Below are 55,483 nucleotides of genomic sequence, written 5' to 3' on the forward strand. Positions count from 1 at the left end.
GCCGGTCGTTGGCCTCGACGGCATCCACCTCGGGTGCGCCGATGCGCAGCAGGTGGCCGTCGCGCACCACGCCCAGCACGATGTCGCGCAGATGCCGTGGGGAACCGCCGACCTCGGTGGGCTCCACCTCGCGCTCGGCGATGGCCAGGCCGAAGTCCGGTGTCAGCAGGTCTTCGATCATCTCCACGACGCTGGGCGTGGTGGTGGCAAGCCCCAGCAGCCGCCCGGCGGTCGCCGAGGAGACCACCACCGAGTCCGCGCCCGATTGTTGCAGCAGGTGCTGGTTTTCGGCCTCCCGGATCGACGCCACGATCTTGGCGTTGGGTGCGATCTCCCGCGCGGTCAGGGTGACCAGCACCGCGGTGTCGTCGCGGCTGGTGGCCACGATGATCGAGGCCGCGTGTTGCGCGCCGGCCAGCCGCAGCACGTCGGCCTTGGTCGCGTCGCCGTGCACGGTGACCAGGCCCGCGCCGGCGGCGTGTTCGAGGGTGGTGCGGTCCGTGTCGACGACGACGACCTCCCCCTGGGCCGCCTCGTCGCCGAGGATCGCGGCGACGGCGGTTTTGCCCTTCGTGCCGTAGCCGATCACGATCGTGTGGTTGCGCACTCTGCTCCTCCAACGCTGAATCTTCCACCCTTGGCGGGACCGCTCGGAGAGGACTTCGAGGGTCGTGCCGACCAAGACGGCCAGGAACGCGATCCGCAGCGCGGTAAAAATCAGCGTGTGAACCAGACGCGCGGTTTCGGTGTAGGGGGTGATGTCGCCGTAACCGGTCGTCGACAGTGACACCGCGGAGAAGTACACGGCGTCCAGGAAGGTCAGCGGCTGGCCCCGGACGTCGCGGTACCCGTTGCGGTCCGCGTACACGATGACGGCCGCGGCGAACAACACCACCAGCGCGATGACCACGCGGCGGGTGATCACACGGATGGGGCTGGCGTGCTCCTCGGGGATGCGCACCACGCCGACCAACTGGTGGCCCCGCTGCGCGGTCAGCGCTTCATCCAGACCGGTCAGTTGCCGGGACCTACCGTTGCGCACGGCGGTCCGTTATCGGCTCAACGCCCGCGCAGGAGTCACGCACGACTCAATGTAACCACGAGCGCGGCCCCGGTACCCGGGCAGCGCAAAGTCAGCCGGCGGCGGGCTCGGCCAGCAGGCCGGCCAGGTCAGCGGGGGCGGGCAGATCGTCGGGAGCGACCGTGGTGCGGGCGCGCACGTAATAGAACGCCGTCCGTACCGACGATTCCGGAACACCGGACAGGGCGGCCCACGCCAGGCGGTAGACGGCGAGCTGGACGGCGGCCTGGCGCATGGCTTCCGGCCCGTGCGGCGGCTCGCCGGTCTTCCAGTCCACGACCGTCGTGCCGCCGTCGGGGTCGGCGAACACCGCGTCAATTCGGCCGCGCACCAGGGTGTCGCCGATGGGCATCTCGAACGGCACCTCGACGGCGATGGGAGTGCGGGTCGCCCAGGGCGATTCGGTGAATGCCGCCTGCAACGCGGCCAGCCCCCGGGTGTCGCCCACGTCGGAGTCCGCCGCGCCCGGCAGGTCTGCGAGATCGAAGAGACACTCGGCGCCGTAGAACTGCTGAACCCAGGCGTGAAAGGCGTTGCCCAGCAACGCATGCGGGTCCGGGCGGGTGGGCAGCCGGTGCCGGAGCCGCTGCGCGGCGGCCGCGGGGTCCCGCGCCAGTTCCACCAGGCCGCTGACCGACAACTGACTAGGCAGTGCGCCGGTGGACGGTTCGACCAACCGCGCTCCCTCGGCAAGTAACGCGTCGACGTCGGCCGCCCACCCCTCGATATCGGCCCCGACACCGCCCTCGCCGCCCGACATCGCCCGGGTCACCAACGCGGCACCGCGCTCGACGTCACCGCGCCGGGTCAACGGGTCGGCGGGCCAGACCGCCTCGATGACGTTGTCGCGCAACGGGTTACGATCGCCGTCCGCCGGCGCGGGTGCCCATTGATCCACCTCCCCGCAGGGCGCGCCGGCCGCGGCCGAACGGTCGATGACCTCCTTGATCTCGCACAGGAAATCGGAGGGGCCGCGCGGTTTGATGCCGGAGGCGCCCCAGTGGTGACCCGACACCAGCAGCGTGTCCTCCGCCCGGGTGACGGCGACGTAGAGCAGCCGGCGTTCCTCGTCGACGCGCCGCTGCTCGAGCTGGCGGCGATGCTCGGAGATCTTGTCGGACAATTGCTTTCGGTTGGTGACGTCGGAGGTGTCCAGCACCGGGATGCCCAGCGCGCCGGCCGAGGCACGGTCGCCCCTCAGCAGCGGCGGCAGCTCGGCCGCGTCGGTGAGCCAGCTGCTCCTGGACGCGGTCGAGGGAAAGGTTCCGCCCGACAGGTGTGCCACCGCCACCACCTGCCACTCCAGCCCCTTCGCGGAGTGCACCGTGAGCACCTGGACGCGGTCGCGCGCCGCTACCAACGGCGCGGGCGGCAAACCGTTCTCGACGGACTCCGCCACGTCCAGAAACGCCAACAGGCCCGACACCGATGCCGCGGTGCGACGGTCCGGCACGCCGGCGGCGTCGGCCCGTTCGGCGTATCCGGCGACGACGTCGGCGAACGCGTCGAGGTGTTCGGTGCCGGCCCAGCCTCTGTCCGCCCCCGCCGCGGCGCGGACCTCGCAGTCGACACCCAGCACGCGGCGCACCTCGGCGACCAGGTCCGGCAGCGAATGGTCCAGGTGGCCGCGGAGGGCACGCAGTTCGCCGGCCAGCGCCGTGACCCGCTGATACCCCGCGGCCGAATACCCTTCGGGCGGACCGGGATCGGCGATGGCGTCGGCCAGGCACGCCGTGTCGGCGTCCGGGCCGGCGGACATCGCGATCGCCTCCGGCGCGGATGACCCGCCCGCGCCCAGCCCTTCGCCGAGCTTTCGGGCGCGCCGCCAGAGCGCGGCGATGTCCCGACCACCGAGGCGCCAGCGCGGACCCGTGAGTACCCGCATCGCCGCCGCGCCGGCCGTCGGGTCGACGACGAGCCGCAGCATCGCCACAACGTCGGCGACCTCGGGGATGGACAGCAGCCCCGCCAATCCGATGACCTCGACCGGGACTCCGCGGGCGCGCAGGGCGTCGGCGATGGGGGCGGCGTCGGCGTTGCGGCGCACCAGAACCGCGGCGGTCGGCGGGCTCACTCCGTCGGCCCGGGCGTCCCGGTACCGCGCGGCGAGCTCGTCGGCGATCCACTCGCGCTCGGCGTGGACATCGCGAAGCAACGCGCAGCGGACGGTTCCGGGCGGGGCGTCCGGGCGCGGCCGCAGCGCGTGTACCGCGACCGACCGGCGGCGCGCCTCCGCCGAGATCGCGTTGGCCAGTTGCAGGGTCCGCGGCGGGTTGCGCCAGCTGGTCCGCAGCTCCAGGACCGGCGCCGGGGCGCCGTCGGAGAGGGGGAAGTCGGTGGTGAAGCGCGGGAGATTGGTCGCCGAGGCGCCGCGCCAGCCGTAGATCGACTGGATCGGATCGCCGACGGCGGTCAGGGCCAACCCGTCGTCGACGCCACCGCCGAACAGAGCCGACAGGGCGACCCGCTGGGCGTGGCCGGTGTCCTGGTATTCGTCGAGCAGCACCACCCGGTAGCGGCCGCGCAGGTCGGCACCGACCTGCGGGAAGTTCGCCGCCAGCCGCGCCGCGCAGGCCATCTGCACGCCGAAGTCCATCGTCTTCGCGGCACGCATGCGCTCGTTCAGCGCGTCGAGCAGCGGCACCAGCTCGGCCCGCTGGGTCTGGGTGTCCAGCAGCCGCAGCAACCACTGGCTGGGGCCGCGGTCGCGCTGATAGGGGCCCGGCGGCAGCGCGTGGATCAGCCGCTCCAGCTCCACGTGGGTATCGCCGAGCTGGCGGGTGTCCACCAGGTGTTCGGCCAGCTGACCCCACAACCGCAGCACCATTGACGTGACCGCGGCGGGGGTCCTGTCGGTGCGCAGCTCGCCCCGGTACCCGCTGACCACGTCGAACGCCAGCTGCCACAGCTCGGTCTCGCCGAGCAGCCGGGTGTCGGGCTCGATGGGCAGCAGCAGACCGTAGTCGCGGATCAACGAACCGGCGAACGCGTGGTAGGTGCTGACCGTCGGTGCGCCCGCCGGCTCCGCGGGGGCCGCGCCGTCGGGACCCAAGCCGACGCCGGCCAGCCGGGCCAGCCGGGACCGGACCCGGCGCAACAGCTGGCCGGCGGCCTTGCGGGTGAACGTCAATCCGAGCACCTGGCCGGGTTCGGCGTAGCCGTTGGCGACGAGCCACACCACCCGCGCGGCCATGGTCTCGGTTTTGCCCGCACCGGCACCGGCGATGACGACCAGCGGCCCGGGCGGTGCCGCGATCACGGCGGACTGCTCCTCGGTGGGCGGGAAAAGCCCGAGCGCACCGGCCAATTCGGCCGGACTGTAGCGCGGGTTCACTGCGCCGCCCCGTCGGCGTGGGCCGGACATGAAGGCCGCAGCGGACAGTGCGAGCAGCCGTCGTTGCGCCGGGCGATGAACCGCGGCCCGGCGGTCACCCCGGCGGCGCGCCGAACCAGCCGGCGCCACTCGTCGCGGGCGGCCGGTGTCAGCGGATCCTGCTCGCGCTCGGTGGCGCCCGACGCCCCGGGCTTGCCCAGGTAGACCAGCCGCGCCCCACCGGGCTCCGAACCCGCGGCCACCATGCCCTCGGCCACGGCCAGCTGATACATCGCCAGCTGGGCGTGCTGTTGGGCGTCGTCCTTGCTGACCGGCGTTTTGCCGGTCTTGATGTCCACGATCACCAGCCGGCCGGCTGCATCGCGCTCCAGCCGGTCGACCCGGCCGCACAGCCGGACGTCGCCGCCATCGCCGTCGTCGGATGTTGCCAGGATGCCGTCGATCTCGACCTCGACGCCCACCTCGGTCAGCACGCCCCGGGTCTGCGCCCGCCACTCGACGAAGGCCTCGATCATCGCGCGGTGGCGGGCCAGTTCGTTGGCCGAATGCCACTCGGCCTCGAAGGGCAGATGGCGCCAGGCCCGGTCCAGCTCGGCCAGCAATTCCGATTCGCTCCGCTGCGGTTCGGCGACCAGGGCGTGCAGCACCGAGCCGATGGTGGAACGCAGGTCGCGCGGGTTGGTGCCGCCGTGCCGTTCGGCCAGCCAGCGCAGCGGGCAGTCGTTGAGCATCTGCAGGGTCGACGGGGTCAAGGTGACGGCATCGTCGTCGCCATGCAGGGGTTCGCTGGTGCTGACGGGGATCAGGCCGTGCCAGCCGGCCGGGTCGGCGCCCGGGACGCCGGCGCGGGCGAGGCGCGCCAATTGCGTTGCGGCACAAGCGCGGGCGGCGTCGTCGATCGTGCCGTCGGGCGCGCACGCGACGCCGCGCAGCCGGCCGACCAGCGCGGCAGCGGATAGCATCCGGGGCGCTGAGATGGGTTGCGCGGCAGCGGGATCGCCGTCACCATCGGTCCACGGGGCGAGCTCGTAGCAGAACGACGACGGCAGCGCGGCCTCGTTGTCCCCGCGGTCCGAGTCGCCGTCTACGGCGGTGACCAGCAACCGGCGGCGGGCCCGGCCCATCGCCGCCACCAGCAGCCGGCGTTCCTCGCCCAGCAGCGGCGCCCGCACCGACGCGTCCTCGGTGACGCCGTCGAGCACGTCCAGCAACCGCTGGGTGCCCAGCACACCGCCGCGCGGAACCGTGTTGGGCCACAATCCCTCTTGCAGCCCGGCGATGACCACCAGGTCCCATTCGTGTCCCAGCGCGGCGTGCGCGCTGAGCACCCGCACCTGCTCCACGGGTGACACCGGCTCCCGGTTCACGCTCGGCAGGTGCAGCGCGGCGATGTGCTCGACAAGGCCGCGCAGCGACGCACCCGACATGCGGGACACGTACTGATCGGTGATGTCGAACAGCGCGGTCACCGCCTCCAGGTCCCGGGTGGCCTGGGCGCCGGCGGTGCCGCCGCGCTCGGCGGCCGACAGCCAGCGACGCTGCAGGCCGGACCGGTTCCAGGCGGCCCACAGCGTGTAGCGCGGGTCTTGTCCCGCACGATGGCAGCGCGCCGCCGCGTCCAGCACCGCACGCACCCGCTGCACCGGGCGGAACTGCGGGCCCGATGGCGGCGGGTCAGCGGACAGCGCCTCGGCCAGCAGGTCCGCGACATCGCCCGGCGCGCGACCGGGGTTGGCGCGCTGCAGCGTTCGGCGCAGCTGGCGCAGCGAAACCGGGTCGACCCGACCGATGGGACCGGTCAGCAACGCCAGGGCCCGTTCGCCGTCGAGCCCGTCGGCGGTGGCGGCCAGGACGGTGAGCAGCGCCCGGGCCGCGGGCTCGCCGGACAGCGGTCCGCTGGTCGCGGGCGCGGCCACCGGCACCCCGGCGGCGGCCAGCGCGCGGGGCAACAACGCGCCGGCCCGTGGCACCGATCGGACGACGACCGCCATCTGCGACCACGGCACCCCGTCGACCAGGTGCGCACGCCGGAGCGCGTCGGCGATCATCGCCGCCTCCGCGTGCGCCGACGCCGCCAGGCGCACCGCGACCGAGCCCTCGTCGGGCCCGCTACCCTCGATCCGCTTGCCGTCGCTGCCGCCGGGCAGTCGCTGCGCGATGCCGCTGACGGCGCGCGCCACCGCCGGGGCGCAGCGATGCGAGACCGTCAACGTCACCGCAGGCGAATCCCCGTGGAGCAGGCCGGCGGATTCGCCGCCCCGGAAGCCGAACACCGCCTGATTGGGATCGCCGGCGATCACGGCCAGCTCGGCGCCCGCCGCGAGCACCCGGACCAGGTGGGCCGCCTGCGGGTCGAGCTGCTGAGCGTCATCGACCAACAAGAGCCGCACCCGGCCCCGCTCGGCGGCCAGCAGCTCGGGATCGACCGCGAAGGCCTCCAGGGCGGCCCCCACCAGTTCCGCGGCGCCCAGCGCGGGCGTCGTCGCCTGTGGCGCAGCCGTCCCGACCGCCGCCCGCAGCAGCATCACCTGCTTGTACTGCCGGGCGAACTGGCCGGCGGCCGTCCATTCCGGGCGCCGGCACCGGCGGCCCAGGCGCTCGAGTTCCTGCGGATCAACACCGCGTTCTGCGCAGCGCGCCAGCATGTTTCGCAGCTCGGTGGCGAAGCCCGCGGTGGCCAGCGCGGGTTTCAGGTGGGTGGGCCACGCCGTCGCCGCGCGCGGCCCGTCCTCGAGGTCACCGGCCAGCAGCTCCCGGATGATCGCGTCCTGTTCGGCGCTGGTGACCAGCCGCGGGGGCGCGTCACCGGCGCGCTCGGCGGCCCGCCGCAGCACCGCGTAGGCGTAACCGTGCACGGTGCGCACCAACGGTTCGCGGACTGCGGCCCGGCAGGGCCCGGTCGAGCGCGCCCGCAACAACGCCGTCGTCAAGGTGCTGCGCGCCGTCATGCTCAGCCGGCCGGAACCGGTAAGCAGCAGAACCGATTCCGGGTTGAGACCCGCGTCGATCTGGGCGACCGCGGCGTCGACCAGCAGGCTGCTCTTACCGGTGCCCGGCCCGCCCAACACTCGGACCGGCCCGCGCACGCCGGGCGCCAGCAGAGCCCGCGCCTCGGTGTCCCAGGTGTACGACATGGCTGCATGCAATCACCAGGGTCTGACAAGCCGCCCGGCCCGCGTCGCCGCCGACCCCTAGGCTGGAGACCGCACGCAGCCCGACGAACGGTGAGGAGGTAGGTGATCGTGACGAACGTCGAACCCGGTTTTCCCAGCGACGAAGCGCCCGAAGGTGACGCCGCGGAACAATTGCAGCCCGTCGACTTCGACGACGAAGTCGGCTTGGACACCGAGTATCTGACCGCTGCCGACCGCGAGGCCAACGAGGCCGACGTGATCGAGCAGGCCTACGTCGTCCCCACCGAGGACGAGTGGGACGAACGCTGACCCGCCCGCGCGCGGATGGCCGTGGCGGTGACTGGCACGATCGACGGGTGACCGCGGATCTCCATGTGCACCGCTACGGCCCACCGGGGCCGGTGCGAGTGCTGGCGCTGCACGGCTTGACCGGCCACGGGCAGCGGTGGCAGCAGCTGGCCGGCCTCCTACCCGAAATCACCTTCGCCGCACCGGATCTGATCGGTCACGGCCGGTCGTCATGGGCGGCGCCGTGGACCATCGACGCCAACGTTGCGGCGATGGCCGCGCTGCTCGACGACGACGCCGAGGCGCCGGTGCTGGTGGTGGGGCACTCCTTCGGCGGCGCACTCGCCATGCAGCTGGCCGCGATGCGGCCGGACCGGGTGGCGGCGCTGCTGCTGCTGGACCCGGCGGTCGGATTGGACGGCGCGTGGATGCGGCAGATCGCCGACGCGATGCTGGCCTCGCCCGACTATCCCGACGCCGAGGAAGCGCGCCTGGAAAAGCTGCACGGCTCCTGGTCGGACGTCGACCCCGCGCTGCTCGACGCCGAGATCGACGAGCATCTGATCGAGCTGCCGGGCGGCCGGTACGGCTGGCAGGTGAGCCTGCCGGCGATGATGTCGTACTGGAGCGAGTTGGCCCGCGACATCGTGTTCCCGCCGGCCGGGACGCCGACGGTCCTGGTGCGGGCCAAGCGCACCTCGCCGCCGTACGTCGGCGACCACCTCATCGCCGGGCTGCAGGACCGGTTGGGATCGGATTTCCGGCTGCTGGATTTCGATTGCAACCACATGGTGCCCTACGCCGCGCCCGCGGAGGTGGCGGCGCTGACGCGCGAGCTGCTGGAAGCCCGCTGATCGTGGCGCCGGTCACCGATGAGCAGGTCGAGCGGGTGCGCGCGCTGGTCGCGGCGATTCCACCGGGCAGGGTCGCCACCTACGGCGACATCGCCGGCGTCGCAGGGCTTTCCAGCCCGCGCATCGTCGGCTGGATCATGCGGAGCGACTCCTCGGACCTGCCGTGGCACCGGGTGATCACCGCATCGGGTCGCCCGGCGCCTCATCTGAGCACCCGCCAGCTCGAGCTGCTGCGGGCCGAAGGGGTCCTGGCCACCGATGGCCGGATCGCGTTGCGCGAGGTGCGTTACGACTTCGGGCGCTAGAGCACCAGCCGCACCAGCGCCGCGGTGCGGGCCAGCCCGGGGAATGCCTCGGCGGTGGATCGCGGATGCAACGCATGGACCGCCAGGCGAAACATCAAGGCGCGCAACAACATCTGCGGCCACTCCGGCAGCGCGTTCCAACGTTCGATGAGTCCGTCGTCGGCCTCGCCCCAGGACAGGGCGTCGACGACGACGACGCCCGCCGCCCACGACGCGGGCCGCCAGTACGGGGTGATGTCGGTGATTCCCGGGGCGGCGGCGCCGATGAAAAGCACTGTCCCGTAAAGGTCTCCGTGCACCAGCTGGTTCGGGCTCTTGGTCGGACGGCGCAGGGTGGCCAGCTGGTTGATCAGCTCCACCGACCGCTCCGCGTCGGCCGTCGGCGGCGCGGTGCGGGCGCCCGGGGGCACGGAGGCCAGCGGCCGCTCCTCCCAGGCGGCGCGGTCGGCGGCGATGAAGATGTCCACGTCGCCCCACGGCGCGGTGGGGCCCTGGGTGAGAAATCGGGGGCGTTCCAGTTTGCCGGTCGCCTCGTGCAGGCGCACCGCCGCCGAGACGACTTCGTCGTGCCGCGGTTCGGGTGTGCCGGCGACGAAGGTATCCGCCCGCCATCCGGAAACCACGTAACGCCCGTCCGTCGAGCGGACCGGGCGGGCCAGCCGAACACCGTCGACGAACAGGGTCTCCCGCACGCGGGCCGACCAGGCCGCCCGGGCGTGGTCGGCCACCAGCGACAGGACGACCTCACCGCAGCGCCAGCCGCCTTCCCAGCTAGCGCCCAGATAGACGGGCTTGACGCCGGTCAAACCAAACGCCGCCAGCACATGCTCCGGCGGTGGTTCGACAGTCACACGGGTAGCCTAGACGAGGTCACGTGCCCTATCGGGTCAGTACATCACCATGTCGGGTTGCATCTGCTGCGCCCACGCCACGATGCCGCCCTGCAGGTGCACCGCGTCGGGGAATCCGGCCTTTTGCACCGCCACCAGCGCCTCGGCCGAGCGCACCCCCGTCTTGCAGTACAGCACCGGCATGCGGTCCTGCGGTAGCTTTGCCAGACCCTCACCGGAGTTGATCGACGACTGCGGGATCAGCTGGGCCCCATCGATGTGGTTTATCTCCCACTCGACGGGCTCACGAACGTCGATCAACGCCAGTTTCTTTCCCGAATCCAGTAATTCGCGCAATTCCCGCGGGGTGATCGCGGAGCCGGTGACAACTGCACCGGCGTCGTCGGGGGCCGCACCGCAATACTGCTCGTAGTCGATCAGCTCGGTGATCTTCGGGCGGAAGGCGTCGTCGGGGTCCCGGCGGATCGTGATGGTGCGGTAGGACATCTCCAGGGCGTCGTAGATCATCAACCGGCCCAGCAGCGATTCGCCGATCCCGGTGATGAGTTTGATCGCCTCGGTGCCCATCACCGACGCGATGGAGGCGCAGACGATGCCCAGCACGCCGCCTTCGGCGCACGACGGCACCGTGCCGGGTGGCGGCGGCTCCGGGTAGAGGTCGCGGTAGTTGAGGCCCCGCCCGCCCGGCGCGTCCTCCCAGAAGACCGAGACCTGGCCCTCGAATCGGTAGATCGATCCCCACACGTACGGCTTGCCGGCCAGCACGGCGGCGTCGTTGACCAGATACCGGGTGGCGAAGTTGTCGGTGCCGTCCAGGATCAGGTCGTACTGCGAGAACAGGTCGACGGCGTTGCTCGAGTCCAGCCGGAACTCGTGCAGGCGCACCCGGACCAACGGGTTGATCGCGGCGATCGACTCGCTCGCCGACTGCGCCTTGGAGCGCCCGACGTCGGCCACACCGTGGATGATCTGGCGCTGCAGGTTGGAGTCGTCGACGACGTCGAAGTCGACGATGCCGATCGTGCCGACGCCGGCAGCGGCCAGGTACAGCAGCGCCGGCGCGCCGAGCCCGCCCGCGCCGATCACCAGCACCTTCGCGTTCTTGAGCCGCTTCTGCCCGTCCACCCCCAGGCCGGGGATGATCAGGTGCCGGCTGTAACGGGCCACCTCATCGCGGGTCAGCTGGTCTGCCGGCTCGACGAGAGGCGGCAGTGCTGTCTGCGGTGTCGGCACCCGCTCCTCCTCGGTCTCGCGTCGCGGTTGTCCACCACCATCATCCCAGCAGCCGCCGAAGTGGACGGCAATGAATTCAACGTGCCGAGCGGCTAGGCGATAGGGAACGGCCAGGGGTTGAAGCGGCAGGTCTTCCCGTCGGCCTTGACGAAGTCCGGGTCGAACTGGGCGGCGTCGTTGTTCGACGTGGAGAACGTCTGCTGCATCATCACCGGCGCCAGAGCGCCCTGTTGCTCACACGGCTCGTGGCGGACGTAGCCGATGGCGTGGCCGACCTCGTGGTTGATCACGTATTGGCGATAGGAGCCGATGTCCCCCTCGAACGGGACCGCCCCACGCACCCAGCGCGCCTCGTTGATGAAGACCCGCGACTGCCGGTCCTTGCCGAATGAAGGGTTGTAGCAGGAGGTCTCGAGCCGGAATTCGTAGCCACAGCCCTCGCGGACCGTCACCGGCGACACCAGGGAGATCCGGAAGTCAGGTTTAGTCGCGCCGTCCACCCTGACGAAAGCGAACTGCGGATTGTGCGTCCAGCCTTTGGGATTGGCCAGCGTCTGGTCGACCATCTGCGCGAACGCCTCGTCGCCACCGATCATCGTGGGGTCGATGCCGTCCTCCACCTCGACCGAGTAGCGAAACACCCGCACGGTGCCCTGACCGATCTGCGTCGTCGTGCCGGGCACCACGTGCCAGGTCTTGTCGCCCGCCTCGGTGAACGGGCCGCCGTCCGGCAGCGTCCCGGCCGGCAGGTTGGCGTCGAACGCGGCGAGCCCGCGGGGTGGCGCGTCGATGATCGAGGTGCCCACGGCCTCCATCGCCTGCGGACTCTGGATGGGCTGATTCGCCGTCGGCTTCATCGCGCTGGTGCCGGTCACCGTCTGGTAGACGACCACCGCGGTGAGCACGACCAGAACGGGCAGCGCGTAAGCGCGCCAGCCGTAGGTGGATACGAACCGTCCCAGCCACGTCTGTTTGCGCCACTGGCGCGGTCGCTCCCGGTCGGCCCGGGTCCGTCCGCCGTCGCGTGCGATCGGGTCACGCAGCGCCCGTAGCGGTTCCCGCCACTCGTCCCGCAGCACCGGGACGCGACCGGTGCCGCGCGTAGGCCGCTGGGACGTCATTGCCCCAGGATTACACAGTCGGCAGCGGGGCCGTCCTTGGCGCGCCCGAATGCTGCGCCCGACACCACTTTCTGCCAGCCACGACGGCGGCGACGACGGTCACCGGGACAAGGTGGGTAGTAATGTCTGTCGCAACGAGCCGAGCGCGGCCGGCCAGTGGTGCCGGCGGCCGGTTGCCGACACATCAGATGAGGACTCGATGAGCGAACTCGCCAAGGCCGGGGCGCGGCGTGCCGTCAAATCGACCGACCGCAGTCGGCCCGGGGACGGTATCGCGGCTTCGAGCCGGCGCGGCAACCGGTTGCCCCGGGATGAGCGTCGCGGTCAGCTGCTCATCGTCGCCAGCGACGTCTTCGTCGATCGCGGCTACCACGCGGCCGGCATGGACGAGATCGCCGACCGGGCCGGCGTCAGCAAACCGGTTCTGTATCAACACTTTTCGAGCAAACTCGAGCTCTACCTGGCCGTGCTCGCCCGGCACGTCGAAAACCTCGTCTCGGGGGTGCAGCAGGCGCTGAACACCACCACCGACAACCGCCGGCGGCTGCATGCGGCGGTGCAGGCGTTCTTCGACTTCATCGAGCACGACAGCCAGGGTTACCGGTTGATCTTCGAGAACGACTACGTCACGGAACCCGAGGTGGCCGCGCAGGTGCGCGTCGCCACCGAATCGTGCATCGACGCGGTGTTCGCCTTGATCAGCGAGGACTCGGGGCTCGACCCGCACCGCGCCCGGATGATCGCGGTGGGACTGGTGGGCATCAGCGTCGACTGCGCGCGCTACTGGCTCGACTCCGACCGCCCGATCTCCAAGGCGGACGCCGTCGAGGGCACCGTCGCGTTCGCCTGGGGCGGGCTGTCACACGTGCCGCTTACTCGCCTTTAGCGCCCTTGCCGGTGAGCTTTCCGACCTCGGCGCCGATGCCGAAGCCGACCCGGCGCGCGTCGGCGGGGCCGATCTCGACGTAGGCGATCTTGCTGGTGTGCACGAGGAAGCGACGTCCCCGCTCGTCGTTGAGCCTCAACAGGCCCGGTCCCTCACTCAGCGCGGCGCTGACCAGCTCTTCGACTTCGGCCGGCGTCTGCGCACTGGAGAGGACCAGCTCGCGCGGACTGTCCGTAATACCGATCTTGACCTCCACGGTCACCCCTTCCGTAGGTATTGAAGTCGACAGACCTGTCAGCTGCAGGCTAGTGGACGCGGCGAGCCCGCTGCGGCGACAGCCCCCGAAGCGCGGTTCGCGCTCAGCGAAACATCGGTCGCGAGCAGATAACGATTAGCTTGCGACTGAGCCCAGACCCGGGTCCGCGACCCGGTTCGTGTTTTCACATGGCTACCTTCGGCCCCATGGGTACCACACTGGCCGATCTCGACGAGGTCCGGGATTACCCCGAAGACCAGACCGACGAGCTCTACGGGGCCGACGCCTACCCCGAGGGCGACTACACCTGGACCGGCTGGCCGGCCGAGCTTCGCTGGCGTCCGGTCACGGCGATCCTCGGCGCCGTGGTCGCCATCGGCGCGATCGCGACCGCCGTCATCATCAACAGCGGAGACAGCGCCTCAACCAAGGCCACCGTGGCACCCGCCCCCCAACCGGTGACGTCCGCGCCGGCGACGACCAGAAGCTCCACCCCGCCCAGCGCCCAGCCCAGCCCCTCACGCACGACGCTGCCGCCCGAAACGGTCACCACCGTGACCACGCCCAGCGCCGCCCCGAGCCCGGCGCCAACGGGAACGCCCACCGCCGCTCCGCCCCTGACGCTGACGCCCCCGCCTGCCGCGCTGAACCCGCGCACCGTCGTCTACAGCGTGACCGGCAGCAAGCAGCTGCTGGACCTGGTGAACATCGTCTACACCGACGGGAGCGGCTACTCCCAGACCGAGTTCAACGTGTCGCTGCCGTGGACCAAGGCGGTGATCTTGAGTCCGAGCGTCCAGAACCCATCGGTCGTCGCGACCAGCTTCTACGGCCGGCTCAACTGCTCGATCGTCAACGCCGCCGGTCAACTGGTGGCCGCGTCGACCACCAACTCGAGCCTGGCGACCTGCACCCGCTGATTCCGATGGCCGTGACCCGCCGCGCCCGGCTGCGCCGCGCTTGCGATCACGGCTGAGTCCGACGGCCGTGACCCGCCGCGCCCGGCTGCGCCGCGCTTGCGATCACGGCTGACGTCAGCTCAGACCCAGTTCGTGCATCCGCCGGTCGTGGGTGTGCTGCAACCGGTCGAAGAACGCGTTGAGCTGGCCCAGGCCCCCGGTTCCCGACATCACCAGGTCGACCAGCTCGTCGTGGTCGGCCAGCAGGTACTGAGCCTGCGTGATCGCCTCGCCGAACAGGCGGCGCGACCACAGCGCCAGCCGGCTGCGCTGCTTGCCGCTGGAGGTCACGGCGGCGCGCACCTCGGCGACGACGAACTGCGAATGCCCCGTCTCGGACAGCGCCGCCCGCACCACGTCGGCGATCTCGTCGGGTAACCCGTCGGCGATCTCCAGGTACAGGTCGGCGGCCAGCGCGTCGCCGACATAGGTCTTCACCAGGGCCTCCAGCCACGTGCTGGGCATCGTCAGCCGGTGGTAGTTCTCCAGCGCCGAGACGTACTTCGACATGGCCTTCACGACGTCGACGCCCCGGCTCTCCAGGGCGTCGCGCAGGAGCTCATAGTGCTGCATCTCGGCGGCGGCCATGCTGGCCATGGAAATCCGTCCGCGCAGGTCGGGGGCCATCCGCGCCTCGTCGGTGAGCCGATAGAACGCGGCGATCTCGCCGTACGCCAAGACCGCGAACAACTCGTTGACGCCCGGGTGGTCGGCCGACAGACGCGGGGCGGGCGAATCGTCCACCTGGTCGGCTTCCACTTCGGCTGCTGCGGGCTGGGAAGAGGGCCGGGTCATGGCAACACTGTAGTCGGCGGACCTGGCGCTAAATGGGAGCCAGTTGTCGACCAGCTATCATGTACGTAGATAGCGGCTGTATTTCTTTGCCAAGCCGCTATCGGCGAAATGTGCGTGCACAGCTGGCCCGCCCAGATTGAGCAGGGGCCCGCGACTCGGCGACGTATTCGGAGTCGGAACTCGTGCGCGCGTGACCGCGACAGAGAAACACCGACACAACCCGATACGTCACCGAAAGGCTTACCAACCACGCATGAGCGAACTCACCAGCACAACTGAAATGACCTTTGCCAACCTCGGCGTCCGCGACGAAATCGTCCGCGCCCTCGCCGAAAAGGGCATCGAACGCCCCTTCGCCATCCAAGAACTGACCATGCCGCTGGCGCTCGCCGGCGACGACGTGATCGGCCAGGCCCGCACCGGCATGGGCAAGACCCTCGCCTTTGGCGTCCCGCTGCTGAACCGCATCACGTCCGGAGTCGGCGTGCGGGAGCTCAACGGCACACCACGGGCCCTGGTCGTGGTGCCGACCCGTGAACTGTGCCTGCAGGTCACCGAGGACCTGGCCGCCGCGGCCAAGTACCTCACCGCCGACGAGGGTCGCCGGCTGTCCGTCGTCTCGATCTACGGCGGGCGGGCCTACGAGCCGCAGCTCGAGGCGCTGCAGGCCGGCGCCGACGTCGTGGTCGGCACCCCCGGCCGGCTGCTCGACCTGGCCCAGCAGGGCCACCTGCAGCTGGGCGGGCTGTCCATGCTGGTTCTCGACGAGGCCGACGAGATGCTCGACCTGGGCTTTCTGCCCGACATCGAGCGCATCCTGCGCCAGATCCCCGAGGACCGGCAATCCATGCTGTTCTCGGCGACCATGCCGGGCCCGATCATCACGCTGGCCCGCACCTTCATGAACCAGCCCACCCACATCCGGGCGGAGGCGCCGCACTCGGCCGCCACGCACGACACCACCGAGCAGTTCGTCTACCGGGCCCACGCGCTGGACAAGGTCGAAATGGTCAGCCGAATTCTGCAGGCCGAGGGCCGCGGCGCGACGATGATCTTCACCCGCACCAAGCGCACCGCCCAGAAGGTCGCCGACGAGCTGGCCGAGCGCGGCTTCAAGGTCGGCGCCGTGCACGGCGACCTCGGGCAGATCGCCCGCGAGAAGGCGCTCAAAGCCTTCCGCAGCGGCGACATCGACGTCCTGGTCGCCACGGACGTGGCCGCCCGCGGCATCGACATCGACGACATCACCCACGTCATCAACTACCAGATCCCCGAGGACGAACAGGCCTACGTGCACCGCATCGGCCGCACCGGCCGCGCCGGCAAGACGGGTATCGCCGTCACCCTGGTGGACTGGGACGAGCTGCCCCGCTGGTCGATGATCGACAAGGCGCTGGGCCTGGAGACCCCCGAGCCCGCCGAGACCTACTCGAACTCGCCGCACCTCTACGAAGAGATGGGCATCCCGGCCGGCGCGGGCGGCGCCATCGGCTCGCCGAAGAAGCCGCAGGGCCAGCGCCGCACCAGCGAGCGCGACGGCCAGAAGGCCGACCGGTCCGGGCGTGCCCGCTCCGGCGCGCCGCGGCGGCGCACCCGCGGCGGCCAGCCCACCACCGCACACCCGGGCGGGAATGCCGCGGCCGGCGTCCCCAGCGGCGAAGCCGCCGCGGAAGCTTCCGGTAACGGCGGGACCAGCCGCCGCCGCCGTCGGCGCCGCAAGCCCGCCGAAGCCGGCGCCAACGCCAGCTGAGTCGCCCGCCCGCGGATGGTCAGACCCGAACGCCGGACCAAGGGCGACGTCTTGGCCGCCGCGGCAATAGCGGTCGCGGTTGCCGCCGTCGCCTCGCTGATCTGGTGGACCAGCGACGCCCGGGCCACCATCAGCCGGCCGGCCGCCGTCCCGGCGCCCAACCCGAGCCCGGCCCGGCAGGTCCCGGCCACGCTCAAGGAGCTGTGGACCGCGTCCAGTCCGGCCACCACTGCACCCGTGGCGGTCGGCGGCACGGTCGTCACCGGCGACGGCCGCCGGGTCGACGGGCGCGACCCCGCCTCGGGCCAGTCCCGATGGAGCTATGCGCGCGACTCCGCCCTGTGCGGGGTCTCCTGGGTGTATCACTACGCCGTCGCCGTCTACCGGGACGATCGCGGGTGCGGGCAGGCGAGCACGCTTGACGGGTCCACCGGTCGCCGCGGGCCCGCCCGCAGCGGCTATGCCGACCCTCATGTGCAGCTGTCCTCCGACGGCACGACGGTGTTGGCGGCCGGCGACACCCGGCTGGAGCTGTGGCGCTCCGACATGGTCCGGATGGTGGCGTACGGCGAGACGGACGCCCGGGTCAAGCCCTCGGCACGCGGGTTGCACTCCGGCTGCAAGCTGGTCTCGGCGGCGGCCAGCTCCTCGGCCGTGTCGGTACTGGAGAGCTGCGTCAACCAGGCCGACCTGCGGCTAGTGCTGCTGCGGCCGGGCAAGGACGACGACGAACCCCAGCAGCGCATCGTGGCCGAACCCGGGATCACGGCGGATTCGGGCGCTCGGGTGCTGGCCGTCTGGGAAAGCAACACCGCGGTGTATCTGCCGTCCCCGCAGCCGCGGGTGGACGTGATCGACGAGACCGGCACCACCGTGTCGAGTGCACTGCTGCCAAAGCCGCCGACGAGCCCCGGGGCCGTAACGCACGCGGGCAGCCTGATCACTTGGTGGACCGGCGATTCCGTCATGGTCTTCCAGACGAACAACCTGTCGCTGCGCTACACGATCGCCGCCGGCTCCACGACGGCGCCGCTGGGGCCGGGCGCGATGATGGCGGGCCGCCTGCTGGTGCCGGTCACCGGCGCGATCGGGGTCTACGACCCGGTCAGCGGCACCAACGAGCGCTACATCCCGGTCAACCGGGCGCAGAGTACGCCCGGACGGGCGGTGGTCCCGACCGTCGCGGGGTCCCAGGTGTTCGAGCAGCGGGGCGACACCGTGGCGGCCCTGGGCTGACGCCGAACTACACCTCGACGGCGAACGTCGGCAGCGGCTTGCCGGTCTTCCAGTGCTTGAGCAACGCCTTCGCCAGGTCGGCATAGGCCGACGCGCCCTTGTTCTTGCGCCCCGCCATCACGGACGATCCCGACGCGCTGGCCTCGGCGAAGCGCACGGTGCGGGGTATCGGCGGGGCGAGCACCGGCATTTCGTAGCGGTCGGCGACGTCGAGCAACACGTCGCGGGTGTGGGTGGTGCGGGAGTCGTACAGCGTCGGCAGCGCGCCGAGGAGCCGCAGATCCGGGTTGGTGATCTGCTGGACGTCGGCGACCGTGCGCAGGAACTGGCCGACGCCGCGATGCGCGAGCGTCTCGCACTGCAGCGGCACGATCACCTCGTCGGCGGCGGTCAGTCCGTTGAGGGTGAGCACACCCAGCGACGGTGGGCAGTCGATGATGACCACGTCGAAGTCGTCGGAGAGCTTGGCCAGCGCGCGTTTGAGTGCGTACTCGCGGCCCGCGCGCATCAGCAGCATCGCCTCGGCTCCCGCCAGGTCGATGTTGGCCGGCAGCAGCGTCATCCCTTCGATGGTCGTGACCAGCGCGGCGTTGGGCTCGACCTCACCGAGCAGCACCTCGTGCACCGACACCGGGAGTTTGTCAGGATCCTGGCCGAGCGAGAAGGTCAGGCAGCCCTGCGGATCCAGGTCGACCAGGAGCACGCGTTGTCCCTCGTCGGCCATCGCTGCGCCCAGCGAGGCGACCGTCGTCGTCTTGGCTACGCCGCCCTTCTGGTTGGCCACTGCCAGTACCCGGGTCTTAGCGGCCATAGGCGCGGCTCTCCCCTCTGCATTGTCGCCATGCGGTCAACAGTGCCCATCCTGGCACGTTCGCCCGCCGCGCGCTGCGGCCGACGTGCCCGGCATGTCGTCCGGCAGAATCGGTCGATATGGGCTTGCACAATCATCGACTGGTCCTCCTTCGCCACGGCGAGACCGAGTGGTCGAAGTCGGGCCAGCACACGGGCCGGACCGACCTCGAGCTGACCGACACCGGCCGCGTCCAGGCCGAGCTCGCGGGCCGCGTCCTCAGAGAACTGAACCTCACCGACCCGTTGGTGATCAGCAGCCCGCGCATCCGCGCCCTGACCACAGCGAAGCTGGCCGGCCTCGCCGTGGACGAGGTCTCTCCCCTGCTCGCCGAATGGGATTACGGCTCCTACGAGGGGCTGACGACCCCGCAGATCCACGAAAAGGTGCCCGATTGGCTGGTGTGGACGCACGGCTGTCCCGGTGGCGAGAGCGTGCAGCAGGTCAGCGACCGCGCCGACCGTGCCGTCGCGTTCGCGCTGGAGCACATGAGCGACCGCGACGTGGTGTTCGTCGGGCACAGCCACTTCTCCCGCTCGGTCATCACCCGCTGGGTGGAGCTGCCGCTCGTCGAGGGCAGCCGTTTCTGGATGCTGGCCGGCTCCATCGCGGTGTGCGGTTTCGAGCATGGCGTGCGACAGCTCGCCGCCCTCGGCCTGACCGCCCAGCCGCAGGCGATCAAGCCCGGGTGAGCACCCAACCGCCGTTCGCGCTGTGCGGACCGAAGCAGACCCTCCTCGCCGAGGGCGTGCGAAAGCGCTACCGCGACGTGGCGGCGGCGCAGGACGCGCTGCGTTCGGGCTCAGCCGCAATCGTGTTGGGCGCGTTGCCTTTTGACGTGAGCCGGCCCGCAGCGCTGCTGACGCCCGACGCGGTGCGGCGCACCGACGCGCCGCCCGACTGGCCGACCGGCCCCCTGCCGCCCGTGCGTGTCGCCGCCGCCGATCCGTCGCCGGCCGACTACCGCGGCCGCATCTGCCGGGCCCGCGACCAGCTCACCGCCCCCGACAGCCTGCTGAGCAAGGTGGTGCTGTCCCGCGCGCTGCGGCTGGTCGCCGACGCCCCACTGGACGCCCGCGTCATCCTGCGCCGGCTCATCGCCCCGGACCCGGCGGCCTACGGATATCTGGTCGACCTGACCGCTGCCGGCGAGGAGTACTCCGGTGTGGCGCTGGTGGGCGCCAGCCCGGAGCTTTTGGTGGCGCGCGACGGAGATCGGGTCACGTGCCGGCCGTTCGCGGGTTCGGCGCCCCGGGCCGCCGACCCGGACGTCGACGCCGCCAACGGCGCCGCGCTGGCGGGTTCGGCCAAGGACCGGCACGAGCACCAGCTGGTCATCGAAGCCATTCGCGCCGCCCTCGAGCCGCTGTGCGACGAGTTGACGATCGCCGCCGAGCCCGAGTTGAGCCGCACCGCGGCAGTGTGGCACCTGTGCACCCCGATCAGCGCTCGGCTTCGCGATACGTCCACCACGGCAATCGATTTGGCCCTGGCGCTGCATCCCACCCCGGCGGTCGGCGGGGTGCCGACCAAGGCCGCGGTGGAGCTCATCGCCGAGTTGGAAGGCGACCGTGGGTTCTATGCGGGGGCGGTCGGTTGGTGCGACGCCCGGGGCGATGGCCGCTGGGTGGTCTCCATCCGCTGCGCGCAGCTGTCGGCGGACCGCCGCACCGCGCTCGCCCGCTCCGGCGGCGGCATCGTCGCCGAATCCGACCCCGACGAAGAAGTCGCGGAAACCACAACGAAATTCGCGACGATCCTGCGCGCATTGGATGTCGAGCAATGACCATTCGCCGCGCCACGCCGGAAGACGCCGCCGCAATCACCGCAATGATCCACGAATTGGCGGAATTCGAACACGCCGCCGAGCACTGCACGGTCACCGAAAAGCAAATTGCGGCAGCACTTTTCGGAGCCGTCCCGACGGTGTATGGGCACGTCGCCGAAGTCGAGCGCGAGATTGCCGCGATGGCGCTGTGGTTCCTCAACTTCTCCACCTGGGACGGCGTGGCGGGCATCTACCTCGAAGACCTGTTCGTGCGGCCGGGATTTCGCCGCCGCGGCCTGGCCCGCGCGCTGCTGGCGACGCTCGCGGCCGAATGCGTCGACAACGGCTACACGCGGTTGTCCTGGGCCGTGCTGAACTGGAACGCCGACGCCCTCACGCTGTACGACGGTGTCGGGGGCGAGCCCCAGCGCGAGTGGACCACCTATCGGCTGTCCGGCTCCCGGTTGGCCGAGCTGGCGGAATCGCGCTGATCGCCGGCGGCCCACCGGACTCCCGGGGGGCTGAAGAGCAGGCCCAACACGGTCAGCGCCGCGATGCCCGCGGGAATCCCGAAGCCGGGCCGGTGCGAGTCCACCGTTAGGTACCAGGCCACCGGCAGCAGCAGCAGCTGGGTGATCACGGCCAGCCCGCGGCCCCAGCGCTTGCCGGCCGTCAGCGCCCGTCCGGCGGCCAGCACCACCGCGCCGACCAGCACGAAGAACGCCGCCGTGCCCAACCCGTTGACCACGCGCTGGTCCGCGCCCGCGACGCCCCGCACCACCAGCACAGCCGCCACCACCAGCGCGGCCAACCCCTGCACCACCACGAGGAGGCCAGCGCCGCGCACGGCGGCCGGCGCGGCCCCCGGGTCGCGGCGGAAAGCTGTCACCCGCGTCAGCGTAGTCACCCGGCTGCCGGGGAGTTCCCCACAGCGTGGCCTTAACCGGCCCGCATAAGCTCGTGCTCCATGCGCGCCGTGCTGATCGTGAACCCCACCGCCACCACTACCACCCCGGCCGGTCGCGACCTGCTGGCGAACGCGCTCAAGAGCCGGCTGCAGCTCACCGTCGAACACACCAGCCACCGCGGACACGGCGCCGAACTCGCGGAGAAGGCGGTCGCGGACGGCGTCGACCTGGTGGTGGTGCACGGCGGCGACGGCACGGTGAGCGGGGTGGTCAACGGCCTGCTCGGCCGTCCCGGTGTGGTTTCCGGGCACACCGGCCCGGTGCCGGCGGTCGCGGTGGTCCCGGGCGGTTCGGCGAATGTGCTGGCACGGTCGCTAGGCATCTCGCGGGACCCGGTGGCCGCCACCAACCAGCTCATCCAGCTCCTCGACGACTATCGCCACCACCACACCTGGCGCCGCATCGGCCTGATCGACTGCGGCGAGCGCTGGGCGGTGTTCAACACCGGCATGGGGGTCGACGCCGAGGTGGTGGCCGCGGTCGAGGCCGAACGCGACAAGGGCGGCAAGGTCACGGCGTGGCGCTACATTCGCGCAGCGGTGCCCGCCGTGTGGGGCTACACGCGCCGCGAACCGATGCTCACGCTCGAACTGCCCGGCCGCGAACCCATCGCCGGGGTGAGTTTCGCGTTCGTGTCCAACTCCAGCCCGTGGACGTTCGCCAACGAGCGGCCGGTGTGGACCAATCCCGGCTGCACCTTCGAGTCGGGCCTGGGCGTGTTCGCGCCCAAGAGCATGAAGACAATCCCCACCCTTCGCATCGTGCGGCAGATGTTCGCCAAGCGGCCCAAGTTCGACTTCGACCACCTCATCACCGAGGACGACGTGCCCTGCTTGCGGGTCACCTCGACCGGCGGCCCGGTCGCCTGCCAGTTCGACGGGGATTACCTCGGCGTGCGCGAAAGTATGACGTTCAAAGCGGTGCCCGACGCGCTGGCGGTCGTAGCGCCTCCCCAGAAAAACACGCTCTGAGCTGCGCATACGAAGCGGCCGCGGGTCAGGCGGGGAAGATTTTCCCGGAGAGTGGCCAGTCAGTGTAGTACAACGGAGTAATGGCCCGACTACGGAACGATCAAAGTGAGATAGCCCACGAGCGAACTCGGGGCTATTGACATCTGTTGGGCCTGTGAAACGATCAAAAGGTTGCATGCAGAAATTTAGATAGGGGTACGGACCCTTTTCTTGTGCACGCGTTAACAGCCGAAGAAAATTGGCCGTGCGCCTTGCTGCGCACTCAGTGAGGAGTAACAACGTATGGATTGGCGCCACAAGGCGGTCTGTCGCGACGAAGACCCGGAGCTGTTCTTCCCGGTAGGGAACAGCGGCCCGGCGCTCGCGCAGATCGCTGACGCGAAACTGGTCTGCAATCGGTGCCCGGTGACCACGGATTGCCTGTCCTGGGCCCTGAACACCGGCCAGGACTCGGGCGTCTGGGGCGGCATGAGCGAAGACGAGCGGCGCGCACTCAAGCGTCGCAATGCCCGGACGAAGGCCCGTAGCGGAGTCTGACTCAGTTAGAGCAAACAGTGCGGCCTCGACGAAAGTCGGGGCCGCACTGTTGTGTGCCTAGATGACCAGTCGGGCCCGCCGGCCGATCGGCACCCGCAACACCACGTCGGTGCCGCGGGCCGGGGCTTGGCGCATGCCCAACGTGCCGTCGAGCTCCGCCGACACCAGCGTCCGCACGATCTGCAGGCCCAGGCTGTCGGACGTCTCCAGGCTGAAGCCTTCCGGCAGCCCGCGCCCGTCGTCGTGGACAACGACGTCAAGCCAGCGCGCCGAACGCTCGGCGCGGATGGTCACCGATCCCTCTTCGACCGCCGGGTCGAAAGCGTGCTCGATCGCGTTCTGAACCAGTTCGGTGATCACCATGATCAGGGCCGTCGCCCGATCGGAGTCCAGCACGCCGAGGTCGCCGACCCGGTTGATCCGGATGGGCCGGTCGACCGACGCCACGTCGTTCATGATCGGCAGGATCCGGTCGATGACCTCGTCGAGGTTGACCTGTTCGTCGACGGACATCGACAGCGCGTCGTGCACCAGCGCGATGGACGAGACCCGGCGCACCGACTCGATCAGGGCTTCGCGCCCTTCGGCGTTGACCGTCCGGCGGGCCTGCAGGCGCAGCAGCGCCGCCACGGTCTGCAGGTTGTTCTTCACACGGTGGTGGATCTCCCGGATCGTGGCGTCCTTGGAGATCAGGGCCCGGTCGCGCCGCTTCACCTCGGTGACGTCGCGGATCAGCACGGCGGCACCGGCGCTAGCACCGTCGACCACCAACGGGAGCGTCCGCAGCAGCACCGTGGCGCCGCCCGCGTCGACCTCCATCCGCATGCTCTTGCCGCCGGCCAGCAGGTCGAGCACGTGCTCGGCCAGCTCCTGCGCCTCGAAGGGGTCCGAGACCAGCGGCCGGGTCACCTTGACCAGGTTGCGGCCCTCCAGCTCGGAGGTCAGGCCCATCCGGTGGTAGGCCGACACCGCGTTGGGGCTGGCGTAGGCCACGACGCCGTTGACGTCCAATCGGATGAAGCCATCACCCGCCCGCGGGGTGGAGCGGGACATGACCACGTCGCCCACATCGGGGAAGGTGCCGTCGGCGAGCATGTGAACCAGATCGCCGGCGCATTCCCGGTATGCCGTCTCCAGCTGGCCGGACGTGCGGTCGGCCGCGACGGCCGTCTGATGCCGGGTGAGAACGGCCACCACCTGGCCGCCGTACCGCACCGGTGTCGCCTCGACGTGCGGGCCGGGCAGCCACGAATCCTGTTGGCCCGCATCGCCATCCCGCTGCGCGGTGCCGGAGTCGAAGGTCTCGGCGACGAGCGCCAGCTGGTCGGCGGCGACGACACTGCCCACCGAGTCGGTGACGAGCACCGTGGGGGCGGTGTTCGGCCGGCACTGCGCCACACACACCAACATGCCGTCGTCGCGACGAACCCACATCAGGTAGTCGGCGAACGACAGGTCCGCCAGCAGCTGCCACTCCCCCACGACCGCGTGCAGGTGGTCCACCGCATTCCCCGGCAGCACGGTGTGTTCGGCAAGCAGATCACCGAGAGTCGACATCACTCACTCCCCGGGCCATTCCCCGGCAGCAGACAGAACGGTCCCAACTTTTCCCGGGCTAGCTGATCACAGCAATGAGGTCGCCCGCCTGGATGACATCGCCCACCGCGACGCTCACCTTGCTGATGGTGCCGTCGACCTCAGCCAAGACGGGAATCTCCATCTTCATCGACTCCAGCAGCACCACGATGTCGCCTTTGCCGATCTGGTCACCCTCGTTCACTACGACTTCGAGCACGCTGGCCACGATCTCGGCGCGCACATCCTCGGCCATCTTCACCCCACTCGTTTCGGCCATTGCGCAGGCTGGCTGCTGGTCCATCCGTCAGGCTCACGTACATCGAACCATAGGAGGGGTCGGGACCGCGGCGCACGGGGCGTTGTGGCCGCGCGGGTCTTTCATGAGAGACTGTGCGGCAGGCTGACGGGCGCCGGGCGCCCGGATCAATGACCACATCAATGGAGGTTCGACCCATGGCCAAGCGTGGCCGTAAGAAGCGCGACCGCAAGCACAGCAAAGCCAACCACGGCAAGCGGCCCAACGCCTGAGGACCGCTACTGCGTCTCGCGGATGATGGTGGTCCGGCGGATCTCCAGCCGTAGCCGCTCGCGCAGGCCCTCGGGAGCCTTCTCGCCTTTGCACTTGGTGGCGATCAGCGCCTTGATCCGCTCCTCGAGGCCGTAGTGCTTGAAGCAACCGGGGCACGCCTCGAGGTGGCGGCGCAGCTGGTCCCGGGACTCCGGGGTGCATTCGCCGTCGAGCAGGAGCCAAACCTGGCGGATGACCTCGGCACAGCCGACCGCGCCGTGGTCGTCGTCGTTCGGGCAGGTGTCGCTGGGGCCGGAAAGCTCGCTCATGACGACACCTCCTCGTGCGCCTGGTGGCCGCGGTTGAAGCCCCGCTCCTTGGCCACGTCAGCCAGCAGCCCACGCAGTTGACGCCGGCCGCGGTGCAGCCGTGACATTACCGTCCCGATGGGCGTGTCCATGATCTCTGCGATTTCCTTGTACGGAAATCCCTCGACGTCGGCGTAGTAGACGGCCATCCGGAACTCTTCCGGCAACGCCTGCAGCGCTTCCTTGATCTCGTTGTCGGGCAGCGCCTCGAGCGCCTCGACCTCGGCCGAGCGCAGCCCGGTGGACGAGTGCTCGGCGTTGGAAGCGAGCTGCCAATCGGTGATCTCTTCGGTCGGGTATTCGGCCGGTTGGCGCTGCCTCTTGCGGTAGCTGTTGATGTAGGTGTTGGTCAGGATCCGGTACAGCCAGGCCTTGAGGTTGGTGCCGGCCCGAAACGAGCGAAACCCCGCGTAGGCCTTCACCATCGTCTCTTGCAGCAGGTCCTCGGCGTCGGCGGGATTGCGCGTCATGCGCAGCGCACCGCCGTAGAGCTGGTCGAGCAGCGGAATCGCGTCGCGCTCGAAGCGCGCCATCAGTTCGGCGTCCGTCTCCGGCGGGGCAGGATCGGGAATCTCCTGTGCTGTTGCGCCGTCCGTGTCGGCCATGTCGAGTACCCCGGTCCCTTCTGCTGCGGTGTCGCCGGGCAGCACTGAAAGCGCCGCCGGGCTTGCCAGAAAGCAAGCCAACTGCTCGGCACCCGTTGGACTGTCCAACAGGCTCGTCGCCGCTGACACCAAACCGCTCCTCCCAATCTAGAGGCTGCCACCGACAGTGTCTGCCCGGGTGCGCCCACATAACATCAGAGACCGCCTCGTTTAACAGCGTTAACCGACGCGCTATTTCCGGGCCCCAGCCGGCCCGTGCCGGCAGGACGTTAATGTGACGCCATGTCCCTCAACGGCAAGACCATGTTCATCTCCGGCGCCAGCCGCGGAATCGGCCTGGCGATCGCCAAACGCGCCGCACAAGACGGCGCCAACATCGCCCTGATCGCCAAGACCGCCGAGCCGCACCCGAAGCTGCCGGGCACGGTGTACACCGCCGCCAAAGAGCTCGAGGAGGCCGGCGGTGCGGCCCTGCCGATCGTCGGGGACGTCCGCGACCCGGAGTCGGTCGAGTCGGCGGTGGCCAAGACCGTCGAGCAGTTCGGCGGCATCGACATCTGCGTCAACAACGCGTCCGCCATCAATTTGGGGTCCATCACCGAGGTGCCGATGAAGCGGTTCGACCTGATGAACGGCATCCAGGTGCGGGGCACCTATGCCGTCTCGCAGGCCTGCATCCCGCACCTGAAGGCCGCCCAGAACCCGCACATCTTGACGCTGTCGCCGCCCGTGCTGCTCGGCAAGGAGTGGCTGAAGCCGACCGCGTACATGATGGCCAAGTTCGGCATGACGCTGTGCGCGCTGGGAATCGCCGAGGAGATGCGCGAGGCGGGCATCGCGTCCAACACGTTGTGGCCGCGCACGCTGGTGGCTACCGCCGCGGTGCAGAACCTGCTCGGCGGCGACGAGGCGATGGGACGCGCCCGCAAGCCCGAGGTGTACTCCGACGCGGCGTACGTCATCCTCAACAAGCCCGCCCGCGAATACACCGGGAACACCCTGCTGTGCGAGGACGTGCTGGTGGAGTCCGGCGTCACCGACCTGTCGGTCTACAACTGCGTGCCGGGCGGGCAGCTCGGCGTCGACTTCTGGGTGGACGGCGTCAACCCGCCGGGATACTCCGGGCCCTAGTCGGGCCCTTGTCGTGGCTCGCGCCGCCACGCCCGCGCTGGCCGCGTTGACGAAAGCCGGTGTGCCGCATGAGGTTGTCACCTTCGACCACGATCGGCGGGAACGTTCGTTCGGTGACGAAGCGGTGCACGCGCTGACCGAGCGCGGCATCGCGCCCGGGCAGATCTACAAGACCCTTGTCGTCGCGGTGCCGGGCGGGCTCGCGGTCGCGATACTGCCGGTGCCGGACCGGCTCTCGCTCAAGGCGGCCGCCGCGGCGCTGGGGGTGGTCAAGGCCGGCATGGCCGAGGCCGCCGCCGCCGAGCGCGCCACCGGCTACGTCGTCGGCGCCGTGTCGCCGTTCGGGCAGCGCAGGTCCCTGCCGACCGTCGTGGATGCGGGCGCCCTGGCCTGGGATCGGGTGTACTGCAGCGCCGGCCGGCGCGGCTGGGACGTCGGGGTTTCACCGCGGGACCTGATCCGGTTGACCGGCGCGATCACCGCCCACATCCGGGCGTAGCGGCATGGCGAAAACCGGGACCGATTCCTGGTCGTGGCATTACGCTCGCGCCATGACGACGAAGCGATCCCGCGGCGCGACGATGGTCGCCGCCGGTGTGCTGGCTTTCTCCGGACTGATGACGATCGGCGTGGGCACCGGCAACGCCGACACGATCCAAACCGAGGGCAACTACCCGACCCGGGCCGCTTGCCAGGACGCGGGGCCGGGCGTGAAGGCGTCAACCCCGGGAAACTGGAACAACTTCTGGTGCGTGCCGGATCGCAACGTCAACGGCAACTGGAAGCTGGTTCTCAGCAACTAAAGCAAGGTCGCCTGCTCGGGCTCCGGTCCGGCCGGCTCGACTAGCTGGGGCCCGTTGTTGCGGACATTGTTGACCAGCGTCGACACCTCGCGCATCCGGATGCCGCGCACGTCGGGCGCGTGAGCCAGCAGCTTCTCGTCGACCGGGGCGTCCGGGTCCAGCCAGCGGTCCCACTCCCGCTCCGGGACCACCAACGGCATCCGGTCGTGGATCTCCGCCAGCTCGCCGGGCGCGTCGGTGGTGATGATCGTGCAACTCAGCAGTGGCTGAGCGTCTTTGGCCGGTTTCCAGACCGACCACAGCCCGGCCATGAACAGCGGTTCGCCATCCTCGCGGTACATGAAGAACGGCGTCTTGCGGGACTTCTTGCCCGCGACGGCGTCGTTGACCCGCCATTCGTAGTAGCCGTCCATCGGGATCAGGCACCGCTTCGACTTGGCGCTCGACCGGAAGGCGGGCGAGGTGGTGACCTTGTCCGCGCGGGCGTTGATCAGCATCGGGCCCTTGGTTTCCGGCGCCCCGTCGGAACCGGCCTTGGCCCAGGGGGGCACCAGGCCCCAGCGCATGAGCCGCACCCGACGGGTGGGCTGGTCGTCGGGGTCGGTGTGCCGGCTCACGACGGTCGCGATGGTCGAGGTGGGGGCCACGTTGTAGTTGGGCGCCCCGGCACTCTCGGACGCGCCGGTGGCCTCGTCGATCGCCTTGATCTTCTGGGCCAGCAGCGCCGGATCGGTGGTGACCGCGAACCGTCCACACATAACTCCCATGGTGGCAGAACGCGGTGACACGCAATGATGGACCGGTGAGTATGTGGACGGCCCCCAGCGCGCCGAATCCGGTGCACGCGACCGTGACCGTTCCGGGCTCGAAGTCGCAGACCAATCGGGCGCTGGTGCTGGCGGCGCTGGCGGCCGCGCAGGGTAATGGCACCCCGACAATCAGCGGGGCGCTGCGCAGCCGGGACACCGACCTGATGATCGGCGCGCTGCGCACCCTGGGCCTGCGCGTCGAGGGCACCGGCTCCGAGCTGACGGTGAGCGGACGGATCGCTCCCGGGCCCGACGCGCGCGTGGATTGCGGGCTGGCCGGCACGGTCCTGCGGTTCGTCCCGCCGCTGGCGGCGCTGGCCGAAGCGGTGGTCGAGTTCGACGGGGACGAGCAGGCCCGGGTGCGGCCGATCGCGCCGCTGCTCGACGCGCTGCGCGGCCTGGGCGTGCCGATCGAGGGCGCGGGTCTGCCCTTCCGGGTGCACGGCGGCGGCTCGGTCGCCGGGGGCACCGTGGCCATCGACGCCTCGGCGTCGTCGCAGTTCGTGTCGGGGCTGCTGCTGTGCGCGGCGTCGTTCACCGACGGCCTGACCGTGCAGCACACCGGCGCGACGCTGCCGTCGGCGCCGCACATCGCGATGACCGTGGTGATGCTGCGGCAGGCCGGGGTCGACGTCGACGACTCGGAGCCCAACCGCTGGCGGGTGCGCCCCGGCCCGGTCGCGGCGCGACACTGGGAGGTGGAACCCGATCTGACGAACGCCGTTCCGTTCCTGGCGGCGGCCGTGGTCAGCGGCGGAACGGTGCGCATCACCGGCTGGCCGGCGGCCAGCGTGCAACCCGCCGACAACATCCTGACCGTGTTGGGCAAGCTGAACGCCGTTGTCACCCAAGGCGATTCGTTCCTCGAAGTGCAGGGATCCGCCGACTACGACGGCTTTGACGTCGACCTGCGCGCCGTCGGCGAGCTGACCCCGGCGGTGGCGGCGCTGGCCGCGCTCGCCAAGCCGGGATCGGTGTCCCGCCTCTCCGGCATCGGCCACCTGCGCGGGCACGAGACCGACCGGCTCGCCGCGCTGAGCGCCGAGATCAATCGCCTGGGCGGCGACTGCACCGAAACCGCCGACGGCCTGGTGATCACCGCGACACCGCTGCGCGCCGGCGTCTGGCGCGCCTACGCCGACCACCGGATGGCGATGGCGGGCGCGATCGTCGGGCTGCGGGTGCCCGGCGTTCAGGTGGACGACATCGGGTCCACTTCCAAGACGCTGCCGGAGTTTCCGCGGCTGTGGGCGCAGATGCTGGGGTCCGATATTTGAGGCCCGGCGATTACGACGAGTCCGACGTCAAGGTCCGCTCCGGAAGGGGCTCGCGACCGCGCACCAAGACTCGTCCCCAGCACGCCGACGCCGAGGCCGCGATGGTGGTGAGCGTCGATCGCGGCCGCTGGGGATGCGTGCTGGGCGGGGACCCCGATCGCCGGGTCACGGCGATGCGGGCCCGGGAACTGGGTCGCACCCCGATCGTGGTCGGTGACGACGTCGATGTGGTCGGCGACCTGTCCGGACGGCTGGACACCCTGGCGCGCATCGTGCGGCGCGGGGAACGGCGAACGGTGTTGCGGCGCACGGCCGATGACACCGATCCGACCGAACGCGTGGTGGTCGCCAACGCCGACCAGCTGTTGATCGTGGTGGCGCTGGCCGACCCGCCGCCGCGCACCGGCCTGGTCGACCGGGCGCTCATCGCGGCCTTCGCCGGCGGGCTGAAGCCGATTCTGTGCCTGACCAAGACCGACCTCGCCCCGCCGGAGCCGTTCGCGTCGCATTTCGTGGACCTGGACTTGACGGTGGTGGTCGCGGGCCGCGACGATCCGCTGCTCGCGGTCGCCGACCTGCTGGCCGGCAAGATCACCGTGCTGCTGGGGCATTCCGGGGTCGGCAAATCCACGTTGGTGAATCGCCTTGTCCCCGAGGCGGAACGGGCCGTCGGCGAGGTCACCGACATCGGCCGCGGACGGCACACCTCCACACAATCGGTCGCGCTGCCCCTGGCGACCTCCGGCTGGGTGATCGACACCCCGGGCATCCGCTCTTTCGGGCTGGCGCACATCGAGCCCGACGACGTGCTGATGGCCTTCTCGGATCTGGCCGGTGCGATCGAGGACTGCCCCCGCGGCTGCGGACACATGGGGCCGCCGGCCGACCCCGAATGCGCGCTCGACACCCTGTCCGGCCCCGCCGCCCGCCGCGTGGCCGCGGCCCGGCGGCTGCTGAAGGCGCTCAACCAGACTTAGCCAGCCGCATGCCGAGTTCGTCGGGCGGCACCTTATGGCCTTGGGCGCAACGGATTTCGACGCTCGCCTCGGCGCCACAGCCGAGATGGGTGAGCCGGAGGCGATTGTGCCCCGGCAAATGGCGCCGGCCCCACTCGAACATCGACCACACCACCGGCATGAAGTCGATGCCGGCCTCGGTGAGCACATACTCTTCCCGACGCCGCTGCCCGGGCTCGTGGTACGGCTGCCGCTTCAGCAGCCCGAGCTCGACCAGTTCGGACAGCCGCGCCGAGGTGGCGGCCTTGGTGATGCCCACCCGGCGGGCGAAGTCATCGAAGCGCGTTGTGCCGTAGTACGCCTCGCGCATGATGAGCATCGCGGACTTCGTGCCCACCACCCCCATCGTCTTCTCGATCGCGCACTGGCCCACGGCCGACCAGGCGTCGCGGTCGGCCAGCGGTCCTTGCAGCAGTGTCATAGATCACCTCCCGGGCTGGGTTGCTTTTAGTGTACCTAGATGTTTATCTGAGTACAGCGATCTATACCTAGATGGTGGGACTCAAGGAGGAGCCATGAACCGCGACGCCGTCATCGTCGGAGCCGTCCGCACCCCGATCGGCAAGGGCAAGCCCACCGGCGCGCTGCACGATGTGCTGCCCGCCGACCTGCTCGCGCACAGCCTGCGCGAAGTCGTGGCACGCACCGGGGTGGACCCCGCGCAGATCGACGACGTCATCGCCGGTGCCGTCGCCCAGGTCGGCGACCAGGCGGTCAACATCGCCCGCAACGCGTTGCTGGGCGCCGGCTTCCCCGAGTCGGTTCCCGGCGTCACGATCGACCGGCAGTGCGGCAGCAGCCAGCAGGCCATCAGCTTCGCCGCCCAGGGCGTGCTTTCCGGCGCCTACGACGTCGTCGTCGCCGCCGGCGTGGAATCCATGGGCCGCGTCCCAATGGGCACCTCGGTGCTGCCGGGCAGCAATCCCTTCGGTAACGACATGACCCGGCGCTACCCCGATGGCCTGGTGCCGCAAGGCCTCAGCGCCGAACTGATCGCCGCGCGGTGGGGCTTCTCGCGCACCCAGCTCGACGAGTTCTCCGCCGGCAGCCACGACAAGGCCGCCCGCGCCACCAAGGACGGGCTGTTCGACAACGAGCTGATCCCGATCGCCGGCCTGTCCACCGACGAATTCATCCGGCCGGGCACGACGGTCGAGACGCTGGCCGGCTTGCGGCCGGCGTTCTACAGCGAAGCGATGAAAGACCGCTTCCCGCAGATCAATTGGTCGATCACGGCGGGCAACTCCTCGCCGCTCTCCGACGGCAGCGCCGCGGTCATGATCACCACCAGCGAAACCGCCAAGAAACTCGGCCTGCGTCCGCTGGCCCGCATCCACACCACCACCGTGGTGGGCTCCGACCCGCTCTACATGCTGACCGGGGTCATCCCGGCCACCGAGAAGGTGCTGCACCGCGCCGGGCTGACGCTGGCCGACATCGACCTGTTCGAGGTCAACGAGGCGTTCGCACCCGTGGTGCTGGCCTGGGCGCAGGACACCGGCGCCGACCTGGCGAAGACCAACGTCAACGGCGGCGCCATCGCGATCGGTCATCCGCTGGGCGCCAGCGGCGCCCGCATCATGACGACCCTGGTCAACGCTTTGGAACAGCGCGGCGGGCGGTACGGGCTGCAGACGATGTGCGAGGGCGGCGGCATGGCCAACGCGACCATCATCGAGCGGTTGTGATGTCCCCCGTCTCGGGAATCTTCGTCATCGGCGGCACCGGAGCCCAGGGCATTCCTGTCATTCGTGCCCTGGTCTCCGACCAGAAGTACTCGGTGCGATTCCTAAGCCGCGACCCCGCCTCGCGAAGAGCGGAGGACCTCCTCGCCCTCGACAACGTGTCCGTCCTGGAAGGCTCGTTCGCCGACGAGGCGGTCCTGCGGGAGGGATTTCGCGGTTGCGACGGAGCATTCGTCAACATCGACGGGTTCAACACGGGCGAGAAAACCGAGATGTATTGGGCTATCCGCAGTTACGAGATAGCCATCGAAGAAGGAGTGAAATTTTTCGTCTACGGGAACCTCGACTATGGGCTCAAGAAGTCGGGATTCGACTCCCGCTTCCGCACCGGCCACTATGACGGCAAGGGCCGGGTGGGTGAGTGGATCCTGTTCCAGAATCGGGTGAACGGTGATCGGATGGGCGCGGCGGTCTTCACGTCGGGTCCGTACATCGAGATGGTGATATCACCCGGGACACCCATGACGCCTGCCGTCGAGGACGGTGTCGTGACGTGGCGGGTTCCGCTCGGCGCGGGTGCCGTTCCCCATGTGGCTCTTGACGATTGCGGATATTACGTCCGCTGGCTCTTCGACCATCCCGAGCGCGCGAACGGCATGGATCTCGAAGCCGCGATCGACCACATCGCCTATGCGGATCTCGCCGCGGCGTTCGAGAAGGTCACCGGGCATCCGGCGCGGTACATCGATACCGATTTAGACGCGTACTGGAGGAAAGGCCCTCTCAGTAGGGCCGCGGATGCGCCAGCCGGATACAACGCCGACCCAAATGACAAGAGCACCATGAACATCCGCGACAACTTCACGGGGTTCTGGAATCTCTGGAAATTCGGCGTCGTCAAACGCGATTACGATCTGCTCGACGAGATTCACCCGAATCGGATCAGGAGCGCCGAGGAGTGGTTCCGCAGAGAAGACCAGTTGGGACGAGAGTTGGGCAAGGGCGGCCTGTGGGAGCGGATTCAACCGGAGAACCGGACTCCAATCCTCAAGATTGGCGAGGATCAAAGAACAGGGAAGCTGTGAGTGCGATGACCGAGATTCGATTCGACGGCGTGCGGGTGCGCTACGAGAGCGCCAAGAGCTTCGACGAGCTGCTAGCCGCGTTGCTCGACGATATCGGCGAGCGCCCCGTCCCGATCAACGACATCGCGACGACCAGCGAGAGCTGGGAGTCCTACCGGGAGCGCGTCGAACCCCACGTCGGGCCAAGCGGATTCATGCTGTTCGGTGTCGTCGACCACGGCGCGTGGATCCCGAAGGCCGGCATCGACCGCAAGGCGATCCGCGTCATCCTCGGCAACCCGCTGATCGCGATCACGATGCTGCGCCGCGACGTGACGGCGGGCCTGTTCGCCCCGGTCGAGCTGCTGATCACCGACGAGCCGGCCGGCAGCAGCCTGACCTACGTCAAGCCGTCATCGCTGATGGTCGTCGAACCCAATCCCGACTTGCTCAGCGCCGCGGAACAACTCGACGCCAAGCTGGCTGCGCTCGCCGAAAAGGTGACCAGCGGCTCCTAAGAGCGGGGTCTAAAAACAGTAAGGATTGCGCCCCTCCCCCGGTCACGCGCGCGTTGCCTTGAGCCGGTTGCCGGCGATCACCCTGCGTAACAGGGATGGCCGGAGAAGATCCGTGGGCTGCCCGAGGAGTTGCATCTGTCTGAACAGCGTCTCGGTGACTACTACGTCGGTCGCCGCCGCCAGGTAAAGCTTGCGCATGCCGAGACTGATGAACCGCTTTGGCGTCGACTGCCAATCATTTGACGGGATGATGGCGAAATCGAAGAACCGATTCGCCCACCACATCGGTGACAACTTCCTGGCGGAGGCGCGAAAGAAGCGGAAGCCTAACTCCTCATTACCATCGGTCAAGCACGTTCGGAGCACCGCTGCCTGCAACGCCGACGAGGTCATACCTTGGCCATACACGGGATTGAGGCTGCATAAGGCATCGCCCATGACCACCAAGCCCTTTGGAAACCGGGGGAGCTTGTGATAACAACGCCAAACGCTGGTGGGATACCGCTGAGTGGAGACCTCGCCAATGGGTTCCGCGGCGCGCAGCACCGCAGAGACATGGTTCGGCATGGAGGAGGAAACTGAATCAAGCAACCCGGGCAGGTCGGTTGGTGTCTTCCTGCCAGCGAAACCGATCACCGTGGCGATGGCGGTTCCGTCTTCGTAAGGCAACAACCCGAAACCCTCCGGACTGTCGAGTGTGGGAATTCCCAACACGGCTCGCTCGGCGAGCGCCCCAGGTGCCAAGCGGAAGAATTGGCTTGAGTAGCTCAGGTCAATCGTGTAGCGGCGTTCAGGGGGCCTTCGATAACCATTGGCCTCCAAGAACGCCGGGGTGCGGGCGGAACGACCAGTCGCGTCGATGACGAGGTCGGTCGTCAGCACACGTTCCTGGCCGGTTTCACGTTCGACCACCCTTGCACCCGTGACCCGGCCAGTAGGGTCGATCATCGTCTCCGCCACTTCATGCCCGTCCATGAATGTGACATTTGCGATCGAGCGCACCCGCCGTCGAATAAGTCCTTCCAGCAGCGGCCGGCTGGCCAAGAACACGACCATGCCCTCGGACCGTGTGAACCTCCCCGACCGGCAAAACACGATGTCACCGACGCCCAGATGGAACAGGCCAGGGTCATCGGGACTGTCAAGGACTATGGCACCCGCCGCTTCGAGTTCCTCTACCAGGCCTGGAAACAAGTCCACGAGGTACGGCACACCCCGGCTGAGCATCTGATGCAGATGGCGGCCTTGTGAAACCCCTCGCCGCTGAAATGTGCCATCGGGCAACTTGTCACGCTCGACCACGGTGACTGTGCCATAGAAATCCGACAACACCCTGGCAGCGAACAGGCCAGCGATGCTCGCGCCGCAGACCAATGCATGCTCACTGCCCATGTCGCTGGCCCCTCCCCACGACTGCCCGCCAACACCACACTGGCAGCGCGCTCCACCGCTGTCTACCGATGGGGCGGTCACATCTTCATGAGAAGACCTGGGGCGGAGACGCAATCGGCGCAAAGGGTGTTCGGGTCGGCGCATGGTCGGCGGGTCGGCCTGGCATAGTCGGCGGCGGAACCGCAATCCAAGGGCCTTCGCCTCGTTAACGCTAGGAGTCATCCATGAGCGACGCCGACGCCGCATCGATCCGAGCGGCGCGCAGTGACTGGATCAGCGAGCACCTCGACACGTATCTGACCTCCGGCGGCGCGCGGGGCCACATCATGGATGTCAGCGCAGTCGGGGGCCGGGTACTGACCACCCACTGCTTGATCAGGTGTGTGGGCCGCAAATCGGGCAAGAGCTATATCAGGCCGTTGATCTACGGCAACGTCGGTGGCGAGATCGTGGTCGTCGCATCCAAGGGAGGCGCCGACACGCATCCGGAGTGGTACCTGAATGTTGTGCAGAGCAACACAATCGGCGTCCAGATCGCGACCCAAGCATTCGAGGCCACCTGGCGCGAGCCCGAAGCCGAGGAACGCCATCAGGTGTGGGCGTACATGTCTCACCTGTATCCGCCGTACCTCACCTATCAGAAGTCAACCAGTCGTCAGATCCCGTTGGTGATGTTGACGCCCGTGCGGGCGATCGACGTCTTTTCCGCGGAAGACTCCCGGTAGCCGTTGCTAGGCAACCGAATTCGAGAGCTCAGAGCCAGCCGGTGCGGGCGGCGGCCACTGGCTCGGGCGGCGCAGGCGCCAATGCCCCGTCGCGCACGCCGTCGAGCATCCGTTTGACCGCGGCGACGATCTCCGGTGCCGCCGCGGCGAGCCCGGCCTTGTCGGCCTCGGGAACCTCGTCCGGGTCGACGCCCGCCCGGGCCAGCACGGCGGCCGGGTCGGCCAGCTGACCGGCCAGCCAGGCGACCGGGTCGGCGGACAGCTCGGGAACGAAATGCCGGCGGCCGGGTTCCCACCCGTCGAAGCGGGGATGGTGATGCGCGCGGTCCAACGTCCCGGGCGGGCTCTCGGTGGAGCCGAACAGGTCCACCCGCCACACTGGACGGTTGAAGCCGATCGGGATGCCGGCGTAAATCGACCCGTGCGGCTCATCCCGGTCGACGAGGCGCAGTTCCAGCCTGACTCCCCGTTCCGGGGTTTCCTGACCCTCGTTGGGGTCCGGGTCGACGAAGAACATGTCCCCGACAACCACGCCCAGGGTTTCGAATCCAAACGCTGCGAGCATGTCTGCCAGCGTAGTCCCGGCCGTCGAATCGGGTCACGCACCGACCTTCGTGCCCGCGCGGTCGGGTAACACCACTTCGTAGTCCGCGAAAGCCACTGCCCTTGTGCGGCGCTGGTATTCGTGCACCAGCCCCGGCCAGTTGGTGGTGACCCGGCCGGAGGCGGTGCGATACCAGGAGTCGCAGCTGGTCCAGACGCCGGCGTCCAGGCGGGCCTGGATCTCCGCGTCGTACGCCTGCTCCACGTCGCGCCGGACCTCGAACGCGCGGGCCACACCCCCGCGCGCGAGCTCCTCGGTGATCTGGCGGATGTAGCGGGCCTGCTGCTCCATCATCAGGATGATCGAGCTGCTGCCGAGATTGGTGTTCGGCCCGTAGATCAGGAACATGTTCGGGAAGCCGGGCACCGCCATACCGAGATGGGCGCGCGCCCCGGCGGCCCACTCGGACTGCAGGTCCCGGCCGTCGCGGCCGGTGATCGTCATCGGCGCGAGGAATTCGGTGGCCTTGAATCCGGTGCCGTAGATGATGACGTCTACCTCATGCAAGACCTCGTGACCCTGGCCGTCGGCCGTGCGCACACCCGCGGGCGTCACCTCGGTGATCGTGTCGGTCTCGACGTCGACGTTGTCGCAGGCCAGCGCCGGGTACCAGTCGCTGCTGAACAGCACGCGCTTGCAGCCGATCGGGTAGTCGGGCGTGAGCTTGGCCCGCAGCACCGGATCTTTGATGTGGCGCTTGAGGTTTGCCGACGCGGCGACACCCACCAGCCGGGCGAGCGGGGCGGCTTTGGTCAGCGCGAGGCCGAAGGACTCCGAGATCTCCCAGATCAGCCCGCGCATGGCGGCGGAGAAGCCGGGCACCGTGCGGAAGGCGGCGTGGTGCGCGTCGGTGTAGGCGCGATCCGGCTTGGGGATGATGTACGGGGCGGACCGCTGAAAGACGGTCACGTGCTTGGCGGTCTCGCGAATGCGCGGCACGAATTGGATCGCCGACGCGCCGGTGCCGAGGACGGCGACGCGCTTGCCGGCCAACTCGACGTCGTGGCGCCACTGCGCGGAATGGAACGAGGGGCCCGCGAAGGTGTCGAGTCCCGGGATGTTCGGCAGCGCCGGGCGCGACAACTGCCCGACCGCGGGCACCAGCACGTCGGCCTCGAACACGTCGCCGGTCGAGGTCTCCACCCGCCACGTGGCGGTTCCGTCGTCGTAGCGGGCCGAGGTGACCTCCACCCCGGTCCGCACCAGGTCGCGAAGGCCGAACCGATCGGCGGTGTCGTGAATGTAACCGAGAATGTCGGGCTGCTCCGCGTATCGCCGGCCCCAGTCGGACTTCCGGGCGAAGGAGTAGGAGTACAGGTTCGACGGGACGTCACAGGCGGCACCCGGGTAGGTGTTCTCCCGCCAGACGCCGCCGATGTCGTCGGCCTTCTCCAGCACCGTCACGTCGGCGAGACCATCCCTGGACAGCTCATAGGCGGCGGCCAGGCCGCCGAAGCCGGCCCCGATCACCAGCACGCGAGGACGAGTCGAAGTCATGACTCCAAAGTTAGGGGCGCGTTGCGCCTTGCCGACAGCCGATTGCGGTCGGCAAATCCATGATTCCGGCCACGATCAGACGGTCTGCAGCCGGGCCCGCGGCGCGACCGAACGCTGATAGCGCGCGGGTGTGGTGCCGGTCCACCGCTTGAACGCGGCGATGAAGCTCGTCGCCTCGGCGTAACCGAGCCGCAGCGCGACGTCGTCGACCGACAGCGCGCCCGTCGCCAACAGCTCCTCGGCGAGCACCCGGTGCACCTCTTCGACCAGGTCGCGAAAGCTCGTGTTTTCCTCGGCGAGCCGCCGCCGCAGCGTCCGCTCGCTCATCGCCAGCTGCCGGGCGACGGCCGCGATCGTGTGGGGTTCGCCATCAACCGACGCCAGCCGGTCGCGGACCCGCCGGGCGACACCGGACCGCTCCCGGCGGCGTTCCAACAGCGCCAGGCACTGCTGCTCGCACATGGCCACGGTCATCTCGCTGGCCTGCGGGAGCGGGTTGTCCAGCAGGGCGGCGGGCCAGCGCGCCACGTTGGCCGGCGAGTCGTAGCGGGGTGTCACGCCGAATGCCTTGCGGGCCAAGGCGTCTCCCGATGCGGGCGCCGGGCCTGCGAACTCGATCGAGGTGAACGGGACCGGGCGGCCCAGCATCTCCGCCATGACCCGGGCGATGGCCGCCAGGTCACGCCGCACCAGAAACTCCGCAACCGGCCCGGTCAAGTCGGGCAGGTCGAGCCGCATTGCCGCGACCGGCCCCTCGACCATGACGGTCGGCAGGCAGAAGCCGTAGCTGAGCTCGTAGAACCGGGCGGCGAACCGGACGGCGTCGCCCAGCGTCGAACTCGTCAGGCAGGCGAACCCGAAGATGCCCAACGATCCGACGTGATAGCTGCGGCCCACCCGCACCCCGAGGTCGGCCGGGTTCCCCAGCAGGTTCACCAGGTTCGTCACGACCGCCAGCTCCTGGCGTCCGACGATCATCCGGTTGTGGTCGTGCAGGTCGGCCTGCGACAGGCCGGTTCCCTCGAGCAGGTCCGCCACGGCAAGGCCGTTCTCGCAACCGAACTCGGTCATCAACGCGACACTGGCGGTGCTACGCGGAAAATCCCAGTGCGACACCTGCGATCCGACGAACACCTGCACGTGTCCCAGTATGGCGAACGACCGAAGCGCCGAACGTGCTCGGCGGAAAGGCTAGGCGGCCAGGTCGTCCGCGCCGCCGACCGCGCGCTGCGCGTCACGCTGCGCACGCTTGGCGCGCCGCCAGCCACGCACGGTCGCGATGGCTGTCTTCAGCCCGCGCCGCCGGCCGGTCTCCGGGTCGGTGCCCGCGAAACCGGGCTCCAGGTCGGCGAACATGCGCTCGCTGCGGGTTTCCGGAGCGTCGTCGGCGTCGGCGCGCAGGTACTTGTTCGGCAGCGACAGCTTGGCCAGCGTGCGCCACGTCTTGCCGTACTGAACCAGGAACGACCCGGTGGTGTAGGGCAGGTCGTACTTGTCGCAGATCTCGCGCACCCGCACCGCGATCTCCGCATACCGGTTACTCGGCAGGTCCGGGAACAGGTGGTGCTCGATCTGGTGGGACAGGTTGCCGCTCATGAACCGCAGCGCCGGCCCGGCCTCGAAGTTGGCGCTGCCCAGCATCTGGCGCAGGTACCACTGCCCCTTGGTCTCGCCGATCATGTCGGTCTTGGTGAATTTCTCTGCGCCATCGGGGAAATGGCCGCAGAAGATGACGGCGTTGGCCCACACGTTGCGGATTATGTTGGCGACCGCGTTGGCCTTCAGCGTGGATCGGTAGGTGGCGCCGGGTGACAGCGCGGTCAGCGCCGGGAACGCGACGTAATCCTTGACCACCTGCCGGCCGGCCTTGGCCAGGAACTCGTCCACCCGCTGGCGGGCGTCGTCCTGCTCCATCCGCTTCTTGACGATCTTGCCGAGCTCCACGTGCTGCAGGCCGACGCCCCACTCGAAGAGCAGCGCAAGCAGGGTGTTGTAGACCAGGTTGAACAGGTTGAAGCGCTTCCAGCGCTGGTCCCGGGTGACGCGCAGCAAGCCGTAGCCGACGTCGTCGTCCATCCCGAGGATGTTCGTGTACTTGTGATGCACGAAGTTGTGGGTGTAGCGCCAGTGCTTCGACGACCCGCTCATGTCCCACTCCCACGTCGAGGAGTGGATCTCCGGGTCGTTCATCCAGTCCCACTGGCCGTGCATGACGTTGTGGCCGATCTCCATGTTTTCGATGATCTTGGCCACGCCCAGCGTGACGGTCCCGGCCCACCAGGCCGAGCGCTTCGAGCTGGCGGCCAGCGTCAGCCGGGCCGCCACCTCCAGCGCGCGCTGGGCCGCGATCGTGCGGCGGATGTAGCGGGCGTCGCGCGCGCCGCGAGAGTCTTCAATGTCCTGGCGGATGGCGTCCAGCTCAACGGCCAGGTTTTCAATGTCGGCGTCCGTCAAATGGGCGAATACGTCGACGTCGGTGATCGCCATCGTCTTTTTCTCCCTGCGGTCGATTTGTCCGTCCTAAACCAGGTCCAGACCTACGTTATCGTAACCTACGATTCCGTAGGTTACCTGTGAGTAGCCTTCAGATGTCGAGCACACAATCGCCGGAAGCGGCGGACACGCAGGTCTGAATCCGGGTGCCCGGGTCGTGTTCCGCGCCGGTGCGCAGGTCACGGACGTGCCCCTCCACCAGGCCGACGACGCACGACTGGCATATACCCATTCGACAGCCGAAGGGCATCTGCACGCCTGCACCCTCCCCCGCGTCCATCAACGACGTCGCCGCGTCGGCGACGACGGCGCGATCGCTCCGGGCGAAGGTGACCGTTCCGCCGGAGCCGGCCGGCGCGGCCTTGGACACGGCGAACCGTTCCAGGTGCAGCCGGTCACCGATGCCTGCCGCCGACCAGATCTTCTCGGCCTGGGTCAGCATGCCCTCCGGCCCGCAGGCCCAGGTGTGCCGTTCGCGCCAGTCCGATACGTCGTGGTCGAGCCGGGCGAGGTCGAGACGGCCCTGGGTACGGGTCTCCCGCAGCAGTAGGCGATAGCCCGGATGGTCGGCCGCCAGCGCGGCCAACTCGGCCCGGAACATCACGTCGGATTCCGTCGGCGCCGAATGGACGTGCGCGATGTCGCCAATCTGGTTGCGGCGCACCAGCGTTCGCAGCATGGACATTACCGGCGTGATCCCGGATCCGGCGGTGAGGAACAAGATCGATGACGGCGCCGGGTCGGGCAACACGAAGTTGCCCTGCGGGGCGGCCAGCCGGACGATGGTCCCCCGCTCGACGCCCGCCACCAGGTGCGACGACAGAAACCCTTCGGGCATCGCCTTCACCGTGATGGTCACCGTGCGCGCCGAGCCGGACCCGGACGTCGCGGCGGGGCTGGACGTCAGCGAATACGACCGCCAGCGCCAGCGTCCGTCCATCAGCAGACCGATCCCGATGTACTGACCCGGCTGGTAGTCGAAGTTGAAGCCCCACCCCGGCTTGATCACCAGGGTCGCCGAATCCTCCGTCTCGCGGCGCACCTCGAGGATGCGGCCCCGCACTTCCCGCGCCGACCACAGGGGATTGGCCAGATGCAGGTAGTCGTCTGGCAACAGTGGTGTCGTGATGCGGGCGGCCAGCTTGCGCAGCGCGTGCCAACCGGGGTGCCGGTCGGCGCCGGCGACGACTGGCCGCGTGGTTTCGACGACGTTGCCCGTGATCGATGGGTTACGTCTGCCCAGGGGAGGCTCCTGCTCACTACGCGGCGTCTTACTTGCGCTGACCATTGTGGTCGATTCGGTGGGCCTCACGAAACCTACGGTACCGTAACCTACGGTTGCGTAGCTAGCGTCGTGGCCGAGAACACGCCACCCTTCGCCCCTACAGCAGCTCGAGCAGGAACGGCAGCTCCTGGTTGGCGTACCACGCCAAGTCATGGTCCTGCGCGTCGCCAACAATCAGTTCGGCGTCCTCATCGCCCAGGTCGGCGGCGTCGATGGCCTCGATCGCCTTCGTCACGGCCGGCTCGGCATCCGCATTGTCGACGTACGCGGCGATCACGTCCGCCAGCGCGACGGGCCCGCCGAGTCTCACCACCGCGTCGTCGAGGTCGGGACGGAAGGTGACGTCGCCCACCTCGGCGGCCAGCACCGCGCGCCGCGGCGGCAGGGATCCGGGCGCCCCTTCGGCTTCCGTGTCGGCCAGCAGGCGCAGCGACGCCAGCGCCGCCTCGCGCAGCGCGACCTCGGCGAGCTCGTCGTCGTCGCCCTCGGCGTACGCCTCACGCAACGTCGGCGTCAGGGCGAACGCGGTGCCGTTGACGGGCCGCAACGAGCCGTCGGCCACCAGGCCCTGCAACATGGCCAGCGTGGCCGGAATGTAGACCTGGATGGCTCAGTCCCCGATCAACGTGGCCGCGAAGTCGTCGACATACGTCGCCAGGTCGCGCGGCGGGCGCTGGTAACTCACGGCAGGCAGCGGAAGTTTCGGAAGTTTGATCTTCGGCCGTTCCACCTCGTGGTAGTCGATCGTCGACAGCAAATGGGCCATCATGTTCAGCCGCGCGTGCTTCTTGATGTCCGATTCCACCACATACCAAGGGCTGAACGAGGTATCGGTGTGCACCATCATCTCATCCTTGGCCCGCGAATATTCTTCCCACCGGTAAACCGATTGCAGATCCATCGTTGACAATTTCCATTGCCGCACAGGATCATTCAGCCGCGCCCTGAAGCGGCGCAGCTGTTCGGCCTCGGAAACCGAGAACCAATATTTGCGGAGCAGGATCCCCTCGTCGATCAGCAACTGCTCGAAGATCGGTGTCTGCCGCAAAAACAGCACGTACTCCTGCGGCGTGCAGAATCCCATCACCTTCTCGACACCGGCGCGGTTGTACCACGACCGATCGAACAGCACGATCTCCCCTTCGGCCGGCAGATGGGCGATATAGCGCTGGTAGTACCACTGTCCGCGCTCGCGCTCCGTCGGCGCGGGCAGCGCCGCGATGCGGACGGCCCGCGGGTTCAGGTATTCGGTGATCCGCTTGATGGTTCCACCCTTGCCCGCCCCGTCGCGGCCCTCGAAGATGACCACGACGCGGGCGCCGGTGTGCCGCACCCACTCCTGCAGCGTGACGAATTCCGTTTGCAGCCGGAACAATTCGGCTCGATAAATCTCGTCGGGCACCTTGCGCACGGGCGGCGAAGCCGACTTCTTGCTGTGCGCCTTCGCGGACTCGCCGTCTTTGGTCGCGATGCTCATATCAACGGATGATAGATCCAGGCAGCAAGGTTGACCTCCGACTACGACCGGGAAGCTTCCAGCAATTCCTCGAGCGATTGGTTCAACAGGCCCGGCAGCAGCTCGACGTCGCTCATCGCTTCGCGGTCGGCATTGATGCCGAAATACAGCATGCCGTTGTACGACGTCACGCTGATGGCCAGCGCCTGGTTGTGCAACAGCGGCGGGACGGCATAGGTCTCGAGCAATTTGGTGCCGGCGATGTACATCTGCGACTGGGCCCCGGGCGCGTTGGTGATCAGCAGGTTGAACGTCCGCCTGGAAAAGGTGGGGAAGCTGGTGGCGACCCGGATGCCCATGGCGTGCAACGTGGGTGGCGCAAACCCCGACAGTGTGACGATGGTCCTGGCGTCCACCAGGCGGGCGGCCGTCGGGTTCGACTCGGTGGCGTGCGCGATCTGCGAGAGGCGCACCACCGCGTTCGGCTCCCCCACCGGCAGGTCGACCAAGAACGGCATCACCTGGCTGATGGCCTGACCGGGCCCGGTCGCATCGAGCTGACCGTCGGCGTAGATGGACAGCGGCGCCATGGCCCGCACCGTCGCGGTCGGCGACACCGCCACCCCGCGTGACATCAGCCAGCTGCCCAGGGCGCCGGCGATCACCGCGAGCACCACGTCGTTGACGTCGCAGTCGTACCGGGCGCGCACCGTGCGGTAGTCGTCGAGGTTGCCGCACGCGACCGTGAACCGCCGGTGGCGCGACACGGTGGCATTGAGCGGACTGCTGGGTGCCGTGCCGCGCGCCACGGTGCGCGCGAAATCGAGGATCCGGCGGCCGGCGGCGAGGAGTTCGCCGCCGTTGTTGGTCACCAGCCCGCCGATGGCCGAGCCGACGGCCTGCAGCTGGGTGCCCGGCCCCACGAACCAATCGCCGATGGCCCCGAAGATGAGCCGCGCGTCACCCGGGTCGCGTTCCGGCACCCAGATGTCTTCGGGAAAGGGCGGCGGTCGCTTGGTGCGATCGGCGATGACGTGATTGATTTCCAGCGCCGTCATGCCGTTGATGACGGCTTGATGCGACTTGGTGTAAAGGGCCAAGCGGTTCTTGGACAGCCCCTCGACCAGATACATCTCCCACAGCGGCCGCGACTTGTCCAGCGGCCGGGCGGCCAGCCGGGCGATCAGCTCGTGCAGTTGTTCGTCGCTGCCCGGGGAGGGCAGGGCGGAGCGCCGGACGTGATAGGTGATGTCGAAGTCGCCGTCGTCGACCCAGACCGGCCGGGCCGACCCGACCCGCACCTCCCGGACCTTTTGCCGATAGCGCGGAATTTGGGGCAGCCGCTGCTCGACGGTGGCCAGCAGCGTCTCGTAGCTCAACCCGGCGCGCGGCCGGCGCAGGATCGACAGTGATCCGACGTACATCGGGGTGGCGGTGTTCTCCAGGCGAAAAAACGCCGCGTCCGATGGGGACAGCCGGGTCACCATAGGGCGCAGTCCTCCTCACCGAATGATCGCCCTGTTGCTGAAGGAGATTTGTCGCCCACGGTAATCGTCCGGCCGGGCGGCGTCCGAGCGCGGGTACGCGCGAGCCCGAGTTGTGCCATGATGACCACTGCCTGCCACTCTCCAGCGGGCTCCCGGTTCGGCCGAAGAGTTGGAGAGTGCGCGTTGAACATCAGTCCTGTCGCGGGTCCGCCCGGCGCGTTCGCCGTCCTGCCCGTCGTCGACTACGAGCCCCCGGCACAAGACGTGCCACGAAGCGTTCCCTCCTGCCTGCCGTCGTCCCGCGCACCGTTGCGCCGGCGCAGCGCCCACGCGCCGCACCGGCCCTGCCCGCCCGGCAATCAGCCGCCCGAGGAGCCGCGGGCCGCGCTGTCGGGGCCGATGCGGCAGGCGGCGGTGTTCGCCGACGCGGCGCTGCGCCGCGTGCTGGAGGTCATCGACCGCCGCCGCCCCGCCGCCCAGCTGCGCCCGTTGCTGACGCCAAGCCTGGTGGATTCCGTCGTCTCGGTGGGCCATGCGGCCGCCGGTCGGCAGGGCGCGGCGGTGCTCCGGCGGCTGCGCCTGCAGCCGTCCGGTCGGGACCCGGAGGCCGCGGCCGAGGTCTCCGGCTCGTACAGCCGCGGCAACCGGATCCACGCCATCGCCTGCCGCGTCGAGCGGGCGCCCGCCGGCGCCGGCTGGCTGGTGGTGGCCCTGCACATCGGTTGACCGCCCGTCAGCGCGCGGGCCCGGCGGTCGGCGCCAGCGGGCCACCCGTGTAGCGGGTCAGCACCGGCCCCACGATCGCCATGATGAACACGTACGCCGTCGCCAATGCGGCGACCGCCGGAATGGACGTGCCCGCCAATCCGATGATGATCAGCGAGAATTCGCCCCTGGCGACCAGCGCGGTACCCGCGCGCAGTTGCCCGCGCCGCGCCACGCCGTCGCGCCGGGCGGCGAAGATCCCGGTGGCCACCTTGGTCGCCGCGGTGACCGCGGCCAGGATCAGCGCCGCGGGAAGCATCGGGACCAGCGCGTGCGGATCGACCGAAAAGCCGATCGCCAGGAAGAAGATGGCGGCGAACAGATCCCGCAGCGGGCCCAGCACCCGGCGGGCCCGGTCCGCCGTTTCCCCGGTCAGTGTCAGCCCCACCAGAAACGCGCCGACCGCGGCCGACGCGTGCAGGGATTCGGCCAGCGCCGCCACGATCAAGGTGATGCCCAGCACCCGCAGCAGCAGCTGTTCGGAGTCCGGGTGCTCGACCAGCCGGCCGACGTGGTGGCCCCAGCGGTAGGACGCGGCGAACGCCGCCAACAGCGCGGCCACCGCCACCACCATGCCGACGACGGCGTGCAGCCAGCCGCCGCCGGATGCCAGGACGGCGAACAGGGGCAGGTAGGCCGCCATCGCGAAGTCCTCGAGGACCAGCACGGAGAGCACCGCCGGCGTCTCCCGGTTACCGAGCCGGTGCAAGTCCTCCAGCAGCCGCGCGATGACACCCGAGGAGGAGATGTAGGTGACGCCGGCCAGGCACAGGATCGCCACGCCGTCCAATCCCAGCAGCCAGCCGGCGATCGCACCGGGCGCCGCGTTGAGGACGACGTCGACACCCGCCGACGGCAGGTGGTGGCGGAGGCTGGCGGCGAACTCGGCGGCGGAGAACTCCAGGCCCAGGGTGAGCAGCAGCAGCACGACGCCGATGGGCGCGCTCGTGGTGATGAACTGGCCGCCGGCGTCCAGCGGTAGGATCCCGCCCTTACCCAGGGACAAGCCCGCCAGCAGGTACACCGGGATCGGAGACAGGGCGAATCGGCGTGCGATGGCGCCCACTACGGCCAGCGTGGCCAGGAGGGCGCCGAGTTGTAACAGCAGCGCCCACGAAACTTGCACCGGCTCAGCCCTTGTCGATGATCTGTTCGACGCCGGCGATGCCGTCCTGGGTGCCGATGACAATCAAAACGTCTCGGGCATAGAGCATTTCGGCCGGACCCGGCGAGGCCAGCACTTCCTCGTTTCGCACGATCGCGACGATGGAGGCGCCGGTGCGGGTGCGGGCGCGGGTGTCGCCCAGGGGATGGCCCACGAAGGGGCTATCGGCCAGGATGTGGACCTGCCCCGTCTCGAGTCCGGGTATTTCGCGGGCCAACTCGGTGAACCGCTCCGCGATGCGCGGTGCCCCCAGGATCTGGGCCACCGCCTCGGCCTCTTCGTCACTGAGGTGCAGGAGCGGCCGGGCCTCGTCGGGGTCCTCCCGGGCGTAGACGACGACCTCGAAATCGCCGCTGCGCCGCGCGATGATGCCGATGCGGTCGCCCTTGTGATCGGTGAATTCGTAGCGAAGGCCGACGCCCGGCAGCAGCACCTCCTTGACATCCATACCGTCAATCCTGACAGGTCGACTGCAGGCGCCGTCATCCGATCGCCGAGCCGCTAACCAATTACAAAGATTCAGCCCTGCCGGGCAACGCCCGTGGCCTGGCGGCGCGGAATCGGCAGCAGCATCGACACCTCGCGGCGGTACTCGCGATAGGGGTGGCCGATCGACGCGACCAGGTCACGCTCTTCGAGCTGCGTGGCGATCAGGACGTAGGTCGTCATGCCGATCGAGAACAGCAGGTGTCCCGCCGTCATGGTCGGCACCGCCCAGAACGCGATGAGCATCCCGAGCATCAGCGGGTGACGCACCACGCGGTAGAGCAGACGTACGCGGAATTCGACACTGGTGTAAGGCTTTTGGCGCGATGCCAGATACACCTGCCGGAGCCCGAACAAATCGAAATGGTTGATCAGGAACGTCGCCAGCAGCGCGATCGCCCAGCCGAGCCAGAAGAGCGCCCACAACGCCGCGCGGGCCGCCGGCATCCGCACATCCCAAAGGACCGTCGGCATCGTCCGCCACTGCCAGTACAGCAGGGCCAGCACCACGCTCGACAGCAGCACATAGGTGCTGCGCTCGATCGACGTCGGCACCAACCGCACCCACCATCGCTTGAACGCGGGCCGGGCCATCACGCTGTGCTGGAGGCCGAACAAGGCCACCAAAGCCGCGTTGATGGGTATCGCCGCGGTGACTGGCGCGGTGAGCGCGTGATCGACGCTTCGCGGCACCGCGAGGTTGCCCACGAAACCAATGAGATACAGAAAAGCCGCGAGGAAGAGCAGGTACGCCGCGGCGCCGTAACCAAGCGTCAAGTATCGCTTCATGGGCTAAGTGTCCGCCGGCCACACACGTTCGGATATAGGTCGTTTGCCTCATCTTCGGCGAGCGGGGCCCTAGGCATTTTTGACTAGTCCGTTGTGCAGCGCGTACATGCTGGCGCCGATGCGGTTCGATACGCCGATCTTGGCGTAGGTCCGTTCGACATGGTTGCGGGCTGTTTTCTCGCTGATCACCAACGACGCCGCGATCTCCTTGTTCGAGGCGCCGCGCGCGACCAGGCACAGCACCTCGATCTCCCTGGGGGTCAACCCGTCCGGCCGCATGTGGGGCCGTTGCGCCGGCTGACCCGCCGCGTGCAGCACTGCTTCGACGGCGACCGATTCGAGTTCACCGGCTTGCACCCGCCCGCGCAGCCGCCGGGCCGCCGCGTCCGGCGACATCTGTTCGCGATACGGCCTCGGCTCGCAAGCGGACTGGTAGCAGACCGCCGCAGCCAGAATGCGGTCCGGCGGGCCGAGCGCCGGCCCGGCGAGCCCGCGGGGATATCCCGACCCGTCAAGGCATTCATGGTGATTGCCCGCGACTTCGGCAAGCTGCCGCAGGCCGGATACCTGGTTGAGGATGCGCACGGTCAAATACGGGTGCAGCCGAACGCGTTCGAACTCCGAGGCCGTCAACGATCCTTGCCTGGACCAGATCTGATTCGACACCCCGATGCGGCCCAGGTCGTGGACATGCCCCGCTCGCCGCGTCAAGGCCACCGCGTGGGCGTCGACACCCGCGGCTCGCGCGGCGTCCCCGGCGAGCCGGGCCACCGCACGCGAATGTCCAAGGGTGAACGGGCATTTCAGATCGACGAAGTCGCCGAGGGCGACGAGTAGCGCGTCCAGCGATCGGTCGTCAAGCCGTCGATGCCGATCGGGCGCCGCGGCCAGAGCCGCCGCCCACGCGTCGCCGGCCGGCGGGCCGGCCAGAACCTCCTCGGTGTGGCGAAGGAAGGCGTCGGCGACCTGGGGATCGAATTGTCCGCCGCGCCGGTCGCCCACCATGGCCACGGCCCCCGCAACGCCATAGGTCCGGTGGTGCACCTCGACCATGTCGGCCAGCTGGGCGATCCGCATCTGAATCGGGATCTCGTCGCCCCGGGCTCCGGCGGGCAGCCCACCGCCGTCGTAGCGCTCGAACGCAAACGCGACCGCCGCCTGCACGTTGGGGCCCAGGCCGATCCGGTCGGCCAGCACGGCCGCCGAGGTGCAATGCGAGTGGATCAACCGGGAGATGTGGCCGCGCGCGTTGGCGAACAGCGTTGCCATCACGCTCAACCGGTGCGCCAGCGGGTGGCCGCGCCCCACGTTCCCGGCCAGGAACCGCAAGTACGGTAAGCCCGACCAATCAACAAGATACGAGTCGTGGCGCACGGCGATGTCGTCGCCGAACCACCGCGCGTACTCATGCGAGTCGGCGTGACAGCCGATCCACATGACCAAGGTCGTGTAGTAGGTGCAGTCCCGCTGTTCCGCGTCGAGCCCGAGCCGGTCAGCAAGTCTGGTCGCGATCAGCGCCGCCCGCAGCATGTGCTCGGCGGGCTGGCCCAGACCGAGGTCGATCGCCACCGACAGGGCCGCCAGCAGCTCCGCACGGGTCGGCAATTCGGGCTCCGACATGGGCCTCATTGTGCCCAGCTCATCGGCCCGCGGTCAGCCGATTGGCACAGTGCGCCCGACGGCATGATGTCGGTCGGCGTCGAACGTTTCGAAATGTCCCGAGCCCACCACGAACAGGCCCCGTCGCGGCGGCCGGAAACCGGCCAGCCGCGGTTGACGCGGCAGCGGACCGACAGGCCCGAGGTCCACGTCGCGCCATATGGCGCGCGACTGCGTCACGGCCCATACCCGCGCCGGGGCGATCATGAATCGTTGCCCGTTGGGCGCTGTTCCCGAGAGCCGGACCCGGCCGGCGCGCAGGGTCGGGCCCGCGGCTCGGCCGATCGCGGCCAGCACCGCCCGGTTCGTCCACGCCCCCGACGGCAACCGGCCGCCGACGGCGCTCATCAGTCGGGTGGACACTGTGGTGCCGATATCGATGTGCCAGGCGAGCAATCCCGGGATCTCGACGAACAGCGACCACGGGGTGACCCAGGCGACGTCGATGTCGCACTGCACCGCGTCGTTGTGGGTCGCCGCGCTGAAGAAGCGGGCGCAGCTCTGCGGGCCCGGCGTCGTCGCGTAGAAGGTCCACGCCCCGTCGGGGCCGCGGTGCCACACCGACCGGTAGCCGGGCGAGAACGACGTGGCCGGAAACACCCGCAGCGCCAGGTAGTGGCCGCCGGCGAACGGGAGGCCCATCACGCCGAAGCCGACGAACCGTTCGTCGTCTCCGGCGGGCAGGTCGGGCTTTTGCAGGACGGCCGTGGCGGCGTCCAGTGGGGTGCGTGCTTTGGTCATGCGTGAATGGTGCGCGCCCGCACGGCCACACCGCATGGGGCGGCTGCCTCAAATCTTCCGGCACCCGCCGGGTGTGAAGCCAGCCGCACGCTCGGCGCCGAGTGTGAAGCTAGCCGCACATTCGCGAAAAGGGTGGCGGTTAGCGCCGTTTCACCGATTTGGGCGGCTTGGCGCCGCGGCCCTGCCGGCGGGCGGCTTCCCGCCGCTCGCGCCGACTCGCCCCGCCGGGAACCCCGGCCGGGGCCTTTCCGTCGCCGCCGTTGCGCTGCACCTGCGCCGAGCCGTCCTCCGAGGGGCCGGAGTAGGTCATGGCCGGGGCCTCGTTGTCAATGCCCTTGGCGCGCAACTGGGTTGGCGGCTCTTCCCGCGGGGCCGGGGCGGCGTCGCCCTGGTCGGCGGCGGTTCCGAGGTCCTTGAGCCCCTCCGGCGTTTCCACCGGTGCGACCTGCGGGGACGGCACCGCCTCGACGGTGACGTTGAACAGGAAGCCGACCGACTCCTCTTTCATGCCGTCGAGCATGGCCATGAACATGTCGTAGCCCTCGCGCTGGTACTCCACCAGCGGATCGCGCTGCGCCATCGCGCGTAGCCCGATGCCCTCCTTGAGGTAGTCCATCTCGTAGAGGTGTTCGCGCCACTTGCGGTCGATGACGTTGAGCAGCACGTTGCGTTCCAGCTGCCGCATCGCGCCCTCGCCCGCGAGCTCCTCGAGCTCGGCTTCCCTTGCGGCATAAGCACGTTCGGCGTCCTTGAGCAGCTCGTCGAGCAACTCCTCGCGGGTGAGGTCGTCGCGGTCGGAGTCACCGTCCAGGCGCATCAGTTTCTCGTGCTCGATGCCGACCGGATACAGCGTCTTCAGCGCCGTCCACAGCGCCTCCAGGTCCCAATCCTCGGCGTAGCCGTCGGCCGTCGCGCCGTTGACGTACGCGGTGACCACGTCGCGGACCATGCCCAGCGCCTGGTCCTTGACGTTCTCGCCTTCCAGGATGCGGCGACGCTCGGCATAGATCACCTTGCGCTGCTGGTTCATCACCTCGTCGTACTTGAGGACGTTCTTTCTGACCTCGAAGTTCTGCTGCTCGACCTGGGTCTGCGCGCTCTTGATCGCCCGGGTGACCATCTTGGCTTCGATCGGCACGTCGTCGGGCAGGTTGAGCCGGTTCAGCATCGCCTCCAGCGCGGCTCCGTTGAACCGGCGCATGAGCTCGTCGCCCAGCGACAGGTAGAAGCGCGATTCGCCCGGGTCGCCCTGCCGGCCGGAGCGGCCGCGCAGCTGGTTGTCGATGCGTCGCGACTCGTGACGCTCGGTGCCCAGCACGTACAGGCCGCCGGCCTCGACCACCTCGGCGGCCTCCTTGCCGGCCTCCTCCTTGACCAGCGGCAGCTCCTCGTGCCAGGCCGCCTCGTACTCCTCGGGGGTCTCGACCGGATCGAGGCCACGCTCGCGCAGCCGCTGGTCGGTGAGGAAGTCGACGTTGCCGCCCAGCACGATGTCGGTGCCGCGGCCGGCCATGTTGGTGGCCACCGTGACCCCGCCGCGGCGGCCGGCCACGGCGACGATCTGCGCCTCCTGCTCGTGGTACTTGGCGTTGAGCACGTTGTGCGGGACGCGCCGCTTCTGGAACTGCCGCGACAGGTACTCCGAGCGCTCGACGCTGGTGGTACCGATCAGGACGGGCTGGCCCTTCTCGTAACGTTCGACGACGTCGTCGACCACCGCGATGTACTTGGCTTCCTCGGTCTTGTAGATGAGGTCGGAGCAGTCGGTGCGGACCATCGGCTTGTTGGTCGGGATGGGCACCACGCCCAGCTTGTAGATCTCGTGCAGCTCGGCCGCCTCGGTCTGGGCGGTACCGGTCATGCCGGCGAGCTTGTCGTAGAGCCTGAAGTAGTTCTGCAGCGTGATGGTGGCCAGCGTCTGGTTCTCGGCCTTGATCTCGACGTGCTCCTTGGCCTCGATGGCCTGGTGCATGCCCTCGTTGTAGCGGCGGCCGTAGAGCACGCGGCCGGTGAACTCGTCGACGATGAGGACCTCGCCGTCGCGGACGATGTAGTCCTTGTCGCGGTTGAACAGCTCCTTGGCCTTCAGCGCGTTGTTGAGGTAACTGACCAGCGGCGAGTTGGCGGCCTCGTACAGGTTGTCGATGCCGAGCTGGTCCTCGACGAACTCGACGCCCAGCTCGTGCACGCCGACGGTGCGTTTGCGCAAGTCCACCTCGTAGTGGACGTCCTTTTCCATCAGCGGCGCCAGCCGGGCGAACTCGAGGTACCAGTTGGAGGCGCCGTCGGCCGGCCCGGAGATGATCAGCGGGGTGCGGGCCTCGTCGATGAGGATGGAGTCGACCTCGTCGACGATCGCGAAGTTGTGCCCCCGCTGCACCAGGTCGTCGAGCGAGTGCGCCATGTTGTCGCGCAGGTAGTCGAAGCCGAACTCGTTGTTGGTGCCGTAGGTGATGTCGGCGTTGTAGGCCACGCGGCGCTCGTCCGGCGTCATCTGGGCGAGGATCACGCCGACGTCCAGGCCGAGGAAGCGGTGCACGCGGCCCATCCACTCGCTGTCGCGTTTGGCCAGGTAGTCGTTCACCGTGACGACGTGCACACCCTTGCCGCCGATGCCGTTGAGGTAGGCCGGCAACACCGAGGTCAGGGTCTTGCCCTCACCGGTCTTCATCTCGGCGACGTTGCCGAAGTGCAGCGCCGCGGCGCCCATCACCTGCACGTCGAACGGGCGCTGGTCGAGCACCCGCCAGGCCGCCTCCCGCGCCACCGCAAACGCCTCGGGCAGCAGGTCGTCGAGGCTTTCACCGTCGGCGTGCCGCTTCTTGAACTCGTCGGTCTTGGCCCGCAGCTCCGCGTCGGTCAGCTTTTCGACCTCGTCGGACAGGGTGTTGACGTAGTCAGACACCCGCTTGAGACGCTTGAGCATGCGACCTTCGCCAAGGCGCAGCAACTTCGACAGCACGGTGTTGTCCCCTTTTGGGATGGTCCTGTTGGTAGGAGTCTCTTCTCTTGAGCGACTCCCATGGTAGGTGACAACCCCGCAGAGGCCGCCGAACCTTACGACAGCCTGATCAGCCCGTAGTCGTAGGCGTGCCTGCGGTAGACCACGCACGGCCGTTCGGTCTGCTTGTCGTGGAACAAGAAGAAGTCGTGCCCGACGAGCTCCATCTCGTAGAGCGCGTCGTCGACCGTCATCGGCGTGGCCGGGTGCTCCTTGGTTCGCACGATCCGCCCGGGCTCGTGGCCGGCGTCGGCGCCGTCATGGTCGGCGGGCGGCTCCGCCATGCGTTCCTGCCGCGGCGGCGGCACGACCGCGGTGGCGGCGGCCAGCGACACCGGCGTCTTGTCGCCGTAGTGGACCTTGCGCCGGTCCTTGACCCGGCGCAGCCGGTTCTCGAGTTTGTCCACCGCGGACTCGAACGCCGCATAGAAGCTGTCGGCGCAGGCCTCCGCCCGGCTGACCGGACCGCGGCCGCGGGCGGTGATCTCCACGCGTTGACAGGATTTGCGCTGGCGCCGATTGGGCGCGTGTTTGAGCTCGACATCGAAGAGATAGATGGAGCGATCGAACCGCTCGAGGCGGGCAAGTTTCTGGGAGACGTACAGACGGTAGTGGTCGGGAATTTCTACATTGCGGCCCTTGAAAACGACTTCGGCAGTGGTCGTCGGTTGAGGTTGGCCGTCGGTTTGCGTCGGCGGTTGGTCGAGAATCTGACCGGAATCCACGGATAGCCTTGACATACGTGACAACTCGTTTCTCTTTCACGTCGCACGCGCCCTGCGTGCCCGGCTTGCTAACGACGCGCCGACGAGGTGGGAGAGCGGTCCTCAGAAGAAGTCACCGCCGCAGAGTGCTCGCCGATGCAAGGTGTCGAATACTCACCCCTTCCCGCGAGTGGGGTCTCAACTTTGGGAATGTCGCGACCAGTGAGGCAGACCAGTGAGTTGGTTAACGTTGTTCTCGACGTTAGCTCGTGTTCGCCTCGCCATGCCAGTAATTTCGCTGAGCTGTTGCGAGTTCTTCACATCCGCTTGGCGACCACACAGCCTCACGCGACAGCGACCGCCAGCACGGCGGTCACCCGGACGCCCGCGGCGTCCAGCACCCGCACCGACTCGCGGGCCGTCGCCCCGGTGGTGACGATGTCATCGACAATCAAGACCTCGGCGTCCGATGGGGGGCGCCGTGTTCCGCGCAGCACCACCCGGCCCGCGACGTTGCGCTCACGGGCCGCCACGTCGAGGCCCACCGAGTCGCGAACCAGCGCACGCATCCGCAGCGCCGGGGCGACCGCGATGGCCGGGTGGCCGGCGAGCGCGGTGCGCGCCAGCCGGGTGACCGGGTCGCCGCCGCGCCGGCGCGCCGCCGAACGACGCGTGGGCGCCGGCACGACGGTCAG

56 protein-coding genes (1 of these 56 cut by a window edge) are annotated in these 55,483 nt (G+C 69.2%); 23 read left to right on the forward strand and 33 right to left on the reverse strand.

Translation table 11 applies throughout. The features are described 5' to 3' along the window. The 3 genes from A5709_RS06070 to A5709_RS06080 form a co-directional block, all read right to left on the reverse strand. The coding region (locus A5709_RS06070; RefSeq protein ID WP_068118803.1) for a TrkA family potassium uptake protein at positions 1-1,042 on the reverse strand (1,042 nt) is incomplete at its 3' end. A gap of 91 nt (positions 1,043-1,133) precedes the next feature. Next, on the reverse strand, positions 1,134-4,445 hold the full coding sequence (locus A5709_RS06075; protein ID WP_197520088.1) for an ATP-dependent DNA helicase: 3,312 nt from the start codon (positions 4,443-4,445) through the stop codon (positions 1,134-1,136). After that, positions 4,412-7,549, reverse strand: a complete 3,138-nt coding sequence (locus A5709_RS06080; RefSeq protein WP_068118805.1) for an ATP-dependent DNA helicase — start codon at positions 7,547-7,549, stop codon at positions 4,412-4,414. Before A5709_RS06080 ends, A5709_RS06075 begins: the two co-directional genes overlap by 34 nt. A 108-nt stretch (positions 7,550-7,657) precedes the next feature. Between A5709_RS06080 and A5709_RS06085 the strand changes: the two genes are divergently transcribed. Genes A5709_RS06085 through A5709_RS06095 form a run of 3 tightly spaced genes read left to right on the forward strand, consistent with a single transcriptional unit; the run spans position 7,658 to position 8,996 of the window. After that, complete coding sequence (locus A5709_RS06085; protein ID WP_067947735.1) at positions 7,658-7,858, forward strand: hypothetical protein; 201 nt, start codon at positions 7,658-7,660, stop codon at positions 7,856-7,858. 47 nt (positions 7,859-7,905) lie between these two features. Continuing rightward, on the forward strand, positions 7,906-8,691 hold the full coding sequence (locus A5709_RS06090) for an alpha/beta fold hydrolase (protein ID WP_068118808.1): 786 nt from the start codon (positions 7,906-7,908) through the stop codon (positions 8,689-8,691). A 2-nt stretch (positions 8,692-8,693) separates the two neighbouring features. Next, on the forward strand, positions 8,694-8,996 hold the full coding sequence (locus tag A5709_RS06095) for an MGMT family protein (RefSeq protein WP_068118811.1): 303 nt from the start codon (positions 8,694-8,696) through the stop codon (positions 8,994-8,996). Here A5709_RS06095 and A5709_RS06100 read toward each other — a convergent pair. From A5709_RS06100 to A5709_RS06110, 3 genes are all read right to left on the reverse strand, one after another. Next, positions 8,993-9,847, reverse strand: a complete 855-nt coding sequence (locus A5709_RS06100) for a TIGR02569 family protein (protein ID WP_068118813.1) — start codon at positions 9,845-9,847, stop codon at positions 8,993-8,995. The two genes, A5709_RS06095 and A5709_RS06100, sit on opposite strands and share 4 nt — an antisense overlap. A 36-nt stretch (positions 9,848-9,883) precedes the next feature. Then, positions 9,884-11,080 carry an adenylyltransferase/sulfurtransferase MoeZ gene (gene moeZ, locus A5709_RS06105; protein ID WP_068118815.1) on the reverse strand — a complete coding sequence of 399 codons (1,197 nt, stop codon included), beginning with the start codon at positions 11,078-11,080 and terminating at the stop codon, positions 9,884-9,886. A gap of 92 nt (positions 11,081-11,172) precedes the next feature. Next, on the reverse strand, positions 11,173-12,201 hold the full coding sequence (locus A5709_RS06110) for a DUF3152 domain-containing protein (protein ID WP_197501117.1): 1,029 nt from the start codon (positions 12,199-12,201) through the stop codon (positions 11,173-11,175). A 199-nt stretch (positions 12,202-12,400) separates the two neighbouring features. Between A5709_RS06110 and A5709_RS06115 the strand changes: the two genes are divergently transcribed. Next, the gene (locus A5709_RS06115) at positions 12,401-13,087 is read left to right on the forward strand and encodes a TetR/AcrR family transcriptional regulator (protein ID WP_066956131.1); all 687 of its coding nucleotides are present in this window, start codon (positions 12,401-12,403) and stop codon (positions 13,085-13,087) included. Here A5709_RS06115 and A5709_RS06120 read toward each other — a convergent pair. After that, positions 13,074-13,343: a DUF3107 domain-containing protein gene (locus A5709_RS06120; RefSeq protein ID WP_067205619.1), complete on the reverse strand. Its 270-nt coding sequence runs from the start codon at positions 13,341-13,343 to the stop codon at positions 13,074-13,076. The genes A5709_RS06115 and A5709_RS06120 overlap by 14 nt on opposite strands. A 206-nt stretch (positions 13,344-13,549) precedes the next feature. Between A5709_RS06120 and A5709_RS06125 the strand changes: the two genes are divergently transcribed. After that, a complete protein-coding gene (locus A5709_RS06125) occupies positions 13,550-14,263 on the forward strand; it encodes an MmpS family transport accessory protein (RefSeq protein ID WP_068012572.1) in 714 nt (237 codons plus the stop codon). 114 nt (positions 14,264-14,377) lie between these two features. Here the strand turns inward: A5709_RS06125 and A5709_RS06130 are convergent, their stop codons facing one another. Continuing rightward, positions 14,378-15,097 (reverse strand): ferritin-like fold-containing protein, encoded by a 720-nt coding sequence (locus tag A5709_RS06130; protein WP_067947711.1) that lies wholly within the window; start codon positions 15,095-15,097, stop codon positions 14,378-14,380. 253 nt (positions 15,098-15,350) lie between these two features. Between A5709_RS06130 and A5709_RS06135 the strand changes: the two genes are divergently transcribed. Further along, on the forward strand, positions 15,351-16,847 hold the full coding sequence (locus A5709_RS06135) for a DEAD/DEAH box helicase (RefSeq protein ID WP_067947708.1): 1,497 nt from the start codon (positions 15,351-15,353) through the stop codon (positions 16,845-16,847). 15 nt (positions 16,848-16,862) lie between these two features. Continuing rightward, positions 16,863-18,083 carry a hypothetical protein gene (locus A5709_RS06140; protein ID WP_068118818.1) on the forward strand — a complete coding sequence of 407 codons (1,221 nt, stop codon included), beginning with the start codon at positions 16,863-16,865 and terminating at the stop codon, positions 18,081-18,083. A gap of 7 nt (positions 18,084-18,090) precedes the next feature. Here A5709_RS06140 and A5709_RS06145 read toward each other — a convergent pair whose 3' ends face one another. Next, positions 18,091-18,894, reverse strand: a complete 804-nt coding sequence (locus A5709_RS06145) for a ParA family protein (RefSeq protein WP_068118824.1) — start codon at positions 18,892-18,894, stop codon at positions 18,091-18,093. 119 nt (positions 18,895-19,013) lie between these two features. On the opposite strand from A5709_RS06145, the gene A5709_RS06150 reads away from it, so the two are divergent. The 3 genes from A5709_RS06150 to A5709_RS06160 are packed head-to-tail and all read left to right on the forward strand — an operon-like array spanning position 19,014 to position 21,192. Then, positions 19,014-19,625, forward strand: coding sequence for an acid phosphatase (locus A5709_RS06150; protein ID WP_067947702.1), 612 nt, complete (start codon positions 19,014-19,016; stop codon positions 19,623-19,625). Then, the gene (locus A5709_RS06155) at positions 19,622-20,719 is read left to right on the forward strand and encodes an isochorismate synthase MenF (protein WP_068118826.1); all 1,098 of its coding nucleotides are present in this window, start codon (positions 19,622-19,624) and stop codon (positions 20,717-20,719) included. Before A5709_RS06150 ends, A5709_RS06155 begins: the two co-directional genes overlap by 4 nt. Then, complete coding sequence (locus A5709_RS06160) at positions 20,716-21,192, forward strand: GNAT family N-acetyltransferase (RefSeq protein WP_068118829.1); 477 nt, start codon at positions 20,716-20,718, stop codon at positions 21,190-21,192. The genes A5709_RS06155 and A5709_RS06160 overlap by 4 nt, the downstream gene beginning before the upstream one ends. On the opposite strand, the gene A5709_RS06165 is transcribed toward A5709_RS06160, so the two are convergent. Then, positions 21,144-21,590, reverse strand: coding sequence for a hypothetical protein (locus tag A5709_RS06165; protein ID WP_156673452.1), 447 nt, complete (start codon positions 21,588-21,590; stop codon positions 21,144-21,146). The genes A5709_RS06160 and A5709_RS06165 overlap by 49 nt on opposite strands. A gap of 78 nt (positions 21,591-21,668) precedes the next feature. Here A5709_RS06165 and A5709_RS06170 point away from each other — a divergent pair, with 78 nt between their 5' ends. Together A5709_RS06170 and whiB1 are read left to right on the forward strand one after the other, a co-directional pair. Then, the gene (locus A5709_RS06170; RefSeq protein ID WP_067947696.1) at positions 21,669-22,640 is read left to right on the forward strand and encodes a diacylglycerol kinase family protein; all 972 of its coding nucleotides are present in this window, start codon (positions 21,669-21,671) and stop codon (positions 22,638-22,640) included. 282 nt (positions 22,641-22,922) lie between these two features. Beyond that, a complete protein-coding gene (gene whiB1 / locus A5709_RS06175; RefSeq protein WP_007168139.1) occupies positions 22,923-23,177 on the forward strand; it encodes a transcriptional regulator WhiB1 in 255 nt (84 codons plus the stop codon). Between the two features lie 57 nt (positions 23,178-23,234). Here whiB1 and A5709_RS06180 read toward each other — a convergent pair whose 3' ends face one another. Both A5709_RS06180 and A5709_RS06185 read right to left on the reverse strand, forming a co-directional pair. After that, positions 23,235-24,734, reverse strand: coding sequence for a sensor histidine kinase (locus A5709_RS06180; RefSeq protein ID WP_067947694.1), 1,500 nt, complete (start codon positions 24,732-24,734; stop codon positions 23,235-23,237). 58 nt (positions 24,735-24,792) lie between these two features. Further along, complete coding sequence (locus tag A5709_RS06185; protein WP_066956294.1) at positions 24,793-25,008, reverse strand: biotin/lipoyl-binding carrier protein; 216 nt, start codon at positions 25,006-25,008, stop codon at positions 24,793-24,795. A gap of 200 nt (positions 25,009-25,208) precedes the next feature. Here A5709_RS06185 and A5709_RS29200 point away from each other — a divergent pair, with 200 nt between their 5' ends. Next, positions 25,209-25,283: a 50S ribosomal protein bL37 gene (locus A5709_RS29200; RefSeq protein WP_011728008.1), complete on the forward strand. Its 75-nt coding sequence runs from the start codon at positions 25,209-25,211 to the stop codon at positions 25,281-25,283. Positions 25,284-25,289: 6 nt separating this feature from the next. Here the strand turns inward: A5709_RS29200 and rsrA are convergent, their stop codons facing one another. Together rsrA and A5709_RS06195 are read right to left on the reverse strand one after the other, a co-directional pair. Beyond that, complete coding sequence (gene rsrA, locus A5709_RS06190; RefSeq protein ID WP_067947692.1) at positions 25,290-25,592, reverse strand: mycothiol system anti-sigma-R factor; 303 nt, start codon at positions 25,590-25,592, stop codon at positions 25,290-25,292. Next, entirely contained in the window at positions 25,589-26,236 is a 648-nt protein-coding gene (locus A5709_RS06195; RefSeq protein WP_066956169.1) for a sigma-70 family RNA polymerase sigma factor, read from the reverse strand. The genes rsrA and A5709_RS06195 overlap by 4 nt, the downstream gene beginning before the upstream one ends. A 282-nt stretch (positions 26,237-26,518) precedes the next feature. On the opposite strand from A5709_RS06195, the gene A5709_RS06200 reads away from it, so the two are divergent. From A5709_RS06200 to A5709_RS06210, 3 genes are read left to right on the forward strand one after another with little or no spacing between them, the layout of a single operon-like run. After that, complete coding sequence (locus tag A5709_RS06200) at positions 26,519-27,367, forward strand: NAD(P)-dependent oxidoreductase (protein ID WP_067205464.1); 849 nt, start codon at positions 26,519-26,521, stop codon at positions 27,365-27,367. A 13-nt stretch (positions 27,368-27,380) separates the two neighbouring features. Further along, a complete protein-coding gene (locus A5709_RS06205; protein WP_068118834.1) occupies positions 27,381-27,866 on the forward strand; it encodes a YbaK/EbsC family protein in 486 nt (161 codons plus the stop codon). A gap of 52 nt (positions 27,867-27,918) precedes the next feature. Then, positions 27,919-28,170, forward strand: a complete 252-nt coding sequence (locus tag A5709_RS06210) for a hypothetical protein (RefSeq protein WP_067947732.1) — start codon at positions 27,919-27,921, stop codon at positions 28,168-28,170. Here the strand turns inward: A5709_RS06210 and A5709_RS06215 are convergent. Next, complete coding sequence (locus A5709_RS06215) at positions 28,167-28,928, reverse strand: SOS response-associated peptidase (RefSeq protein ID WP_067947689.1); 762 nt, start codon at positions 28,926-28,928, stop codon at positions 28,167-28,169. The genes A5709_RS06210 and A5709_RS06215 overlap by 4 nt on opposite strands. A gap of 44 nt (positions 28,929-28,972) precedes the next feature. On the opposite strand from A5709_RS06215, the gene aroA reads away from it, so the two are divergent. Then, positions 28,973-30,256 carry a 3-phosphoshikimate 1-carboxyvinyltransferase gene (aroA, locus tag A5709_RS06220; protein ID WP_156673453.1) on the forward strand — a complete coding sequence of 428 codons (1,284 nt, stop codon included), beginning with the start codon at positions 28,973-28,975 and terminating at the stop codon, positions 30,254-30,256. Further along, on the forward strand, positions 30,253-31,233 hold the full coding sequence (gene rsgA / locus A5709_RS06225; RefSeq protein ID WP_067947686.1) for a ribosome small subunit-dependent GTPase A: 981 nt from the start codon (positions 30,253-30,255) through the stop codon (positions 31,231-31,233). The genes aroA and rsgA overlap by 4 nt, the downstream gene beginning before the upstream one ends. Here the strand turns inward: rsgA and A5709_RS06230 are convergent. Continuing rightward, complete coding sequence (locus tag A5709_RS06230; RefSeq protein WP_067947685.1) at positions 31,220-31,693, reverse strand: helix-turn-helix domain-containing protein; 474 nt, start codon at positions 31,691-31,693, stop codon at positions 31,220-31,222. The two genes, rsgA and A5709_RS06230, sit on opposite strands and share 14 nt — an antisense overlap. A gap of 94 nt (positions 31,694-31,787) precedes the next feature. Here A5709_RS06230 and A5709_RS06235 point away from each other — a divergent pair, with 94 nt between their 5' ends. Genes A5709_RS06235 through A5709_RS06245 form a run of 3 tightly spaced genes read left to right on the forward strand, consistent with a single transcriptional unit; the run spans position 31,788 to position 34,539 of the window. Then, entirely contained in the window at positions 31,788-32,960 is a 1,173-nt protein-coding gene (locus A5709_RS06235; RefSeq protein WP_068118837.1) for a thiolase family protein, read from the forward strand. Beyond that, the gene (locus tag A5709_RS06240; RefSeq protein WP_067947683.1) at positions 32,960-34,042 is read left to right on the forward strand and encodes an NmrA family NAD(P)-binding protein; all 1,083 of its coding nucleotides are present in this window, start codon (positions 32,960-32,962) and stop codon (positions 34,040-34,042) included. The genes A5709_RS06235 and A5709_RS06240 overlap by 1 nt, the downstream gene beginning before the upstream one ends. A 5-nt stretch (positions 34,043-34,047) precedes the next feature. Next, complete coding sequence (locus tag A5709_RS06245) at positions 34,048-34,539, forward strand: DUF302 domain-containing protein (RefSeq protein WP_068118841.1); 492 nt, start codon at positions 34,048-34,050, stop codon at positions 34,537-34,539. Positions 34,540-34,581: 42 nt separating this feature from the next. Here the strand turns inward: A5709_RS06245 and A5709_RS06250 are convergent, their stop codons facing one another. Continuing rightward, positions 34,582-35,931: an NAD(P)/FAD-dependent oxidoreductase gene (locus tag A5709_RS06250; protein WP_068118843.1), complete on the reverse strand. Its 1,350-nt coding sequence runs from the start codon at positions 35,929-35,931 to the stop codon at positions 34,582-34,584. 224 nt (positions 35,932-36,155) lie between these two features. On the opposite strand from A5709_RS06250, the gene A5709_RS06255 reads away from it, so the two are divergent. After that, positions 36,156-36,656: a nitroreductase/quinone reductase family protein gene (locus A5709_RS06255; RefSeq protein WP_067947680.1), complete on the forward strand. Its 501-nt coding sequence runs from the start codon at positions 36,156-36,158 to the stop codon at positions 36,654-36,656. 28 nt (positions 36,657-36,684) lie between these two features. On the opposite strand, the gene A5709_RS06260 is transcribed toward A5709_RS06255, so the two are convergent. The 8 genes from A5709_RS06260 to A5709_RS06295 form a co-directional block, all read right to left on the reverse strand. Continuing rightward, on the reverse strand, positions 36,685-37,221 hold the full coding sequence (locus A5709_RS06260; protein WP_068118846.1) for a hypothetical protein: 537 nt from the start codon (positions 37,219-37,221) through the stop codon (positions 36,685-36,687). A 33-nt stretch (positions 37,222-37,254) separates the two neighbouring features. Continuing rightward, a complete protein-coding gene (locus A5709_RS06265; RefSeq protein ID WP_068118850.1) occupies positions 37,255-38,757 on the reverse strand; it encodes an NAD(P)/FAD-dependent oxidoreductase in 1,503 nt (500 codons plus the stop codon). A 75-nt stretch (positions 38,758-38,832) separates the two neighbouring features. Continuing rightward, positions 38,833-39,897: an AraC family transcriptional regulator gene (locus A5709_RS06270; RefSeq protein WP_082973799.1), complete on the reverse strand. Its 1,065-nt coding sequence runs from the start codon at positions 39,895-39,897 to the stop codon at positions 38,833-38,835. A gap of 51 nt (positions 39,898-39,948) precedes the next feature. After that, a complete protein-coding gene (locus A5709_RS06275) occupies positions 39,949-41,244 on the reverse strand; it encodes a fatty acid desaturase (protein ID WP_067947669.1) in 1,296 nt (431 codons plus the stop codon). Positions 41,245-41,341: 97 nt separating this feature from the next. After that, complete coding sequence (locus A5709_RS06280) at positions 41,342-42,538, reverse strand: ferredoxin reductase (protein WP_369806153.1); 1,197 nt, start codon at positions 42,536-42,538, stop codon at positions 41,342-41,344. A 94-nt stretch (positions 42,539-42,632) separates the two neighbouring features. Continuing rightward, positions 42,633-43,112: a hypothetical protein gene (locus tag A5709_RS06285; RefSeq protein ID WP_067947667.1), complete on the reverse strand. Its 480-nt coding sequence runs from the start codon at positions 43,110-43,112 to the stop codon at positions 42,633-42,635. A 33-nt stretch (positions 43,113-43,145) separates the two neighbouring features. Next, positions 43,146-44,012 carry a polyphosphate kinase 2 gene (ppk2, locus tag A5709_RS06290; protein WP_068118853.1) on the reverse strand — a complete coding sequence of 289 codons (867 nt, stop codon included), beginning with the start codon at positions 44,010-44,012 and terminating at the stop codon, positions 43,146-43,148. Positions 44,013-44,053: 41 nt separating this feature from the next. After that, positions 44,054-45,478, reverse strand: a complete 1,425-nt coding sequence (locus tag A5709_RS06295) for a wax ester/triacylglycerol synthase family O-acyltransferase (RefSeq protein WP_068118856.1) — start codon at positions 45,476-45,478, stop codon at positions 44,054-44,056. A gap of 183 nt (positions 45,479-45,661) precedes the next feature. On the opposite strand from A5709_RS06295, the gene A5709_RS06300 reads away from it, so the two are divergent. Further along, complete coding sequence (locus A5709_RS06300; protein ID WP_197520089.1) at positions 45,662-46,204, forward strand: Rv3235 family protein; 543 nt, start codon at positions 45,662-45,664, stop codon at positions 46,202-46,204. Positions 46,205-46,211: 7 nt separating this feature from the next. Here the strand turns inward: A5709_RS06300 and A5709_RS06305 are convergent, their stop codons facing one another. From A5709_RS06305 to A5709_RS06340, 8 genes are all read right to left on the reverse strand, one after another. Further along, positions 46,212-47,369, reverse strand: coding sequence for a cation:proton antiporter (locus A5709_RS06305; protein WP_067947659.1), 1,158 nt, complete (start codon positions 47,367-47,369; stop codon positions 46,212-46,214). Between the two features lie 4 nt (positions 47,370-47,373). Continuing rightward, positions 47,374-47,856: a cation:proton antiporter regulatory subunit gene (locus A5709_RS06310; RefSeq protein WP_067947657.1), complete on the reverse strand. Its 483-nt coding sequence runs from the start codon at positions 47,854-47,856 to the stop codon at positions 47,374-47,376. 71 nt (positions 47,857-47,927) lie between these two features. After that, complete coding sequence (gene mddA, locus A5709_RS06315; RefSeq protein WP_068118859.1) at positions 47,928-48,683, reverse strand: methanethiol S-methyltransferase; 756 nt, start codon at positions 48,681-48,683, stop codon at positions 47,928-47,930. A gap of 69 nt (positions 48,684-48,752) precedes the next feature. After that, positions 48,753-50,303, reverse strand: a complete 1,551-nt coding sequence (locus tag A5709_RS06320) for an HD domain-containing phosphohydrolase (RefSeq protein WP_082953599.1) — start codon at positions 50,301-50,303, stop codon at positions 48,753-48,755. 33 nt (positions 50,304-50,336) lie between these two features. Next, complete coding sequence (locus A5709_RS06325; protein WP_068118864.1) at positions 50,337-51,083, reverse strand: hypothetical protein; 747 nt, start codon at positions 51,081-51,083, stop codon at positions 50,337-50,339. 139 nt (positions 51,084-51,222) lie between these two features. Beyond that, positions 51,223-54,045, reverse strand: coding sequence for a preprotein translocase subunit SecA (gene secA / locus A5709_RS06330; protein WP_067947649.1), 2,823 nt, complete (start codon positions 54,043-54,045; stop codon positions 51,223-51,225). Positions 54,046-54,140: 95 nt separating this feature from the next. After that, positions 54,141-54,809: a ribosome hibernation-promoting factor, HPF/YfiA family gene (gene hpf / locus A5709_RS06335; RefSeq protein ID WP_067947648.1), complete on the reverse strand. Its 669-nt coding sequence runs from the start codon at positions 54,807-54,809 to the stop codon at positions 54,141-54,143. 323 nt (positions 54,810-55,132) lie between these two features. Continuing rightward, positions 55,133-55,483: the 3' portion of a ComF family protein gene (locus A5709_RS06340; RefSeq protein ID WP_067947647.1), read on the reverse strand. The gene runs 291 nt beyond the window's last position; 351 of the gene's 642 nt are visible here — the last part of the coding sequence; the start codon falls outside the window, past its right edge; its stop codon occupies positions 55,133-55,135.

The organism is Mycobacterium sp. E1386 (assembly GCF_001672745.1).
In the GTDB taxonomy this organism is placed as follows: domain Bacteria; phylum Actinomycetota; class Actinomycetes; order Mycobacteriales; family Mycobacteriaceae; genus Mycobacterium.

What these genes read in the sequence shown, in the direction of transcription:
- A5709_RS06075 (WP_197520088.1), bottom strand. Translation starts at nt 4,445, where the DNA reads ATGTCCGGCCCACGCCGACGGGGCGGCGCAGTGAACCCGCGCTACAGT.
- A5709_RS06080 (WP_068118805.1), bottom strand. Translation starts at nt 7,549, where the DNA reads ATGTCGTACACCTGGGACACCGAGGCGCGGGCTCTGCTGGCGCCCGGC.
- A5709_RS06110 (WP_197501117.1), bottom strand. Translation starts at nt 12,201, where the DNA reads ATGACGTCCCAGCGGCCTACGCGCGGCACCGGTCGCGTCCCGGTGCTG.
- A5709_RS06115 (WP_066956131.1), top strand. Translation starts at nt 12,401, where the DNA reads ATGAGCGAACTCGCCAAGGCCGGGGCGCGGCGTGCCGTCAAATCGACC.
- A5709_RS06125 (WP_068012572.1), top strand. Translation starts at nt 13,550, where the DNA reads ATGGGTACCACACTGGCCGATCTCGACGAGGTCCGGGATTACCCCGAA.
- A5709_RS06130 (WP_067947711.1), bottom strand. Translation starts at nt 15,097, where the DNA reads ATGACCCGGCCCTCTTCCCAGCCCGCAGCAGCCGAAGTGGAAGCCGAC.
- A5709_RS06135 (WP_067947708.1), top strand. Translation starts at nt 15,351, where the DNA reads ATGAGCGAACTCACCAGCACAACTGAAATGACCTTTGCCAACCTCGGC.
- A5709_RS06140 (WP_068118818.1), top strand. Translation starts at nt 16,863, where the DNA reads ATGGTCAGACCCGAACGCCGGACCAAGGGCGACGTCTTGGCCGCCGCG.
- A5709_RS06145 (WP_068118824.1), bottom strand. Translation starts at nt 18,894, where the DNA reads ATGGCCGCTAAGACCCGGGTACTGGCAGTGGCCAACCAGAAGGGCGGC.
- A5709_RS06150 (WP_067947702.1), top strand. Translation starts at nt 19,014, where the DNA reads ATGGGCTTGCACAATCATCGACTGGTCCTCCTTCGCCACGGCGAGACC.
- A5709_RS06160 (WP_068118829.1), top strand. Translation starts at nt 20,716, where the DNA reads ATGACCATTCGCCGCGCCACGCCGGAAGACGCCGCCGCAATCACCGCA.
- A5709_RS06170 (WP_067947696.1), top strand. Translation starts at nt 21,669, where the DNA reads ATGCGCGCCGTGCTGATCGTGAACCCCACCGCCACCACTACCACCCCG.
- whiB1 (WP_007168139.1), top strand. Translation starts at nt 22,923, where the DNA reads ATGGATTGGCGCCACAAGGCGGTCTGTCGCGACGAAGACCCGGAGCTG.
- A5709_RS06180 (WP_067947694.1), bottom strand. Translation starts at nt 24,734, where the DNA reads ATGTCGACTCTCGGTGATCTGCTTGCCGAACACACCGTGCTGCCGGGG.
- A5709_RS06185 (WP_066956294.1), bottom strand. Translation starts at nt 25,008, where the DNA reads ATGGCCGAGGATGTGCGCGCCGAGATCGTGGCCAGCGTGCTCGAAGTC.
- rsrA (WP_067947692.1), bottom strand. Translation starts at nt 25,592, where the DNA reads ATGAGCGAGCTTTCCGGCCCCAGCGACACCTGCCCGAACGACGACGAC.
- A5709_RS06195 (WP_066956169.1), bottom strand. Translation starts at nt 26,236, where the DNA reads ATGGCCGACACGGACGGCGCAACAGCACAGGAGATTCCCGATCCTGCC.
- A5709_RS06200 (WP_067205464.1), top strand. Translation starts at nt 26,519, where the DNA reads ATGTCCCTCAACGGCAAGACCATGTTCATCTCCGGCGCCAGCCGCGGA.
- A5709_RS06210 (WP_067947732.1), top strand. Translation starts at nt 27,919, where the DNA reads ATGACGACGAAGCGATCCCGCGGCGCGACGATGGTCGCCGCCGGTGTG.
- A5709_RS06215 (WP_067947689.1), bottom strand. Translation starts at nt 28,928, where the DNA reads ATGTGTGGACGGTTCGCGGTCACCACCGATCCGGCGCTGCTGGCCCAG.
- A5709_RS06230 (WP_067947685.1), bottom strand. Translation starts at nt 31,693, where the DNA reads ATGACACTGCTGCAAGGACCGCTGGCCGACCGCGACGCCTGGTCGGCC.
- A5709_RS06235 (WP_068118837.1), top strand. Translation starts at nt 31,788, where the DNA reads ATGAACCGCGACGCCGTCATCGTCGGAGCCGTCCGCACCCCGATCGGC.
- A5709_RS06240 (WP_067947683.1), top strand. Translation starts at nt 32,960, where the DNA reads ATGTCCCCCGTCTCGGGAATCTTCGTCATCGGCGGCACCGGAGCCCAG.
- A5709_RS06245 (WP_068118841.1), top strand. Translation starts at nt 34,048, where the DNA reads ATGACCGAGATTCGATTCGACGGCGTGCGGGTGCGCTACGAGAGCGCC.
- A5709_RS06250 (WP_068118843.1), bottom strand. Translation starts at nt 35,931, where the DNA reads ATGGGCAGTGAGCATGCATTGGTCTGCGGCGCGAGCATCGCTGGCCTG.
- A5709_RS06255 (WP_067947680.1), top strand. Translation starts at nt 36,156, where the DNA reads ATGAGCGACGCCGACGCCGCATCGATCCGAGCGGCGCGCAGTGACTGG.
- A5709_RS06260 (WP_068118846.1), bottom strand. Translation starts at nt 37,221, where the DNA reads ATGCTCGCAGCGTTTGGATTCGAAACCCTGGGCGTGGTTGTCGGGGAC.
- A5709_RS06265 (WP_068118850.1), bottom strand. Translation starts at nt 38,757, where the DNA reads ATGACTTCGACTCGTCCTCGCGTGCTGGTGATCGGGGCCGGCTTCGGC.
- A5709_RS06275 (WP_067947669.1), bottom strand. Translation starts at nt 41,244, where the DNA reads ATGGCGATCACCGACGTCGACGTATTCGCCCATTTGACGGACGCCGAC.
- A5709_RS06280 (WP_369806153.1), bottom strand. Translation starts at nt 42,538, where the DNA reads ATGGTCAGCGCAAGTAAGACGCCGCGTAGTGAGCAGGAGCCTCCCCTG.
- A5709_RS06285 (WP_067947667.1), bottom strand. Translation starts at nt 43,112, where the DNA reads ATGTTGCAGGGCCTGGTGGCCGACGGCTCGTTGCGGCCCGTCAACGGC.
- ppk2 (WP_068118853.1), bottom strand. Translation starts at nt 44,012, where the DNA reads ATGAGCATCGCGACCAAAGACGGCGAGTCCGCGAAGGCGCACAGCAAG.
- A5709_RS06295 (WP_068118856.1), bottom strand. Translation starts at nt 45,478, where the DNA reads ATGGTGACCCGGCTGTCCCCATCGGACGCGGCGTTTTTTCGCCTGGAG.
- A5709_RS06310 (WP_067947657.1), bottom strand. Translation starts at nt 47,856, where the DNA reads ATGGATGTCAAGGAGGTGCTGCTGCCGGGCGTCGGCCTTCGCTACGAA.
- mddA (WP_068118859.1), bottom strand. Translation starts at nt 48,683, where the DNA reads ATGAAGCGATACTTGACGCTTGGTTACGGCGCCGCGGCGTACCTGCTC.
- A5709_RS06320 (WP_082953599.1), bottom strand. Translation starts at nt 50,303, where the DNA reads ATGTCGGAGCCCGAATTGCCGACCCGTGCGGAGCTGCTGGCGGCCCTG.
- A5709_RS06325 (WP_068118864.1), bottom strand. Translation starts at nt 51,083, where the DNA reads ATGACCAAAGCACGCACCCCACTGGACGCCGCCACGGCCGTCCTGCAA.